This is a genomic window from Dyadobacter sp. CY347 (genome assembly GCF_021502655.1).
Taxonomy (GTDB): domain Bacteria; phylum Bacteroidota; class Bacteroidia; order Cytophagales; family Spirosomataceae; genus Dyadobacter.
Map to the genome: position 1 here is coordinate 1 of NZ_JAKFFT010000005.1, position 57,671 is coordinate 57,671.

Below are 57,671 nucleotides of genomic sequence, written 5' to 3' on the forward strand. Positions count from 1 at the left end.
ATTTTCTGTTGCCCTTGTTGGCGTTTATCTCTCTCACCATTATAGCCCCCCGCCCCTCGACCCATTCAATTGCAGCGGGTTTTAACCCGCTGATAATAAGATCAATTCCAGCCGCCGCCTAGTGCGCGGTAGATGTTCACTGTTGCATTGATCTGCTGCATTTTGGTTTCGATCAGATCAAACCTTGATTCCAATGCTTCGCGTTGGGTTAACAGCACTTCGACATAATCTGCTCTTGCTGAGGTGAAAAGGCGGTTTGCAATGTTGGTTGACTCGGTTAAAGCGGCTACTTCCTGGGATTTGGTTGCGTAGCTTTGTTCCAGATTGCTGATGTTGGACAGCTGATTCACCACTTCAATGTATGCATTCAAAACCGTGCGCTCGTAATTGTAAATGGCTTGGACTTGTCGTGCGTTGGCGCTCTTGTAAGTAGCCTGGATCGCGTTTTTGTTGATCAGCGGGCCAGCCAGATCGGCTACCAATGTCGACATCAGTGATTTGGGAACATTACCCAGATATATCGGATTGAAGGCTTGCAGCCCTACGGCTGCGTTCAGTCCTAATGAAGGATAAAAATTCGCCCTGGCAACTAATACGTCCAGCTTTGAAGCTTCCAGATCCTGCTCCGCCTGTCTTACATCTGGACGGTTTTGCATCAGTTGGGAAGGGATTCCGGCATGAATAACGGCTGGCAGGCTGTTCTCGAAATTCTGTGCATTTCTTAAAACAGGCTGCGGATATCTTCCCAAAAGAAAGTTGATCCGGTTTTCCGTTTCTACAATGCGCTGACGGATGGCGTACTGGCGGTTTTGCGTGTTCAAAACCTGCGCTTCAAACCTACGCACAGCGAGCTCTGTTACGCGCGTCGCTTCTTTCTGCATTTTTACAATTCTCAATGCATTGTTCTGGATTTCAATGTTTTGATTTACAATGCTTAGCTGCGTATCCAGTGCCAGAAGTTCATAATAGGAATTGGCGATCTCCGAGACAATGTTGGTCATCATAAAGTTCTTGCCTTCTACCGAAGACAAATAACGGTTGACGGCAGCCTTTTTTGCATTGCGTAGCTTGTGCCAGATATCCACTTCCCAGCGCGCATAAGCGGCCACAACGAAGTCGGGCAACGGCTCAGGCGTTTCTCTTCCGGGTTTAATTTCCGTGGTGGCTTCACTGGAACCCACTTGCGTGTAGCGGCCTGCTTTTTCAATGCCGGCGCCGCCTCTTAACCCTACGAAAGGCAGATATTCCCCTTTTCGGGCACGGATCTCATTGCGGGAGATTTCAATTTCCTGCAAAGTAATGTTCAGCTCCTGGTTGTTATTTAAAGCCGTGTCGATCAGGGCAGCCAGCTGCGGATCTGTGAAATAATCCTTCCATCTCATCCTGCCCACATTGCTTGTGGAATCAGCTGCCTGCCCGTTATAGGCAGCTGATAATGTTTTGTTAGGAGATCGCTGCACCTGTGAAGGGGCGTTGCAGGCGGTGTAGGTGAGGGCACTTAAAGTGATCCCCACCCACGTCAATATTCTTTTATTGCTCATCATTTTGAGTTTCTTGAGTTTGAGGGAAAATGTCGACAGCGTGGACAAACTGTTCGGTCAGCGAGCCGTCTTCCTCGTCTTTGATCATTTTTCTGCCATCAGCCAGTGTGCCGAAGATGTAGTACAATCCCGGGATGATAATGACCCCGAAAATGGTTCCGAAAAGCATCCCGCCCATGGCTGATGCACCAATCGTGCGGTTACCAATAGCACCGGCACCTGTGGCGATGATCAGAGGGATCAAACCGGCAACAAATGCGAAAGATGTCATTAAAATAGGACGGAAACGAACCCGGGCGCCTTCGATAGCAGCATTCAGGATTGTTTCTCCCTGCGACCGCTTCTGGACGGCAAACTCGACGATCAGCACGGCGTTTTTACCTAACAACCCGACGAGCATGATCAAACCGATCTGCGCATAAATGTTGTTTTCCAAGCCCATCAATTTGAGCAAAAGGAAAGAACCAAACACCCCGACCGGCAGAGACAGCACAACCGCAAATGGAATAATAAAGCTTTCATACTGCGCAGCTAACACGAAGTAAACGAAGGCTAAAACGATCGCAAATACAACCAGCGACTCATTCCCACGGATCGATTCGTCATAAGAAAGACCTTCAAAAGCGATGTCATATCCTTGCGGCAATGTTTTGGCTGCAACCTCGCGGATAGCGCCAATGGCATCCGCTGTGGTATAACCCTTGGCCGGAAGACCCTGGATTGCAGCGGAATTATAGAGGTTGAAACGCGTGATCTCGTTCGGGCCCTGACCTTTTTTCAATGTCATGAATGAAGAGTAAGGCACCATTTCACCCGCGTCATTTTTCACAAACAATTTCAAAAGATCGGATGGAAGTCTTCTGAAACTTGGGTCAGACTGCACGTACACTTTAAAGAACTGATTGAACCTGGTAAAGCCCTGTTCGTATGTACTACCGATCATAATGTTCAGGTTGTCCATTGCTTTCCCGATCGACACGCCTTTTTGCATGGCAAGCTGGTTATCGATCTGCAATTCATACTGCGGATAGTTCGCGGCGAAGAAGGTGAACAAGCCCGTAAGCTCAGGACGTTTCGCCAGGTCTTCCATGAATTTTTTATTGATCTTATCAAACTCTGCGTAATCCGTGTCAGAAGTTTTATCCAAAAGACGCATCGAGAAACCGCCTGATGTACCAAAACCCGGGATCGCTGGTGGTTCGAAGAATTCAACGACCGCACCGAGGCCTCTTGTTTCAGCTTCCAATTCTTCCATGATCTCTTTCACATTCTGCTTGCGGTCGTGCCATGGTTTTAAGTTGATCAAACAAGTTCCTGCATTGGAACCGCGACCTTCCGTCATGATCTCATAACCTGCCAATGATGAAACGGACTCAATTCCTTCCACTTCTTCGCATATCTTTTGAAGACGGCGTGACACTTCATTAGTCTTTTCAAGCGTAGATCCCGGAGGGGTTTGAATGATCGCGTAGATCGTGCTCTGGTCTTCATTTGGAATAAAACCTGCGGGCAAAATTTTGTTTACAAAAACAATCCCTGCACAAAATCCGAGTAATACGACCCAAGTCACAACCCTGCGGCTAACGATGCGTTTCAGCAGGCTCACATATCTTCCTGTGAGTTTGTCAAAAGATCTGTTAAAAGCATCAAGTCCTTTGGTAAGGAAATTTTTCTTCTTCTCGTGACCGTGGTGGTTTTGAAGCAACATGGCGCACAAAACCGGCGTCAACGTCAAGGCGATAAGGGCCGAAATAACGATTGAGCTCGCCATTGTGATGGAAAACTGTCGATAGAATGTTCCGACCGGACCGGACATAAATGAAATCGGAAGGAATACCGAAACCATAACCGCCGTGATCGCGATAATCGCACCGCTGATCTCACCAAGCACTTTTTTCACTGCATTAAATGGGGAAATCCCCGGCTCTTCCTCAAACTTCGCATGGACGGCCTCGACGACGACAATCGCATCATCGACCACAATACCAATCGCAAGAACAAGCGCAAAAAGCGTGATCAGGTTGATCGATAGCCCGAAAGCCTGTATGACAAAGAATGCCCCGATCAGCGAAACTGGCACGGCCAGGATCGGGATCAATGTAGAGCGCCAGTCGCCCAAAAATATGAACACCACCAAAGCCACGAGAATAAATGCGTCGCGCAATGTGTCGATAACCTGCTCTATGGAAGCATCCAAAAACTGCGAAACGTCATAACTGATCTTGTAATCCACGCCGGGAGGGAAGGATTCTTTCATCACGTCCAGCTTCTTTTTTACCTCTTCAATTACATCACTCGCATTACTTCCATAATTCTGGCGCAATACGATCGCTGCTGACGGATGGCCGTCGAGATTAGAGTAAATGTCAAAGAATTCAGAACCGAGCTCCACTTTGGCAATGTCACGCAAGTGAACACTTTCACCCTGCGCATTGGCACGGACGATGATGTTTTCGTATTCTTCGGGCTTGTCGTAACGGCCTTTGTATGTAAGCACGTATTCCAGCGACTGAGCCGCGATACCGGAGCTTTGTCCGATACGACCCGGACGACCCACGATACTTTGTTCGCCCACCGCCTTCATTACTTCCTCGGTAGAAATGTTGTAAGCACGCATACGCTCGGGGTTCAGCCAGAGACGCATGGCATATCTTCTTGATCCCAATATTTGTGCTCTCGCAATCCCTTTTGTTCGCTGGATTTCGGGGATCATTTTTACTGTTGCGTAGTTGAACAGGAATTTCTCATCAATGCTTTTATCCTTTGAATAAAGGTTGACATACATCAACATACTAGGCTGAACCGGCGAGATAATAACCCCTTCGCGCTGAACAAGTTCCGGCAGAAGCGGCATCACCTGGTCAACCCTTGTCTTTACCCGGATCACAGCTACGTTCGGGTCGGTGCCAGGCTCGAAGATGATCCTGAGCGTCGCCTCCCCCGCACTCGTTGCATCGGTAGCAATGTACCGCATGTCCTGAACCCCGTTAATGGCTTGTTCAAGGGTGATCAATGTTGATTTTACCAATACATCGGCACTCGCGCCAGGGTAGGCGATGAAGATGTTGACGGTGGTAGGGGCAATGTCCGGGAATTGGGAAATGGGTAATTTCTCAATCGCCAGGATGCCTATAAATACGATCATGATCGAGATCACGATTGCAAATACAGGTCTTCTTATGAATTGATTAAACATGTCTTTTTGTGCTTTTTAAGATACCTGACTATTCGGCGTACAGACTTAAATTGGAGATAACAGAATCAGGCTTCACAAATGTGGAGTGGATCTTTTCGTTCTCTTTTACCTGACGCAGGCCTTCCAGAAGAATTTTGTCATCCGCTTTCAAACCGGATTTAACCACGAAAATGTGCGGAAGCTCAGCCTCGATCTCGATCTCCCTCGAACGGATCTTATTTTCTTTATCCAATACATACACATATTTCTTTTCCAAAACTTCGAAAGTGGCTTTCTGAGGGATCAGCAGGGCATTTTTCATTGGCACGGTTACCAGGACATTACCCGTTTCGCCGTGTCTCAGAAGTCTTTTTGGATTGGGGAATGTGGCACGGAACGCGATGTTACCCGTCTCGTTATTGAAATCTGCCTCAATCGTTTTCACCGAGCCCGTGTAAGGGAACATTTGGTTGTTGGCCATGCGCAGGTTCACATTCAGCATACCGGCTGTGGCTTCGTTGGCTTTATAATCCAGATATTCTGCTTCGGGAACATTGAAATAAACCCACATTTCGCTGTTGTCGGATAACGTTGTGAGCAAATCGCCTTCGTCCAGAAGACTTCCGAGCCTTACCTGGAAATGATCCATAATGCCATTGAACGGTGCGCGGATTTCAGTAAAGCCCAAGTGCGTTGTGGCTAATCCCAGTTCTGCTTTGGCTTTGTCCAATTTGGCTTTGGCAAGTGCCAGCTCGTTTTTGGAAACCACATTGCTGTCGGCCAGCGACTTGGTGTTCTTGAATTCGATCTCTGCGAAATTGGCTTCCGCCTGAGCTTTTTGCTGTTCAGCCTGATAGAGCATCGGCATGATTTTGAACATTAACTGCCCTTTTTTGACAGTTTGTCCTTCGTCCACATAGATATTTTGTAAATAACCTCTTTCCAAAGCGCGCAGCTCAATGTGACTCACTGCGTGTATCTGGCTTACATATTCCTTTGTGACCAGGGTGTCTTTTTGGAGGGGGCTTGTAACCAGGAACTTTACTTCTTCCTCTTTTTCTTCTTTTTTGGATTCACAACTTGTATGGAACATTGTCGCACACAAGCTGAGGACCATGAGAATTCTCTTCATGATGTTTTTTTGCTATTTGATAAAATATGGTTTACTGGTTAATGCGGATATTGAGTAATTCCCCCCGACCGGAAGTATAATATTTGCTGCATAACCCGGGCGGTTACGCATTTGATCATATATTGTTGAGAGCATGATGGCGCGCTTTCTAACACATTTTACAGTCACTCTGATCATTTTATGCCGGGGGCTCCGTTTCTGGTAGAATTGGATTTAACTAATACCGGTACAAAAACCGCACATAATCGTTAATAGCAAGTTAAAAGCGTGTTAAAAACGCATTAAAAAGCAAATCAGGGCTCCCGATGTGGAAGCCCTGATTTAGAAAAGCAGTATATAATGATGGTAAAAGATGCCTTATACAAAGGCTGTTACTCCGGGTTGGTAGGTGCCTGATTGATTTTCCAGCGCTTCATCAGGATCTTGCCGGAGTAACGTTTCAAATGGTATTTTTCCGGTTCGCCGATCAGGAAGCCGTATGCTTTCATGGATGGGATCGCATCAAAAACAACTTTCAGTACCGCTGTGATCGGAATGGCAAGGATTAATCCGGCCAAGCCAAAGAGCATCCCGCCAAGAAGCAAACTGACCAGCGCCATAAGTGGATTGATACTTACTTTTCCGCCTACAATGTTCGGCGTCAGGAAGTTGCCTTCTAAAAACTGGACAATCTGAAACCATACGACAACACCAACGGCATACCACGCGCTGTCCTTGGTTGCCAACGCAAACAATGCAGGCAGAATGGAACCAATTGCAATGCCAATGTATGGCAGTAGCATCAGCAGAGAGGCAAATATCCCGAAAAACCACGCATAAGGAATGCCCATTACAAGCAATCCCACCGTATTCAGGACTGCTACAATGCCCATCACCGTCACAAGCCCAACGAGGTAACTTTGAACAACATAATAGATTTTGTCAAGCACTTCACTGACCATTTCCTTGGAAGCGGAAGCAAATGCGTGAAAGAAAAATTCACGGAAGAAATCGCGGTAATATAACAGAAAGAATGTGAACAAAGGCACAATAACAACGCCCGCCAGAATGCCGCCGACCGATCCGAATGTGGTGCTGAGAATGACCCCTGCATTGCTGACAACACGATTGGAAAATCCGGTGATCTGTTTGGTTATTTCCCCTTCCTCGATCCCGAACCGCATGGTAACCCACTTCTGGATCGTTTCAAGAATGTGCATAAAACGCACTTGCATGTCAGAACCGTTTGCACCGATAACAATAACCTGATGCACAATGAACCAGATCAGCGTGCCGATCAGCACGATCGCGAAGATCACCGAAAGCAGTGATGCCGTGGCGCGGTTCAGTTTGTATTTTTCGAGAAACCGGGTGACCGGGAATAGTGAAATGGCAAGCAGAATAGAGAAAAGAAGCGGCACAAGAACACTTTGCAGCGAGTAGAGGATAGCAATAATCAAAACAAGGCTCAACAGAGATGCCGCGCGATTAATACTTTGTGAGTTGTCGGAAATTCGGATCATAAATTAGTGGTTAATGAAGAGCACAATGCACTGACATTAATAATATAAATACCATGCCCATTTGGGTTCCCTACCAAAGACGGCCAACCGGATATGAAAAAGCGGGTGCATGTTTGCCGATCAGCAACCTGCACCCGCCTTTATTTACTATTTTTTATTTCTTATAAATACGATATAATCTGCCCTGGTCAGTAACAGCGTAAAGTGCACCGTCTTTGCCTTCGGTAATGTCCCGGAAACGCTGTCCTTCGGAAGCCAGAATCCTTTCTTCACCTACGACTTTGTTGTTTTCAATCACCAGTCGGGCAATGTGCATGCTGCTTAACCCGCCTATGAAAAGGTTGTTTTTCCATTCAGGAATGCTGTCGCTGCTGTAAAATGTTATGCCGCTGGGCGAAAGGACCGGATCCCAATAGTAAACAGGTTGTTCCATGCCTTCTTTCACCTGGATGGAATCACCGACTTTCTTTCCGCTGTATTCGATTCCATAAGTGATGGTAGGCCAGCCGTAGTTTTTGCCCGCCTCGATGCGGTTCAGCTCGTCGCCGCCTCTCGGCCCGAATTCAACTTCCCAAAGATCGCCCGAGACCGGGTGGAACGCCAGTCCCTGCACATTGCGGTGCCCATATGAATATAGTTCCGGTTTCGCACCTGCTTTGCTTTCGAATGGGTTCCCTTTAACCGGTTTCCCATCCTTGGAAATGCGGATCACTTTGCCAAGACTTGAATTTAATTGCTGTGCCTGGGGTCTGGAAATGGTGTCCGAACGCTCTCCGGTGCTGATGATAAGATCGCCTTGTTTGTCAAATAAGATCCTTCCACCGTAATGCAGGTTGCTTGGGAATGCTGGTGTGGCGCGGTAAATGACGGTTGCACCTTCAATTTTCTTTTCGTCTGCTGAGAGTTTTCCTTTGGCTACGGAAGTAAGGTTACCGCCAGGCTGTTTTTCTGCAAATACCCAGTACACCATTCTGTTTTTTTCAAATTCAGGGTCAACGCGGATGCCAAGCAAGCCGCCTTGCCCTTCTGCATTCACTTCCGGAATCCCGGTGATGGGTGCACTTACTTTGCCATCAGTAGTTGCGATGCGCATTGTGCCCGCTTTTTCTGTGATGATCAAACGTCCGTCCGGCAATGTGGTCACGCCCCAGGGATTTTTCAGGTCGCTTGTTAAAACTTTGCCTTCGTAAGCCGTGTTAGACTTTACACCGCCAATCCTTGTCTGACCCTCGAAAGAAGGCTTGTAATCCGAATTGGCTTTTTGGGTTTCCACAGGAGCCGCTGCTGTGCTGTCTTTTTTTGCTGCATCCGACGATTCGGATGTTTTGTTTTGACACGAAGCGATTGCAAAAGCTGCTCCCGCCAGGGTTAACAGAATACTTTTAGACATTTGTTTTAAGTTAGAGGTTTTTGAAATGAGATTTCAGATCGAACCGACCAGACGCGCCGATCTATTGGATAACGGCAAAGATCGATTTTAGGATCAAAATAAAAGAATATCTTTCAAAAAAACAGGAAGCCGATGGCAAATGAGTGACTCAGGAAAAGGGGTTCTATTTTTACCAATTTATTATTTTCAATGTGAAAAGGGCATTATATATTTTTCTGGTCGGCGTAGCGCTAACAGCTTGTAAGGTCAGCGTTTCAGAAAATCATGACGGGAAGTCTGCTTACATGGCGACTGTGCAGGGCAGTGATTCGGCAATTTTGTCGAGAAGATACATTCCGTTTAATAAAACACTGAATTTCAGGGATATCGGTGGTATAAAAACCGAAGATGGGAGAACCGTTCGGTTAGGGAAGATTTACCGTTCGGGAAATTTGGCTGAACTGGAAAATAGCGAGTTCGGCAAGTTGCACGCCCTGCACATTGCGAGCGTATACGACTTGCGTACGGACCATGAAATCAAGGGAAAGGAAGATCGCCTGCCAGCGGGCGTCCGATATTTTCACACGCCGACGGTCGAAGACAAGGACGGAGAAATTGCACAGTTGAAAACGAAAGTGATCAATGGTGAAATTTCGGAAAAGCAGGCATTTGACAAAACAGTCCAGTTTTATGAAGATGCTGTCTCGGTGAATGTCGATGCATTGCGCAACATTATGCATGATATCCTGGAATCTGATTCGACAATCGTATACCATTGTTCGGCTGGAAAAGACCGGACGGGCATCATTTCGGCATTGATATTATCAATTTTGAAAGTAGACCGAAAAACGATTGTAAACGAATATCTGCTATCCAATTACTATCGCCAGGATCGAACCGAAAGTACATTGCGTAAAGCCAGATTAGGCAAAATCATCAAACGAAAAATGGACCTGAAAGCGGTAGAAGTGTTTGTCACAGTCGATGAGCGCTTTATCAATGCCAGCTTCGAAACCATTGATAAAAAATATGGCGGGATAGAAAAATTTATTCAAAATCAGCTATGCATAGATCCCAAAACGAGAACACAACTCATTGAGAAACTGACTTATCGGGAAGGGATTTAGGGACGTCCGGCAGAGTTACCACAAAGCCCACTACATGATGGACCTGGAATTCAACATGATCCAAACCGGCCTCCGCGAAGCAGTCCTGGGCGTAAGCTCGCTGGCTGTGAAGTGATGAGGTATTTTGAGGGTTGATCTCGTTGGTTTGTAGGTTAGATAAATGAATGTAGCCGAATAATAATCGAACTTTTTTTGCAAGGGTCTCAGATTTACCTTTTGGGGTTAATTAGCACTAACTTCTATGCAAGAATTTTACAAGTTTTGCGATTCCCACATTCTGTGCCTTCCTTTTGCTGCGGACATTGTCTCCGGGTTTCTGACGTCCTTCATCTTTCTGTTTGCGCTGCTTTTCCTGTTCAGGCCGAGGATTAAAATTGGTCCGCAGATTGCGACACACCTTAAATCTTATGGCGAAGCCACGCCTAACACCTGGTACTGCTTCAAAATTGTAAACGGATCGCTTTTTCGGGCGTTCGACTTGAAGGTGGAGGTGGTGCAGAAAATTCCGATGACCGGACCGGAGGGAAAGCAAAACCATCGAACCATTCTGCTTCGATTGCATAAAGACCAATACAACTACGTCGCCCCATTTCGCTTTGGAGAAAAATCAGAGTATGCATTGTGGTTTATGACGACCGATGACATTGCCAAGATTTTGAATGAAAACGAACATTACAGCGTTGAAATACGAGTGATTGCGAAGCACGAATTAACTGGCTTGGGTAGCGTTTTCGTAAGGAACTACTCCAAGCACGATATTAAGAATGGGACGTTTAAATCGGGAAATACTTTTGAGATTGTTTCTTAATCCAAAAACAATTACTAGCTTTACGAAGTACACAAAACACGAAAGATATGAATAAGGATATCATTGTATTGTAGGCCTTTAAGGCAGCTCAAAAAATCGATAAAAGTAAGCCTCCCGAATCAGGAGGCTTTTTTGTTGACTAAATGCTCAATTAGCATGATTCTTTTAAGTGTTCGGTTCTTCTTGCTTCATATGGGAGCGGATTGCAAACGGGAACCTTACAAATGAGTTTAACAAATATTACGATTATTGGTGGCGGGGCGTGTGGTATATCAGCATTTATCGAGCTATTTCTTCAATTACGCATCGCCAAAAGCCACCGGGAAGTTAGCATTACCATCATTGAAGAGAATCAAGAAGTCGGCAAAGGACTTGCTTTCGGGACCAAACAACCGGGTCATATTCTCAACACCCAGGCCGATTTAATGGGAATCCATTTTTCAGAACCACAGCATTTCAGCGACTGGCTGATCGAGCATGATGCGCGTATTGGCGATGAAGTTGTTGATAATCAGGGCGAGAATAAGGCTTTCACAACCCGCAGGTTGTACGGGGATTATTTGAAAGAACAATTTGAACATTACTTTGCACTGGCTCAAAAAGAGGGGATGGATGTGCAGGTGATACACGCCTGTGCGACAAAGGTGCACCAGCAAGAATCCGGCTTTACCGTTGATTTGGCGGGAAATACACAACATTCATGCGATTTCCTGGTGCTTTCACCGGGCACGCCGGTTGCTGATAATTATCCGCAATTGAATGATAAGGAACATTATTTTGGCTCGCCATGGCCTTCGGATCCTATTCTAGAAAAGATTCCGAAAGAAGCAGATGTAGCGATTCTGGGTTCGAGCCTGAGCGCCATAGACGCCTTAATGACCTTGACAGACAACGATTATCAGGGTAAGATCACCTGCTATTCCCCGGACGGGCTGATGCCCAGGGTGCAGCCGGAGGAGCAGGATATGATCGATTGCAAATTTTTAACCCTTAAAAAACTGCACGAGATCCAGCGAAACGAATTGCGAAATCCCACAGTTAAAGAAATATTCCGGCTTTTTAAAGAAGAGGCGGAGGCATATGCAGGCGGAAAGATCGATTGGAAAGCAACTGCCAGAACTGGTAAACCAGCAGAAAAGCTGCTGGAAGAGGACATTGAAATTGCCCGAAATGGCGGCGATGCGCTGAGCAACATTCCCTATTCGCTTCGGTATGAAAGCTCGGAAATGTGGAAGTGGCTGGACGAATCGGAAAAGCTGAAATTCAAGAAATGGTTTGGCACTTACTGGGCGGTTAACCGTCATTGTATGCCGCTCATCAATGCGGAGCGGGTTAATAAGCTATTTACATCCAAGCAATTACAAGTTGTCCCGGGTTTGAAAGAAGTGGCATTTGACGATGGCAGGCAGAGCTTTGTGCTTACTCATGGCGATGGCCGGGAAGTGTTAGAAAAGTTTGTGATTAATGCTACCGGGCCTGCTTCTGCGGTTAAACTAATGAAATCGGAGCTGATGCAGAATCTTGCAAAGGACGGCCTTATTGAGCCGGAGGATGTTGGGGGGATTAAGATCAATACGGAAACGATGCAGGTGATCACAGGCAAGAGCGTCTATCCCAATTTTTATGCGATCGGTCACATTACGAATGGCCTGCTGCTGGATGTGAATGCAGTGTGGTTCAATGTGAAAATGATCGGCAATTTATCCCGTCACCTTATCAGTCAGATCATTGGAAACCCTTCTTAAACTTTACGCGGAACTGATGCCTGTTATGGCTTTCATCCCCGCCGGATATTTGATCAGCAAAAAATTTGATTTCAATTCGGACTATATCAGCAAGCCACTGATCAATGTGCTTTTGCCGCTGCTTGTGTTTACAAACATGCTCGACGCGGAGGCTTCCAAACTGATCGTTCTTCCCATTCTGACGTTTTTGCTGGCATTGGGGATGAACTTCGCGGCTAAATTAGGACAAAAAAAATTAGCGTCGGAGACGGACCCGTTGCTGTTACGGAGCTCATTCTCCTTTTTCAACATTGCTTTTTTCGGTATTCCAACAGTTACTGCGCTTTTTGGAGAAGATAAAGTGAGCGTGCTGATCTGCATTTATCTCGGTTCGGCCCTGTATGGCGACACGATCGGTTACTATCAGGTGGCCAAGACTAAGTATCCGGCCAAAAAAGCATTTAAGGAAATGCTGAGCATTCCGTTTTTATATGTTTTCATTGCGGGCATAATCTGTAAAATTGCAGGCATGGAAACGCCGGAATTCGTAAAACCTGCCCTTGGCGTAGTAAGTTTCGCCGTGTCGGCAGCGGGAATGATGATCGTGGGTTTTCAGCTGGCCAGTGTGGATTTCAAGAACATTAAAATTCCTTATTTTTCAAAATTACTCGGTTTCCGCACGCTTGCGGCCATTGTAATTCTTGGTGTGATTGCCTTTGCAGCATCCTTCATTGCCAAAGACCTTGAAGAAGAAGATTATAAAATGCTTGCCCTTGTTCCGCTTTTTCCAGTCGCAGCCAATGTTACAGTGTTTGCGGCATTTCTCAAAGCAGATGAAGAACAGTCGTCGATTTTGGTCTTTCTGTCCATGCTGCTTTCTGTCGTGCTGGTTTCAATAGCCACAGTATTTATGCAATAAGATTACGACGACGGGCTTATGGCGTTATTAACCTCTTGTTTTGATTGAAAACGAACCCTTACCAAGGTGCCTTTTCCCGGCGCGCTTTCGATATCCATCGTTGCCTTCATCAATTCACATATTTTTTTAACAATAAATAAACCCAGGCCTTCACTTTCTTTAAAAGAAGGATTTTCGTTCGTCACCGCTGGGATCCGTTCAATGGGAGGGACGTGGTTGTGAATGCCTGTTGTGTGTGTGGCAGGTTTCAGTTGGTCTGCGAAGATAGCGGCGGGAGAATTTTCCCGAAAACCTGGGCCCGTATCCTGCACGCTAAGCACCCAACGTCGCTCATTCTCATTGGACCAGCTGACATAAACGCCGCCGATTTCCGTATATTTCAACGCATTGTAAAGCAGGTTTTGCAAAATCCGCTGGATCTGCACTTTATCGCTCGATATCATCAGGCTTTCCGGGCCCTCGGCAGTAATGGCCAGTTTCCGAAGTTCTGCAACCGGTTGCGCGTTTTCGACAACATCTTTTATTAAATTGGCAACATTGAAATCCTTAATTTCCAGCGTCTCCTGACCTGCTTCGATACGGGCATAGTCCGTAAGTTGCAGTAACATATCCCGCACAGATGTCAGGTTTTTATTTAAAATGTTTAATAACTCGGACCGCTCCTCGTCTGTCGCTTGTATCTGCGAAAGCTGGGAGGCCATTAGTATCACGCTGAAACTGGATCGCAGGTCGTGCGAACTATGCCGCAAATGCTCATTTCTCTTTTTCCCCAATTGAAGAAGCTGATCCAAGGCCGTCTGAAGACTGGCCGCCTGCTCGGCAGCCGCTGTTTGTCCTAGGTCATTATACGATACAACACTACCGCGGTTGGCTTCGGCATAGATACGGTTCAGTTCCTGGTAAATGTGCGATGTGTTTTGTGCATCGAGTTTAGAAAAATCCGAATCGTAATGGTTAATTTCATCAATCAGGATCGCCATCAGGTGTTCCAGCTCAATGACCAGTTCCTGCAACGCATAACCACTTTGCCAGCGGTGAATGCCGTGTTCATTGGCAACGAGTAAAGGGTCGTGTGTAGGTTTTATCTGTTGCAGGCGCTGGTCGAGCACGTCGAGCAAAAGCGGGACCTGGTCATTAAATTCCTCTCTGGAAAAACTGCTTTTACTGCTGAGCGCCGGATCATCACCGCATCTCTCGCGCCATTTGTTTAAAATAGTCTCTCTGCGTGCACGGAGATATGCGGCCAAATCCTTAGCCTGATTGAGTTTTCCTGATTCTTTTTTCGCCATTGTGGACTTCGTTAGTCGGTAAGATGCTTTCAAAAGCAATTGCAAATATTATACCTTACAGTCCGGCGTATTTTGCCAGGATTACAAATTGAATGTAATCAGGCAAAATGCGATGTAGAAAGTCATCAGTACAAACGCGCACAGCAGCGCGGCGCTGACCGGATGTCGGGGCGTTTTCATAAGTTTTGGCGTACGTCCAACACCTGGAACTTCTTCATGCCCGCAGGCATTTTCCATTCCACCGTCTCGCCTTTACAAAGCCCGATCAACGCCGCGCCCATAGGGGTGAGGACGGAGATCTTCTTTTGTTTGATATCGGCATAAGCAGGCATGACAATAGAGAATTCCATCTCCTTGTTTGTTGTCAGTTCCCTCACCTTCACCTCCGAATTCAATCGAATGCTATCCGGTGGCAGCTCGTCATTCTCTACCACAATGGCGCGGTTGAGCTCATAGGAAAGCGACATTTCGTTCGCATTGCTGCTGCTGAAATTTTCGGCGAATTGTTTTAGCATACGAAAATCATCTTCACCCAGTATCACATGGTTTCTTTGCGTATTCATAATAGTCAAATTAATGGTTAAGATCGCGAAGCCTTCCGGCATCACTCGTTCGCTCCTTATGCAAAAGAGCTGGCCGCGAGCTGGTGAAAAACACGCTCATCCAGCTTGTAACGGTCGTTTAAAGTAAGGCTGCTGCGGGCATTAAAAAGCGCATGGTTCACTGCATTGTACATCAGCCAGTAGGAGGGACTTGCATCGAGCATGCGCTCTTCAAGCCGAAGCCGTTCCTGTGCCTGTTTGGCCAGCTGGACCGGGATGGGCAGTTTTTTGAGCAGCCCCTCGTCGGCTTTCGACACTTTCCTTTGCTGCAAATGTTCATAAATGGTCGCCGTCAATGTCGGCCGCGACTTTTTTTGTCCCGCAAGCATGGCATACAATTGTGCCTGAAAGAGCTCCTGCGTCAGGCGGCTATGGTGGATTTTTCGCAATTCCTGCGTGCTTTTGGCCGGTTGTTTTTTGTCCTTCGCTTTGGGTTTTTCTTCCAGCCAATGTTGATAGTCAGTGAGCTTACCAAATGAATCGGCCCAGCCCATAAGACCATTCTGGCAAATTTCGCGATACATGCTGCTTCCCGGCTTGTTTCCTTCGTTTGTCATGGTCGTGAAAGTCTGTCCTTGTATCGTTAATGGCGTTTTCCCATTGTAACTGTTTGTCAGGATCATGCTGCGCTGCAAGCTCTCACTGCCAATGGAAAAGCCGTCAGACAGGATAATGCTGATGCTGAATTCACCCGTGCTGGTATATTTGATCTGGACTTCATAATTTTTTCCGAAAACCTTATCGATCACTTCCCGGATCCAGATGTTTGGAATAATGGTATAATCTGCGCTTTGTATCCCGAAGATCGTTTTTCTGCCCCGTAGCGGCTCTCCCACAACGAGTTGCTGACGATCCGTTGCGATAATGTCATAATCCGGCAAGAGATCCGTCAGCCAAACGGGGCTTACAGGATAACAGATGTCATCCCACTCATTTGTCAGAACCGGTTGCGCACTAATGTAGGTCATTACTCATTTTTATTTTTACAGTTGTAAATTTACAGCCATATTTTATTAAAACAAAATTGTGGGTTGGTTATTCTATTTTAAAAGTCCAAAACCAAACGATCCCTGTCATCAGCCACATTTTGTAATGTGCAAAATGGCTGATTACAGGGATCGTTTGGTTTTGAGGAACATACTGTGATAGCAAAAACCGCTATCCTGCTTGCGTTACTTCACCTGCAACTTCCCGACTTCGATGACGGCGGGTCTAAAGTCGTTGGTGTTGTAGCCGTGATTGGTGACAACTACGACCAGGTTGAATTCGCCGGCCTGGGGATAGGTGTAGGAGCAATACCAGCCTTCGTTGGAAAGGGTTGTTTTCAGGCCTTTCGCGCCTACCAGGCCATAGTCGGAATATTGGTCGCTTTTGACGAGGATAGGGTGGTTGAACATGTCCACGGAGTCGGGGAACGTGCCATTCACGCTTATTTTTTTCTTCATGATCTCACGCGTGCCTCCCGGCCATACCGAACACATGTCCGCATCGCTGTCCACCACAATTTTTACAGATTTTCCTTTGATAGGCTGCGTAACCAGTGAATCTTTCCCGTTTGCATCGGCCACATAGAATTTGACGCCGTTCATTCCCGGCGTGGCCACAATGTCCTCTTTCAGGCATGAAGTGAGCAGCATTCCTGCGAAAAGCCCGAGCGCGATTTTGCAAAACATATCTTTCATTTTTATTAGCTCAGTTGAATGTTAGTAACCTGGATTTTGTGGTAATGTCTGATCTTTCTCAATTTCGCCCACCGGGATCGGCAGTATCAGCTGTTCTTCGGGGATCGGGCCTGAGATGGCAATGTTCGTGTCGTAATCAATCGGTGTCATAATGGCCTTTGTAAGCACAGAAACGGCTTTTCCGGTCCGTACAAGGTCAAAATAGCGATGTCCTTCGAAAGCAAGCTCCATTCTTCGTTCGTGCAAAATGGCGTCGATGTTCAGTTGCGCGGCGGTTAATGCGGGCACTTTTGCCCGTACCCGGACTTGGTTTACGTAGGTCAATGCCTCGGTAGCTTTTCCGGTTACCATGAGTGCTTCCGCATACATCAGCAATGCGTCTGCATAGCGCGTGATGACATAATTGTTGTCGGTTCCCGTGTTGTTATACGCTTTCAGCTGGGCGGGGGCAGGGGAATGTTTGATCACCCAGGCCTGAATGGGAATGGTGCTGGATGCGATGTAACCCGAGTCGATTGTTGTTTTGTAACGAACTGTTTCCCCGGTGTTTACAAATTCGCGCATCAGGTTATGTTCTACCAAAAGGTTGGAAGCGCCCGCTACGCCCCAGATCAACCCGACATCATTGTTTACCCATCTAAACCAATAACTCGGCTGACCGGCAGTAACATTGAAATTCACTTCAAAAATAGACTCTGCATGGAATTTGTTGGTCGCCAGGAAAACGTCCGGATAATTGGCTAAAAGGGAGTAATTGCCCGCTTCATTGTCCACCACAAGCCTTTTCAAAACTTCGGCCGCCTTTGCATGGTTGTTCATCGTTAAATGCACTTTGCCCAACATTGTCAGCGCAGCGCCTTTCGAAGCCCTTGCTTCTTCACCTTTCAGTTCTGTTTTTTTCAAGCAGTTCGCAACGGCAAATTCCAGGTCTGGAATGATCTGTTTGGTATAAATCTCATCGGCAGGCGTGCGGCCGATGCCAAATGCTTTGGACAAATCAGGAAATGAACTGGAAACCAGCGGAACGGCCCCATAAATGCGGACCAAATTGAAATAGCCCAATGCACGCAAAAATGATGCTTCTGCCTTGAATGCCATAATGGTTTTCTCCTCGCTGGCATCTTTGGCTTGGTATTTGTCCATGATCTCAATGAGGCTGTTTGCATTGGCGATCATTTTGTAATTATTGGTCCAAATGCCCGACTGGGAATTTCCGTTCGTTTTTTTGAATGTTTGCCAAACGTCCGTCCGGAACCGGTCTTTGCCGTCATCGGACATGAGTTCCGGAATAAGCGGCAGATCGCCTTGGTTATAAATGCTTTGCAATACTTTATAAACCCCCACCAGACCTGTCTTCATTTCGGCCGGATTTTTATAAAAACTTGCAGGCGACAGCGCATCTTCCGGCTGCCTGTCCAGGAAATCCTCGGAACAGGAAATAAGTAAAGTGGCAGCGATTAGTACCAGAAATATCTTCTTCATTTTCTTATATCAGTTTAAAAGGACAGGTTAACACCGAATGAGATCGAACGGGACATAGGATAGGATTCGCGGTTGATTCCCTGGGACAAGGAGTTGTCGCCCTGGAAGTTAGCCTCTGGATTATAACCCGGGAACTTGGTAATGTAAAATGCGTTGATCGCCGTGGCATATATCCGAAGCCGCGCCAGTTTCAATCGGTCTACAATGGCTTGCGGCACCGTGTAACCCAGTGAAATGTTCTGGATATTGACAAATGTGCCCTTGTACAGAAGCGAACCGCTCAGGTTGGTGCCGTCGTAAGATTTCCGGCTTGGCGCCGTGTACTTGCCACCTGGGTTTGTAGGCGTCCAGTAGTTCTCGAAATAGTCCACAGTTGTGTTGTTCTGTCCGGTGCCTCTTCCATAAATGTTTTCCATCTGACGCATGGAAATGTCACCGCCCTGCGTCCCGTTCACCTGCACGGTAAGGTCTATTCCCTTGTATTCGAATGAGTTGGTCATACCCCATACAAAATCTGGAATGGCTGAGCCGATGATCGTATTATCACTTGCGTCAATGATCCCGTCGCCGTTCACGTCGGCCAGTTTGGGTGTTCCCGGGCTTGAACGGAAGCGCCAGCTTGGGTTGTTTGCGTTCACAATGGGCGATGTTTTAACATCTTCCCAATCACGGTAAGGGCCTAGGTAACTTGCTCCGTAAATGCCTGCAATCGGGCGGCCTTCCGTGGTGTAACCATCATTGTTAAGCAACGGGCGTTTGTCTTTGCCAATATCCAGCACGCGGTTTCTGTAATACGAGAGGTTGGCATTGGTCGTCCATTTCAGCTGTCCAACGAGGTTTCGGGTGGTGATGGAATATTCAAAACCACGGTTGCGCATGGCTCCAATGTTGGCCATATACGAACCAAATCCCGTAACCACAGGCAACGGCATACTGAAGAGCATGTTTTTGGTATGACGATAAAAGTAGTCTACGGTAAGCGCAATGCGGTTATTAAGCAATTCAGCATCCACGCCAGCGCCCCAGTCGGTTGTAGATTCCCAGCCTAATGAAGAGTTTGCAATTTTGCCTTCGGTATAGGATGGGGAAACGGCCGATCCAGCTCCCAAGACATAAGAAGAAGCATTCAATGTGCTTAATGCCAGATAGTTATCAATTCCTGCATTTCCAATAATGCCCCATCCACCACGAATTTTCAGGTCATTAATGTATTTTTGTAAAGGAACAAAAAATGCTTCATCCGATATACGCCAGGCTGTTGACACAGATGGAAATACGCCCCATTTTTTGTCCTGGCCAAATTTCGATGAACCATCACGGCGGATACTTCCTGTCAGATAATATTTTCCTGCATAATTATACATGACCCGGCCGAAACTTCCGATCATCGCCTCGCTGGAACGGTTTGTCCGCGCGTCGGTTTGGGGGTTCAGAATGGTAATCGGTTGATTTAATGTTGGGATGAGGTCCGTAGGATAGTCGTATTTCATCAGGTAAGAATTCCTGAATTGCGATTCTTCCACAGAATAACCTGCCACCGCGCTTACCGAATGCTTTCCAAATTCTCTTTGATAGGTCAGGAAATTCTGCGAGTTCCAATATAAGCGATTATTGGTTTCATTAATGCCCTGCGATCTTGAAAATGTCGCCGAAGCCGTTGGTACTGAGCTCGGATTGAAATAATCCCGTTCCCGGTAACGATATTCAGTATGGAACTCTGAGCGGAATTTCAGGCCTTTTACAATATCAATTTCACCGTATAGGGTTGAAAGGTTCTTGAAATTCCGTCGCTTATCCTGCTTTTGGAACAAATGCAATGGGTTGATAAAAAATGCAAAGTTCCAGTCCCAGGGATCCAAAAGAGTATTTCCGTAAAACACGGGATCTCCGCTGGCGTTTGTTGCATTCCAAATTGGCGGCATAGCAACGGCATTGTAGAAAGGGTTGCTGTTGCTTCCGCCTTCAATGTTCGGGATCACATTGGAATTTTCGAGCGTTGGCGCCAGCAACAATCCTGCACGAATGCGGTTTGTCAGTTTCAGGTCAATGTTGGCACGGAATGAAAAACGCTTGTAATCCGAGTTCATTACGATCCCTTTCTGATCAAAAAAGCCGCCTGAGATCATGTAGTTCACATTGTCCGTCCCTCCGGAAGCTGATAACTGAACGTCTGTTACTTTGCCTGTTTGTGTAATCAGGTCCTGCCAGTCGGTATCATAAGGCATTTTGTAAATGGTATCACTAACCGTGATCCAGCGATAAAAAAGGTTTCCCGGAGCCGCCATACCCGCGGCATTGCTTGAATATCTCTTCCAGTTTTCAATACGCTTTTCGGGAGAATCTGTCCATTGCCATTGCGGCGCGTCCAGGTTATCCGTTCCAAAATTCGGGTCTTCCACAATGTAGGCGTTCGCACGTGCGTCGTCCAGATATTTCAGGAAATCGTCGCCATGGAGCACGTCAATTTTGTTGATCATCCGGTCGAAGCCATGACTTGCGTTAATGCTTAATGTTGGCTTGCCTTTCTTTCCTTTTTTAGTCGTGATCAGTATCACCCCGTTTGCAGCCTGGGTTCCGTAAATGGCGCTGGACGAAGCATCTTTTAGGACTTCAATAGATTCAATATCAGCTACATTGATCCCATTCAAAGGATTTTCATCTTTGTTGAAACCATCTTTCAAAGGAAAACCATCGATCACGATCAACGGATTGTTGCTTGCATTAATGGAGCTCACGCCGCGTATACGAATGTTGGTTCCGCCGCCGGGCGCTGTGTTGGAATTGGCAATTTTAACACCTGCCATTTTCCCGGCCATCGCAGCAGCGAAGTTCGCCATAGGTTTGTCTTTCAAATCACGGCTCGAAACGGATGATATGGCTGTTGAAACGTCACGTTTTTTCTGCGTGCCGTAACCCACAACCACCACTTCGTCCAGTGCTTTGTTATCCACTTGCAGGGAAACATCCAGCACGGTTTGGGACGACACCACAATTTCCTGGTTGAGGTAGCCCACGAAGGAGAACACCAGGGAAACATCACCGTCGGGAAGCGCAATGGAGTATCCGCCGTCGGTGTTGCTGATGGTTCCGCGCTGGGTTCCTTTTACGATAACGCTCACACCGGGAAGCGGCTCCGATTTATCGTCGGTGATCTTTCCGGTCAGGGTCCGCTCTTTGGAAATGGGCTTGGAAGCAAGCATATCAATGTGCTGCTGACTGGCCTTGCGCAAAACAATGTGCTCACCCGACACTTCATACTGAATGCGAAGCGGGTTAAAAAACCGGTCGAGCACATCCGAAAGCTGCTCCCCGGAGGACTCGAAGCTGAACGTGTTTTCAGGCTTGGGCAGGGTAGACCTGTATGCGAATTTTACGTTGGCTTTCTTTTCAATCGCCAGCAGCGTCTTATCGAACGACTGGTTTTTGACGTGTATTTTAACCGGCCGTGAAAGCACATTCTGCGCTTTCGTGGAATGGGCGAGGGAAATTCCCGTACACATCACCGCTAGGGTTAGCTGCAATAATGACCTTTTCATAAGCTGGTACAGAAAGGCTTGGTTTAGTAATTTTTTGTTCATTAATTTAAATAGGTTTTGAAGTGGAAAAACAAAACATTGGTGTCTGGTTGCTGCCAGTAACCTCAAATTTCCCGGACCGGTAATGTTGCTGCATTACCGGTTCAGTTTTTTCAGATGGAGTGTTTACGGTCCTTGCTGTTTCATGATAGGTAAAGGGTTTAGGTTCAGATGTTTCATGTTATTCCGTGCAGCCTTGTCCGATGAAGATGACCTGCCCGTCGATGACGTTATACCGCGCGTCCACCACCTTTCCGATCAGTTCCAGCTTCTCAAAAAGCGATTCGTCGGAAAGTGACATATTCAGCCTGCAATTCTTGAATGTTTCTTTGTCGTAAATAACCTTAATGCCGTAAATGTCTTCCAGGCCCTCGAAGATTTTGGAGATCGGTGTATCGGTATACGTATAGGTTTTCAGCTGTTCCGCCGTGATCAGGACTTTGGGTTGTGCCACGACCATGCGGGTGAGCAACTGGTCTTTTTTGGTATAAACCGCTTTTTGATTGGGGGTTAATGTCAATCCTTCCGTTTCTGCATGCTCTCTGCCGGTTTCGGAGCTGTATACACGCACACGGCCTGAGCTTACTTCCACTTTAACATCATCGTCAGGATAGGCCAGGATTTTGAACTGAGTGCCTAAAACCTTGGTTACCAAACCATTGGCATACACATAAAAAGGTTTTTCTGCATTTTTGGTTACATTAAAAACGGCTTCGCCTTGAAGGTAAACCTCACGCCGGTCGTCACTTTCCAATGTGTATTTTACACGGCTGTGGGGAGCTAATGTGATCGTGCTGCCTTCGGATAGCGCTATCACCTCTGCCTGCAATCCGTTATTGACGCGCTCCGTTTGACCCTGAGACCCGTTTATTGCCTTTTTCGCAATGGGCATCACGGTCACCTGGGGCCTGAACCAAACAGCTATGCCAAGCAGAATTAACACAGAAGCGGCAATGGAGAAATAAATAAGCCGTCTGCTGACCGGCGCAGGTTTTTCCTCTTCAATGTTATCAAAAATCGCCTGCCTGGCTTTCTCAATTTCCGCTTCGGGGACATCCGTATGGAAGGCAGCAAGCGCATGGATCAGGTTCGCGGCATGGTCCATAACAGACGATTGGTGCGGATACGCTTTCCTGACCGCATCCCAATATTGCATGCCCTGCGCATCGGGATATTTAACCCATTGGATAAATCTGTCGTCCTGAATAAAATCGCGAAGCGTAAAGCCCGCGTAACGGTGCATTTGTTCCTGGTCCATATCTTGACAGATACAAGCACAAGAAAAACGTACTCATTAAATTACAAAAAATGTTGAAATAATTCGATTTAAGTCAAAAGAGCCACCACCAACATCGAAACTGGAAAAAACGGCAGTTCTGCGCGTAATTGCTGCATGGCGCGGTTTTGCAGGTTTCTGACAGATTGCGTATTAATATTCATGATCCTGGCGATTTCATCTGCGGAAAAATCGTGGTAATAGCGGAGCTGAATGGCTTCCTGCTGGCGGATAGGCAGTTTTTGCAGTGCTTCATGGAGCATTTCGAGCTGGATCCGGTTATTTTCGTCCATGATCCAGCTGGTCTCAATGTCTTTTTCGTTGGGGAACCAGTTGTCTGCCAGGTCGCCGTCGGCGCTGAAAACGAAGCGGTCGGATTCGGAAGAACGGATCAGCTTGTTTCTTAATGATCTGTACAAATAAAATCGGGGCGACGCTACTTCACGCAGTTGGGAGCGTTTGTTCCAAAGGTGCAGAAAAAGGTCTTGAATACTGTCCTGGACGAGTTCGTAATTGGTGCAGACCCTGTAACCATACCGAAATAAATCATTTGCAAAGTAACTGTACAGCTTTTCAAAGGCCGCAGCATTCCCCCCGCACATTTCCTTCCAGTATTCCTGTTCGTCTAGCCTCATCACTTTTATTGCGCTCAATTGCGAAGTAATGATAAATTTATCAAATAATATATATAATAATTTTAATTTACTTTCAATTTTAGTATAACCACGCAACCAGGGATCCCAGCCTTGCTTTCTGCGCCGGTATAATTATTTAAAGACCCAAACCAGCTGCATTAAACCCCGCAGCACTTCATTGACAGTATATGGAAAATTTTACAATGCTTCAATTCTTCGAATGGTACTATCCCGCGGATGGATCGCTATGGAAACATTTTAAGAATGAGGCTGCACGGCTCAAAAATCTGGGCATTGATTCGGTGTGGTTGCCGCCCGCACACAAGGGAATGGAAGGAGCGGATTCCTCCGGTTACGATTCTTACGACTTGTATGACCTGGGAGAATTTGATCAAAAAGGTTCAGTAAGAACAAAATACGGCACAAAACAAGAGTTGATCGAGGCCATTGCAGCCGGTCAGGAGGCAGGTTTGCAGGTTTATTGTGACATTGTTTTGAACCATATGGGCGGGGCCGACGAAAAGGAACCGGTGCCTGTAAAAGAAGTGACGCCGGAAAACCGCAACGAATTTGTGAGCGATACTTTTGAAATCGAAGCTTACACCAAATTTACATTTCCCGGCAGGGCAGGGCAGTACTCACAATTTGTGTGGGATTACCAATGTTTTTCGGGTGTGGATTATAATGCCTCAACTGAGCAAAATGCAATTTACAGCATTCAGAATCAATATGGCGACGGCTGGCAGGATGTGCTTGATCTGGAAAACGGAAACTACGATTACCTGATGCTTTCCGACATTGAATTCCGTAATCCGCATGTACGGCAAGAGCTCAAAAACTGGGGAGAATGGTTTGTCGAAACTGTCAACTGCGATGGATTTAGGCTGGATGCGATCAAACACATGGATCCCGCGTTCTTTAATGAGTGGCTGGACCATTTGCGTGGAAAATATCAAAAGGAGTTTTATACAGTGGGTGAATACTGGGCACCATATGACCTGGGTTCCATGCTGGCTTACATTGAAGCGACCGACAAGCGGGTTTCCCTTTTTGACGCGCCGTTACAAGCCAATTTTTTCAGGGCTTCCAAAGAAAATGAACATTACGATCTCCGGACAATCCTGAACGATACGCTGGTCCTGACCATGCCGGAGCTGGCTGTAACATTGGTAGAAAACCATGATACACAGCCGCTGCAATCATTGGAACAAACCGTTGAAGGCTGGTTCAGGCCGATGGCTTATGCTATTATCCTCCTCCGTGAAGCGGGTTATCCCTGCATTTTTTACACCGATCTGTATGGTTCAAAATACAAGGATAAGGGAAATGATGAGGAGGAGCATGAGATTACATTGCTCAAACTGGATGTCCTCGAAGCGCTGCTATATGTTAGGAAAAAGCTGGCTTACGGCACCCAGCATGATTATCTGGATGAACTTAACTGCATTGGATGGACTCGTGAAGGAGATGATGCACATGAAAATTCAGCATGCGCGGTTTTGATCTCAAATCATGAAAATGCTTCAAAAACAATGTTCGTAGGCGAGCAGCACGCAGGGAAAACTTTTGTGGATTATTTGAATTTTGTTCAGGAACCGGTGGTGATAGGTGAGGATGGCCATGCAGAATTCCACGTGAACGGGCGGTCCGTGAGTGTTTGGGGAGTTCAGAATGGCTAAAACAAAAGTCAAAGGATAAGGTGCAACATTAAAAAGTCTATTCAATCTGAATAATTTGCCAGCACAATTCCTGGCAAATTATTTTTCCTTTTCTTCGTCGTCTTCAACTCCTTCAAAGTAATTTACCACAGTCATTAGGGGTAAAGTGGTCCTGTCGGCAGCATTCGACATTTGTATAACGGCGCGGTCAATGTTTGTTTTGTCAAAACCAATAAAATGCCCCTCGATCATTTCGCCTGGCCGAACCTGGTACGCAATCGCTTTATCAATGTATTTCGAAGCCCGCTTCTGCAAGCCCGTAAGTTGTAGTTCCGACATTCGTTTTCTTGTTGATATTCCTGATTTTAGTTCATGCAAATATCTTTCCAAAGCGCTTTCCTAACAGGGCTGGATCAAAATTAGCAGGGTAAGAGATCATGGCTGGTGACAAAGCTAAGCTAACTTCTGCTTGAAAAAGTCGATCGTACGCTTCCAGGCTAGTTCGGCGGCTGCCTTGTCGTATCGGGGAGTGCTGTCGTTATGAAAGCCGTGGTTTGCATCGGGATACATGTAGGCCGTGTATTCCTTGTTATTTTCTTTCAAAGCTTTTTCATACGCAGGCCATCCTTCATTCACACGCGTATCCAGGCTCGCGTAGTGCAGCAGTAGCGGCGCTTTTATTTTTGGCACATCCTCAGCAGCGGGCTGACCGCCGTAAAAAGGCACGGATGCAGCAAGTTCCGGCACCCTGACGGCCATGGAATTGGCAATAGCGCCGCCAAAGCAGAAGCCTACAACGCCGATTTTGCCGTTGCAGTCCTTGTGGTTTTTCAGGTAATCAAATGCTGCGATAAAATCTTCCAGCATTTCATTCCTATCCCGTTTGCTCTGCATTTCACGCCCCTTATCATCATTTCCGGGATAGCCGCCCAGCGGTGTCAATGCATCCGGTGCGATGGAAATAAATCCGGCCAATGCAGCCCTTCTGCCTACATCTTCAATGTACGGGTTCAGGCCACGGTTTTCATGCACCACGATCACGCCGCCAAGTTTTCCGGTAGCGCCGTCGGGTTTTGAAAGGAGTGCTTTAATATTTTTTCCGCCCTTTGGAGAATCATAATTGATATAATCCGATTTCAACCTTGGATCATTCGGCTGAACCTGGATAGTGCCCTGGTAATCCGGCATCAGGAAGCTCATGAGCGATGCCACAGTAACACCGCCGACTGCATACGCCGACAGATTCTGCATGAAATTTCGCCTGTCAATCCGGTCGTGGGCGTAGTCGTCGTAAAGGTCAAAAACTTCCTGCTTAATGTCTTCTTTTCTGATCTGGCTCATGTTCGGTCGTCGTAAAGGTTTTTGTTTCTGCTAATATAGAAAAGCATTTTACCCCTAAAATTTACCGACATTACCCGAAAAGACATGAAACCTCGGACATTTAAATGGTGACTTCACTAACCTGTGATTCAAGATTCCAAAACCGCAATCGCTTCATGGTTACCTTGTTGTAAAGCCAGGTCGTAGACCGACAAGCCCCGCGCGTCGAGAAGTGTTTTGTCGGCACCTCTTGCCAGGAGCAGCTTAACCAACTCATTTCGCCCAAACATCGCTGCGAACATCAATGCCGTTCCGCCGTTTCCATGTTGCATATTCAAGTCGGCACCATTATCAATAAGCAGTTCAGCGATCTCAGGGTAGCCTTTGAATGAGACGCCCATCAATGCTGTATTTTTACCAAAATCAAAGCCATTTACATCTGCGCCAGCTTCCAGCAGCAGTTTTGCAGTCTCGTATTTATTGTTGTAACAGGCAATGATCAGCGGCGTATAGCCCTTGTCATCCTGGACGTTGACATTGATTCCCCGTGAAAGGATCTCTTCAATCACAGCATTGTCGCCCACGCGTGCTGCATGTATCAGGACGTGATCCAGATTTACATTTTCGATAGTTCCCATTTATAATGCGTTTGCTTCCAGTTTGCTTTCAATTTCCTCTTTTGTGCCTGTTACAAAATGCTTTTCACCGTTTTTCAGGACCAGAAGACTAAACCTGAAATCTGCATCAGGGACTATTTCTTCAACATCAGTGCCGTTAATAACGATTTCACTGGAATCTTCTTTCAATGTAAAGCTGGCCATACCCATATTCTGGTTTGTTCGAAAATATCAAATTGTGATAGGGAAGGTCAAAAAGCATGCCACCATGGGGAACCATATATCACGTGGTTTTTCCGATATATTGAGTAATGTTTGCTCCTAGTTGTTGCCTTCGCCGCCTTTCTTATCATCATTGCTGATCCGTTTTTTCTGACGCGGGCCACTTGTCATTTGTCCGAATTCATATTTAAGATTAATGCGCCAGCCGCGGCGATACATAGCGATGTCCTGGATTTGTACAAAATTAGGCCCTACGAAATCATTCCGCCATTTGATCTTCCGGTTGAAAGGATTGTCATAACCAAAACCAATGGTTGCTTTCTTTTTCAGTAATTCTTTTTGTAAAACCATGTTGTAAAATCCGAATCCGCCATACTTCCCTTGCAGGTTAACCCGCGCAGAATTATAAAATCCAAACAGCTGCGCCTTGATCCCTTTTCCAAAATCAATGCTCGAATTCAGGTTGACCCTATACATCCAATCTGCGTTACGCGCTTTCAGTTCCTCACTTTCCAGAACATTATAAAATACGTTCAGTGAGCCATTTACACTCCATTGTTTGGTGATCTTTGTGTTGGCGCTCAGGTTCAGGCCATATGCAGAATTTTGGGCAACATTCTGGAAAATCTGCGTCAGTACGCCGCTGGTGTCGACTGTGCTGATGTTTTCAATAGCACTGTTTGTCTGGCGTAAAAAGAAAGATGCGTTAAAGCTGGTTTGTTTAATAGAAACGCTATAATTCGCTTCAATAGAATGTGTTAGCTCCGGTTTGAGATAAGGGTTTCCTCCGTACTGGTTTTTAGAATCTGCTTGATTTACATATGGGTTCAGGTAAAAAAACTGCGGCCTCTGAATGCGCTGTGTGTAGCTCAGCCTGAGTTGTTGGTCCTTTTTGATGCTGCGCGATAGGCTGATGCTGGGAATAATGTTCCCGTAATTGTTTGAAAATGAAGCTGTCCCGTTTAAAAAACCGGCTTGGATGAATGTGTGTTCGTAACGCGCGCCCAGATTTATGCCCCAGCGTTTCTTGGGCGTCCGGGTGTATACGACATAAGCAGAAGTGACCTGCTGGGCATAATCGAAAATATTCGCCAGCTGTGGCATATCCCTGAAATCCGTGGAGCCATCAATTGCGCTGGAAATGCGGTAATCGCTCAGGATCTGCCGGAAGATCGTTTTTGACCCCAGTTCCAGCGTGCTGATGCTATCGATCGGATTGGTGAAATCCAATTGGACCGTGCCTTCCTTGTTGTTACTAATGTTGTAACTTTTTTCACGATAATAAACCGAATTCTCACGATTAAGGAGGTTGGACCAATAGTCACTGTCCTCACCTTCAAAGGAATACATCATAAGCAGCGTTAATTCCTTTTTTGGTTTTTTAAACAGGCGCGTGTAATCGAGGTTCACTGTTGCCCCGGCCCAATCGTAGGTGCGGCTCATATCCCGGTGGAAATATTGTCTGGTCGTACCCAGGCTGCTTTCGGTAAAATCTATATTGAAATCATTCGTATTTACCCCATTGTAATAATTGAAACCGGCGCCGATCCTGTTCAGCGAATCCACATCCCAATCTACATTCACAGTCGCGTAAGAATTTCTCCCAGTTCCAGTGATGCGTTGCGGCTGATCCTGATCGATAAGTGTATCCCCGTTTGTAAAAGAGCGGCGGAGTTGCATGAAACGCTTGTTTTTCCAATCGTTGAAACCTCCGTTCGCGGAAATATTAATGGCTTTCATGCGGTGGTTAATGCTCGCATTTTGCCAGTTGTTCCACTGTCCGAAATTCGGGCTGATCGATCCGCTCGTGCCGCGCAACGTATTTTTCTTGGTAATAATGTTGATGATCCCGGCTGTGCCCTCCGCATCGTATTTCGCTGACGGTGAGGTTATGACTTCCACCTGCTTAATAATGTCCGCGGGAATTTGCTTCAATGCATCCGATACGCTCCGGGCCACAATGCTGGACGGTTTGTTGTTGATCAAAACCTTAATATTCGAGCTTCCGCGTAACTGCACATTCCCTTCAATGTCCACTGCAACGGAGGGGATTTTTTTGAGCACATCTGTCGCATCGCCGCCTTTGATACTAATGTCTTTTTCAGCATTGTAAACCATCCGGTCTGCCTTCTCTTCGAACAGTGCTTTCTGCTCAGTAACAGTCACTTCACTGAGATTTTGAACTGTCGGCGCGAGCTTGATAATGCCGGTTTCAATGTCTTCGTCGCCAGCCGTAACCTTCTCAATTGTTTTGGAAACATATCCCATCATGGAAGCCTGCACTGCATATTCTCCCCTTTCGACCTTATTAAAAACAAACCGTCCTTTGGAATCAGAATTGACGCCTTGAATGATCTTGCCATCTTTTAAAAGCCCCACTGTAGCGAATTCAATAGGCTTCCCCGCGGTGGAATCCATCAACAGACCAGAAATCTTAATTTGTTGTGCAAAAGAATTGGAAATAGTCGCTGCGATTAAAGCGATTGCAAATAAAACTTGTCTCATGGCTAGGGGTTTTAACTCGTGGTATCGCAATGACGAGCCAACCCTAAAAACGTTGCAGATTGTGAGTGATTTTTTTGTGGCCGCATCCAATGCGCTTTAATTGCCAGCTCGGTTTTCCTCTGCGCTCGTCCTGCTTCTTTTCATGTTATAATCAGCCTTTCCGAAGTTATAAGTCAATGTGAATGCCAGGCGACGGGTTTTATACCGGTGTGTAAACTGGTTGTCAATAATGGATTTTTCCCGAAAAACGAGCCTGTATTGGTGCGTATAAAAAACATCGTAGAAATTCAGTTTGGTGCTTAATTTCCCGCGTGCCCAAGATTTTTGTAAGCCAAAATCCAGGTTACCTTGTGACTTTGCAATGTATAAGCTACTTCCGCTTTTCGATTTATAACGGTAAGTCGCATCAACGGTGAACCCGCCAGGCAGATTGAAAACCTGACTGCCGTTAATCGTGAAATCTGTAACACCCACTGCATAGGTCTTGCCCAGGTAAGGCATTTCTTGTTTGTTATAATAAATCAGGACATTATGCGTCGCTTTCCACCAGCTTGTAATTGCAAACGTGTAGCTCGTTTCCAGGCTTGCAAAATCACTAAAGGGAAGGTTCATACCCAGATAAAGCAAATCATTGGTAACAGGATTGTATTCCGGATAGCGGGCCATAAAGTCCTTTTCACGGCCCAGGGACAAGGTTGTGGTCCAATCTCTAACACTGTAAGATAATTGAACTGAGCTAGTAATGGACGGACGCAGGTTCGGATTGCCTACCCGGTAATTCAACGGACTCAGATAAAAACGGAACGGATTGAGCTGATCAAAATTAGGGCGGGTAATGCGTCTGGTGAAGGCCAGGCCAAGTCGCCCATCGGCATTGAATGCATAGGAAAAGTTCGCGCCTGGGAGCCAGTTGAAATAATTTCTTTCACTGAATATCCCTTCTGTTACCGAGTTGGCCTGCGTACGCGTGTGCTCCGTTCGCAGGCTCAGACTGACATCCCACTTGTCGAGTTTATAGGAATAAGAAGCATAAGCAGCCGCAATATATTCGCGGTAGAGAAAGCGGTTTGTGCGTCCTGCATCCGGCTCAAACGTGCCATTCATCGCTAATGTGTCGTATTTCAGATCATTGTTCGTTGCAATGGCCACATATTTGGCACCCGCTTCAACCGTTGCTTTTTTAAAGTTCTTGGTATAATCCAATTGTACATTACGGATTGAAATGTCATTTCTGAGGGCCGTTTTCCAATAGCTTCTCAATGCCTCCCTGAACACATCCCGGATCTGAATGTCCTCGTTCTGCCGGCTGTTGATTTTTGCCAGTGATCCAAAAAAAGTCAGTTTCCCGTTCCTTAGGTTAATGTCATAACTGGCGTTCACTGAATAATTACGCTGCTTAGGAGCAGAACGGTTTTCTGTCCGGTTCATGCCAATGGTATTTTGTTTCAGCGAATCAGTAAAGGTCAATGTGTTGAATGCATCCAGTTTGCGGTTCGCCTGATAAGTTTTCAATGTTACTTCCAGACGCTGGTTTTTTCCGATGGCATAATCTGCTCCTAATTGCACCATTGGATTGATGTTAAACGTCCTAGTCCAGGTGTTTGTGGTCAGGTAATTCTTGTTGGCCAGCCGTTGCAACGCGTCATATTGGTAATAATCCCGACCGAGCAAATAACTTCCGCGGAGCGTGTAGTTCACTTTTTCTGTTTTGTAAGAAAGGTTCAGGCTGTTATCGGAATAGGAGTAATTGTTTTGCCGGAAACTGGCATTCAAATTGCCCTTCCAGCCCACTGAAAGGTCGCTTTTGAGACGGATATCAATGATGGCTTTGTAGCGCCCGTCATAACGGGATGATGGATTGCTAATAATCTCAATAGTCTCAATCTGATCCGGATTAAGACTATTCAAATAAGCCTGCGACTCTTCGGCGCTCATTTCTACGGGCTTACCATTGATAAAAATAACTGGATTATTCCGTCCCGATAGCAGCAGCGTTCCATCTGGACTGACGGCGACACCGGGCGCTTTTCTGAGGATATCCATCACATTGGCAGAGGTTTTGAAAATGCTGTTGCCGGCAATGTTCAGCACCATTTTGTCGGAATGATATTGTACAGCAACTTTTTCGCCCTTTATCACAACCGAATTCAACAGGATCGAATCCTTTGTCAGCGTATAACCTGCCAGGTTAATGCTGTCGGAAACGGGGTCGGGAGTGCTGGTTTGGGCATGAAGGGACAATGTCCCGAGAATCAGGACGAGGGAAATGGAAATGAATTTGAGCATGACTAACATTTGAAGACTGTATGCGGAATTGAACAGCTCAAATGTAGGCTTGGGGCATCAGGCAGGGGTTTGGACTTCTGTTTTCAGGTGTACGAATTTATAAATCCGCACGAAGAGTAATGAGCAAAGATTTGTCAATCAAATGGTTAGACAACGGAAGCTTTGCTCAGCTTTTCCTTATAGGCAAGTGGCGTGGTGCCCTTTCGTTTCTTAAATGATGCGTAAAAAGTAGATTTCGAATTAAAACCAACCTCATAACCGATGGCTTCCAGTGAGAATGGGCGGTTTGCTTCAATCATTTTACAAGCTTCGTCAATGCGAAACGCATTAATATAAGAGGTGAAATTTTTGCCAACGTGGTCATTCAATATTTGAGACAGCAGGTGCGGGGTTACATTTACGGCTTTGGCCAGCTCGCCCAAAGTCAGGTTCGGATTTTTGAACAATTCCTCGCGCTCCATGATCTGATCCAGCTTTTGTAATGACGCAGCAGCTTCGTCAACGCTCACTTTTTTATTTGCGGACTTGGCGTTGATAGCAAACGGATCTTCCTTTCCTTTCAACAAATACATGAAGACCATGCTGTATAAAACGAAGGAAAAAATAAGCGCACCGCCAAAATACGTGTTGTACATCCGCCCAAAAAACAGCGCCATAGCAAATGAAATGAAGACGATTGCATTGGCAGAAAAAATGGCCAGAATCCATTTCTCGGCATTTTTAACATTGTTATTTTTAATCAGATTTGACCATAATACCCTAAGTTGCACCCCAGCAGCAATGATATAGCCAAACCACACCGCGTAGATTATTTTAGCAAAATATGTATTCCAAATCTGCGGATAGCTTGCGTAGGGAACCAGCACGCCAGCTACAACAATGATAGCCAGCAAAATACCGATCTTTATTTTCCAGCTTTTCGGCGGGCTAACCGTCTGTTGCAATGTTGATTTGACAAAATAAAACAATGCAGGCCCGATCAGAAAACATGCAGAAAGGCCAATTTGCAGGTAAATTTTAGGTAACGCAGGATTGAAGTACGCAAAAACCGACTTGCCTATACGGATGCTCAATGCAAGCAGCAGACAGCCGAGGAAAAAGCTGGAAAGATTGCGTTTACGAAAAAGAAAAATAAAATAAATGCCCAGAATAAGGCCATTGAAGGCGCCTAGTGCACCAAAGAAAAACAGGATGTATTTACCCTCAATCATTGTCCCGCAAAAGTTTGGCTGATGACGCTGAACAAATATAGCCCCGGCAAGACCTAAATTCAAAACCTCAGATTCACTTCTCAGACAGTTTAACCTCAATGTCCTTGTGCGTTGCCATAGAAGTTAATCCAAATCAAACTTGTCGGTAACATCCTTGTCGCCTGAATAATAGATTTCAATTGCTCGTTTGTATCTGGTGTTGTCCCTATGTATCAGAAGCGACGAATAAAATAGCTCATCCTGATAAATTACCTCCCTGTTGTATTTGTGAATTTCCTCTTGGGATACAAGTTGATGCCATGCGTCGAACTTTCGGTTTCTGGATCTTGCCTTACCGTCCGCGTCGTCACAATGATATGTAATGATCATTTCAGGATTGACAATGATCCTCTTTGAGACAATGTCTGTAATAGTTGCCTGTATTTTTGGGTCACGAAAGCGGGACTTCGGCACCGCGGAGACTTCAAAGGTAAAAACGTCTGTAAATTCTGGATTATAAGGAAACCAGCTTCTATCGTTGACGATAATGATTTTGAATTCTATTCCATGTATAGTGTGGAAGTGGTAAATCCTTGTTTTAGGATCTATCCAGTATAAGTAAATTTCAGCCAACTTCTATGCCCATTGATTCAAGTTCGGATTTTGTAATTTCTCCCTTCAAATATGCTTTGAGGTTTTTTTTAGTACTAATCATCTTGCCGAAAATAGAATCTTCTGAAACTGAACCTATCTTATTTCGCTCCTTTACGGCATTACTAACTTCTGACGCTTTCACTTTCGCTATTTTGTTCATGGTCGAGAATTTTTTGATCAATGGTAAAGTTAATCAAAAACGATGCTGATCGAGATATTTCCAACTTCCATTTTTCTAACGGTTGCCATTCGCATTTTTCCGGTAATTTTTCTTTTCTCGCAGCCAAACAATAAAATCCCGGAGGGATGAAACGTCATGCACGTCGTGTCATCCCTCCGGGATTTCATTTGCTTATACGTCATTTTTCTCAATGATGTTGTATCCCGCTGGGGTTTTTTAATCATTCATTGCTCTGAGATAGCGTTTGTGTGTTTTGTTGGTTAGTCCGCTCATTATAAAATCTTCTTCCAAAGCTTTCATCAACAACAGGAAAATATTTCCTTTAATGCTTCATTAATTAATTGTCAGGATGAAAATTAGAAGTTACGAGCTTTTTCAGGTGCCGCCGAGGTGGTTATTTCTTAAAATAGAGACGGATGAAGGCATTATTGGCTGGGGTGAGCCGGTGATTGAAGGGAAAGCAGCTACGGTGAAAGCGGCGGTGATTGAGTTGATGGACACGCTGATCGGCAAAGATCCGATGGAAATTGAAGGACATTGGAACACCATGTACAGAGGTGGTTTCTACCGCGGCGGGCCTATATTGATGAGCGCCATTGCCGGCATTGATCAGGCGCTTTGGGACATTAAGGGGAAATTTTACAATGCGCCTGTATACCAGCTGCTTGGTGGGAAATGCAGGGATAAGATCAAGGTTTATTCATGGATCGGGGGCGATAGGCCTTCGGATGTGGCGATTGCGGCGAAATTGTCGCTGGATAGTGGCTTTAAGGCCATTAAAATGAATGCAACGGACGAAATGCAATACATTGATTCTTACGAAAAGATCGACCTCGTTTTGCTTCGGGTTGCTTCTATTCGCGAGGCGGTGGGTTATGCTTTGGATATTGGGGTTGATTTCCACGGTCGTCTGCACAAGCCGATGGCGAAAGTTCTGGCAAAGGAATTGGAGCAATTCAGGCCAATGTTTATTGAGGAACCGGTGCTGCCCGAGAACAACGAGGCACTTCGTGAAATTGCCAACCATACTTGCATCCCGATTGCTACGGGCGAAAGAATGTTCAGCCGCTGGCAGTTTAAAGAGTTGCTCACCCAGGGTTATGCGGACATTATCCAGCCGGATCTATCGCACGCCGGAGGCATTACCGAATGCAAAAAGATCCTTTCAATGGCCGAGGCTTTCGATGTTGCCGCTGCTCCGCATTGTCCGCTCGGGCCTATCGCGCTCGCTGCGTGCCTCCAAGTGGATGCGACTTGTCATAATGCATTTATCCAGGAACAAAGTCTGGGCATCCATTACAATCAGGGAAATGATCTGATGGATTATCTCGAAGATAAAACGGTTTTTACTTACGAAAATGGCTTCGTGAACATCCCTTCCGGCCCTGGCCTGGGCATTGAGATCAATGAAGAGCAGGTGCGAAAAATGGCCGAAGTAGGACATAACTGGAAGAACCCGCTTTGGAAACATGCGGATGGAAGCGCTGCCGAATGGTAATTTCCTGAACTTTTCCTGCGTCATTAACGCGTCTTCAAAAGTGCAATCTTCCCATCCATGGTCGTAACCAGCAATTTGCGTTTCCCGACAGGCGTTATGCCGCTGACGAGTCCGTTGGAAATTTTGTGTTTCCATATCGTTTCACCGCTGCTCCGGTCAATGGCGCAAACCATTCCGGAGTTGCTGGGAACGTAAAGGATGTTATGGGTTTCGACCAAGGCGGTGGGTGAGATCTCGTAGGGTAATTTCAATTTGGCTTTCCAGCTCAGTTCCATGGAATCGGCTTGGGTGGAAACGCCGTAAATGTCGCCGTCCATTGTTTTGACAAAGACGAGGCTGCTATCCGAGGAAAGCCCGATCGATTCCCGCACGCGCACTGTTGGTATCTGCTTGCGCCAGATCACTTGGCCGGAAGCTGCATTGAGGGCGGTCATGTAACGGTCTGGCGCTACAATGAAGACGCGGTTGCCGGAAGCGACAGGATAAACGGCTGCTGGTGAGAACATTCTGTTGGCTGCTCCATTGTTCCACTTCCAAACCAATGCGCCGGTTTTCAGGTCCAGCGCATAAAAGTCATTGGCCCAGCATCCGAAAAAGATCTTGCCCTGATAAATCAATGGCTTGGTCACTACAAAGCCTTTCACGTCTTTAAAATCCCAAACGAGCTGGCCCGTTTCCAGGTTCAACGCCCGGAAATGCCCATCTGAGCCGCCCGTAAACACCTTACCGTTCGCAATGACCGGATTGGCTACAATCGGTTTTTCAGCGCTGAACTTCCATTTGAGCTTGCCGCTTTTTATATCAACGCAATAAATGTTTTTATCGCTGGAAGTAATGACAACGCTCGATCCGGATGTAGCCGGCGTGGAGTAAATTTTTCCATTCGTTTTGTATTCCCATAGTTTCTTTCCCTTTTTGTTCAGAGCAAACAACAAGCCTTTTGTATCAGAGCACAGAATCGTGTTGTTATGCATCGTTACACCTGACCCTATATCGCTGTCATCCTGATAGTTCCATAACATTTTGACATTCTTGAACTCATCATTGACTGCGTAAGATGGGCGTGGGAATTTTTCGGTGTTTTTTGAAAATTGGTGGTCTGTTAATGTTACTTTTTTCCATTGTTTGAGGCTGTCGGAGAATGGTCTTTTTATTTCAAAAGATGCTTTTCCTTCGCTAATGGTCACAATGTTATAGCCCCCGATTTCCTCTTTTGCTCTCAGGTTAGAGCGGCCCATTACGCCGGGGATTTTCTCAAAATTGAATTCCTTGTTGCTATGCCCGTGACCGCACAGAATCAATTGCACATTGTTCTTTTTCAGTCTGTCCAATGCGTCGTACCAGTTGTTGAGCGCTGAATCTTGTGGATAATGGTTGAGGTAAATGACAGGCATTTTTGGATCGGGCAGCTTGCTTAGCGTGCTGTCGAGCCATACCAAATGTTCCCTCGGGACCTGGCCGGGGCCCATGCGCATATTGGGCCCCGACGCTGTTCCGAGAAATGCGAAACCTTTGTGCAAAAAATAAAAAGATTCGGCGCCAAAAATGGTTTTGAAACTATTACTCCCGCTTTCCGACCAATTGGAATCGTGATTGCCGGGAATGACATGCCACGGTTTTTGCAGACTGTCCAATATCGCTTTGGCCAGAGAGAGTTCATCATCGGAACCGAATTCCGTAATGTCGCCAGTCACAAAGACGAAATCCAATGTGGGATTGGCATTAATATCCTTCACCGTGCGCATGAGATCCTCCGCGCCCGTGGAGCCGCCGACGTGCGTGTCGCTGACAAACGCAAATTTGAAATTCTGATTTTGTCCAAAACAAAACGGGGCAATGCATAGCAGCACGCAAAACGCAAAGTATCTCATAATCTGTGAATTATTCCCAACCCGGATTTTGTGTTAATGCTGATCCGGCATCCTGGTAAAGCTTGATCTGATCCAGTGGAATAGGGGTCAGGTAAACTTTCGGGCTTTCAAACAAGCGTTGTGATTCGGGTTTTGATGCAGGGATTATGTAACCTTCCGCAGCATCACCTTCAATGATCGCGTCCGTGTTCGGATAGTCGGCTTTCTTGATCCATGCGCCCCGGTTAATGTCCGGATTGGCTTTGGTGTCCGTATATTCCATCTTCTTCCAGCGGGTCAGGTCATTTAGTCTGAAACCTTCCATCATTAACTCTACACGGCGTTCGCGACGGATTTCCCATAATAATGCAGGCACCGTTTTGTCGCGTTTGGGATCATCGTACACTTTTCCGTTCACAGCGGGTAAGCCGCCCAAAACTTCCAAAGGCGGTAAAGCAACGCCCGGACGTGCGCGTAACATATTCACGGAAACATCCAGATCTGCCTGAACCATTGCACCCAATTCCGCCGAAGCTTCGGCATAATTGATCAAAACTTCTCCATAGCGGATCACGGGGCCGTCGGTCTGGTTCAGCGAACCGCTTCCTTCGGGCAATTCTTTGGTTTCTTCGTTGAGGAATTTCAATGTGGCGTAACCGCTAGAAGCTGCATTAGGCGCATATTTGCTCACACGTAAGGCATCCACGAATGTAGAGGTAATGCGCGGATCGCGGTTTGTCATCACATTTTTGATCGTTTTGTCACCCAAATACAGCGGTGAAACAGCGATAGGCAATCCGTCTTTTGACAAATAACTTTCAATAGCACTTTTAGACGCCCCGGATTGCGGTTCCTTGTTGTTATAGCTGTTCAAACTGTGCGTAAGCTGGCCCGTTTCATATTTTCTATACAAGATCATTTCTTTTGAACCAGCCAATGTAATCGACGAAAACAACGAGCGGTAATTTTCTGCAATAGAATAACGGCCAGATTTAATGACTTCATTAGCAGCCCATTTGGCAGCTTCCAGATACGTCTTCGCCCGAGCCTGATCGATGTTATGGTATTTAAGATATGTTCCTTCAAACAAAAACACGCGCGACATGAAGGCCAGAACTACCGATTTATTTACAGTCAAGCCCTTTTCACCATCATCTGCACGGACGTTTGTGGCGGCAAACTGGAAATCTTCGAGAACCTTGTCCATCACCTCTGTACGCGGCTGCCTCGGCTTGTAAAGCCCGGCTACATCGGTTTCTGCCAGAGCCTTATCATAAAAAGGCACATCGCCGTAAGTGCGCACCAGATCGTGGTATTCCATGGCCCTGAAAAACCGAGCGATCCCCGACCAATGCGCAATGGCTTCCTGCTCCATAGGCACTGTCTGAATGCGGTCCAGGAATAAATTCGCCTTCCTGACCCACGTAAACGTCCATGTTGTGGAAGTCGCCGGAACGTTTTTCGTGAACTGCGTAGGGCTTAATGGTGCAAAATCATCATTCAATGTTTGTCCGGTAAAGTATCTGCCGAACGTGAAACCTGAGCCATAAGCAGCAAAATAATTTGGATAAAATCCCCAGGCAAAGGTTCTTACATTCTTTTCATTGGTCCAGTAACTGTCATCCGTGAGCGCATCCTGCGGCTCGCGGGTGAGGAAATCTTCCTTACATCCCGTTATAGCAAGCAGCGAAATGGAAAGGATGAGAAATATCTTTTTCATAATGACTGTGTTTTTAAATTAGAATGTAAGTTGAAGACCCATCGAAACACTTCGGCGATAAGGATAAACCCGTCCGAAAGTCGCACGATCGATCGTAGAATTGCGGAAATCCACTTCGGGATCGATTGGAATGTCGAGGTTGTCGAATTCAAATAAATTCTCTCCGTTCACGTATATCCGCAGGTTCTGCATCTTGATCTTCTGCGTCAGCCTTGTTGGCAGTCGGTAACCAAAATTCATACTCTTCATTCTGAGGTAAGACATATCGAGCAGATATTTGTCCTGGATCAGGAAGTTCTGCGTGTTGTTGGATTGTCCGGTGTTGGTCGGGCGCGGGTAAAAGGCATCCTGCCGGTCGGGTGTCCAGTAGTCCATCTGGTGCGCGTACATGGCATCATTCGGATTGTTTCCGGGGATAAAAATAGAGCCGGAAGCCCACAGATCGCGTTTGCCTACGCCTTGCATGAACACATTCAAATCAAAGCCTTTCCAATCGGCGCCGAGGCGGATTCCGTATTGATAGCGGGGCGTGGAATTTCCGATCAATTTCAAATCACCGTGATCGTCCAGGCTGCTGCTGCCTGTGAAAATTGTTCCGTCGCCATTCAGGTCTTTGTATTTAATGTCACCCGGGCCGTAGAAAAATGTTCCTGCTTCGTGCTTGGTCTGGTTAGGAATGCCATCTTTCAGAATGTAATGACCGGCGGCGTCTGTGATCAGCGAGCCATCTGTGTTTTGCTGAAAATCGTCATTTCTGAAAAAACGGTCCGTTTCATAACCCCAGATCTCGCCCAGAATTTTGCCCTTGTAATTTCCGTTGACCAGATTTCCGTCAAACTTCGTAATCTTTTCTTTGAAATCAGACAATGATAAACCTACACTGAAATTGAAGCCACTCGCCAGACTTTGCCGCCAATCGAGCGCGATTTCCCACCCTGTTGTCTGCATTTGACCATAATTCCTTCTTGGAGGCGTTGCGCCGAAGCTGCTCGGAAGCACAATTCCGCCTGTGATCATATCGCTTGTGGTGCGTTGATACCAGTCGTACGTAACGGCCAGACGGTTGTTGAAAAGGCTTGCGTCCAGACCGAGATCTAGCGTGCTGATCTTCTCCCACGTAAGCGCAGGCGGCACGAGCGAGGGCGTCGCCACAGTAACCATATTGCTCGTCCCGATCCACCAGTTTGAGGCAGAGGATGCCATAGTAGGACGGAACGTGGTGCTGCCCACATCCGTATTCCCCAATGATCCCCAAGATCCGCGGATTTTCAGGTTGTCAAGCACCGGTTTGCTGAATGACATAAATGGCTCGGCTGTAAGCACATATCCTGCGGAAACGGATGGGAAAAATGCCCATTGACTATTGTTTGGGAAGAATGATGAGCCATCGTAACGACCATTGACTTCGAACAAAAACTTATCGTTAAATGTATAGTTGATCCGACCGAAATAACCCTGCGTAGCCCAATGTCCTCTGAATCCATCCACATATTGATCGCCCGTGGCAAGCGGCAACTCTCCGTGGGTTTGATCCAGTAAACCGCGTCTTTCGGAAGATTGGCCCCATCTTTTGAACAAATCCAGGTCCATCCCCGCCAGGAATTTAAGCGAATGCTTTTCCACGTCTTTGGAATAAGTGGCGAATGCTTTGAAAGTGTGCATTTCATTCCAGTTGGAATTGTACTTTACGCGGTCGTAAGTGGCAGCAGTGTAAGGTTCGTATTTCAAAGGCACACCGTTCCATTGGTTCCAGGCCGTAACGGTTCCGCCGACTTCGCGAATGTGGTCATTGGTGTTCGAATAGGTGTAATTGGCATCGATAGTAAAGTCTTTTGCCAGTTTGAACTGTCCGCCAACTGTTGCCCGGATGAAATTGGAAGTATAATTGATCATATTGGCCTGCTGAACCTCCGTTACCACATTTCGGAACGGCTTGCCTTCGTAAGTGCCATATGGGTAAACCGAATGCCAGCGATACAGATAGTAAAGCGGGTCATAAGTTGTTCCGCCGAAAGAGAATGGACTTTCCGCTACATTTTTGGAGAGTAACAGTTTGGCGTTCAGGCTAAACCATTTGTTCAGATCAGAATTAATGCTGAATGTGCCGCTATAACGTTTGAAAAGGTCTGTTTTCTCTTTCAAAACCCCTTCCTGGCCCATATAACCGAGGCTTACATTATAGCCGGTCTTATCATTTCCGCCTGTAAAGCCCAGATTATGATTGCTTTGCGGCGCCCACTTGCGCATATACATGTCGCCCGCATCCCAGGGGCGATAGAAATATAGCCGACCGTCCTTGATCTCGAAATCGCGACCGAGCACCATTTCGTTACCCAACTCCTGGCCGCCGTATTGCGCTTCCCAATCCCTGATTTTCTGAATGCTTTCGTCGGTAAAATACATCCCAACCGTTCCAAATGTGGTTGCCGAAGGGTTATTACGTTTGGCAGCGAGCAATGCATATTCAGGTCCGTCCGCTGCGGGAGCGAGTTTAGGCGTATTTGTAGGTGTGGTTTGTGAAAAATTTGCAGAGTAAGAAATTTGATTTCTTGTATTCTTTTTGCCTGATTTTGAAGTGATTAGAACAACGCCCCAGGCTGCGCGACTTCCGTAAATGGACGTCGAAGCTGCGTCTTTCAGGACCGAAATGGATTGAATGTCGTCCGGATTAACGAGTAGCAAACTCTGAATTTCCACGTTATCCAGCAAAATAAGCGGCTGCGCGCCGTTGCCGGCATTCAGCGAGCCAACCATTCCGCGGAGACGGATCTGCGGGCTGCTGCCCAGATCGCCGGTTGTTGTGGTAATCGTCAAACCCGGGACTGCTCCCTGCAATGCCCGGCCAACGTCGGTTACTGGCCTGGATTGCATCGTTTTATCGACATCAACCGTGCTGACCGCGCCAGTCAGGTTGGCTTTTTTCTGCGTTCCATAACCCACAACGACAACTTCGCTGAGGCTTTTTGTGTCTTCTTTTAATGCGATAGTGAGGTTTGTGTTATTGCCAACCGGCACTTCCCTGGATTGAAAACCAATGTAAGAGAAGATCAGGATATCTGATTCTGAGTCTACATTGATTTTGAAATTCCCGTTTTCGTCTGTTAAAGAGCCATCCGAAGTTCCTTTTACCAGCACACTCACACCGGGTAAGGGGCTGTTTTCAGAATCAGTGACCTGGCCTTTTACAGTAATGTTCCTTCGCACATTTGCAGAAGGCGTTTGCGCTGGTGTTAATGGCCGGTTTGTGAGACTTTCCAATGCGGCCGGCTGCTCTTTGGTTTTGAAAATCACAATGCTTTCCTCCGCTTCCCGGAACGAATAATGCGTGTTTTCCAGCACCGTTTCCAGCACTTCCTTCACCGTAGTTTCCTGAAAATGATTGCTGTGGACCTTTACCTTTCTGACTTCTTTGTTATTGTAGGAAAAGTCTATATCACTTGCATGGCTAATTTTCTCAATCGCCTTTTCGAGTGATACATCCTGGAAGCTGACCGTAACTTTTTTGCTCATAAGGCGCTGGCTGTAAGCATTTTCTGCCAGCAATGTTCCCGCCGTGGTAACCAGCACACCCAACGCGATCAATCCGGCCCTCATGACTGTGACTAGTTTAGTAGTTGTTCTTTTCATAAAATAGCTAGGTATAGTAAATCTTCATTCTCACTGACAGCCTTCTCCGCTTACGATCACCTCCTTTCCATTGATTTCGTAGCGGATCGGCTGAATTTCACTGACCAGATCCATCACACTTTCCAGGCTCTGGTGTGTGCTGAAACGAATGCTGTTTTCGCATTCTTTAAATTTTTGCCTATCAAAGTGAATGCTCACCCGATAGGCATTTTCCACAGCTAATATCAAATCTTCAAATCGCACCGACTTTAATATCACATTCCCCGATTTCCAATCGACCGTCTCAGTCGCTTCCACCAGCGTTTCTTGCTCATTTCCACTGATTTTATCAAAAACCACTTCCTGATCTTTTTCCAGAAGCGCAAGCGGCTCGGCACCCCGGGAAACGGCCACCTTCCCGCTCACGACTGTCACAATTTCGTGTGTCAGTTCCTGATAAGCTTTCACCCGGAACGACGTGCCGAGGACCCGCGTGTCCAAATGGGAACTGTGCACCGTGAAGGGCGCCGTTGTGTCCCGCTTAACCTGAAAAAATCCTTCTCCTTCTTCCAAATACACTTCCCGGGTTTCACCGAAAGTTGCAGGATATTTAAATATGCTCGCTGCATTAAGCCATACATGCGAGCCGTCCGGCAGGGTTACTTCCCGCGTTTCGCCGGTCGGAACAGTGATGGTGATCATTTCCTCAACACCGGCATTATTTTTAAAAAACTGGTAAATTCCTGCGGCCGAAAGCATTATAAACGCTAGGGAAGCAGCAACGGCATACCAATTTCGCCAGATGAGTTTTCGGTCTTTGTCAAATTTTAACGTCTTATCGATCCGGGATTTGATTTCGTCCGCGTTCGGTTTCAAATGATTCTGATCGTCCGAAGGCGGTTCCAGTCCAAGGCTTTTATAGAGGTCGTCAATGTCCATTGAGTGCGGTTTTTTAATGTTCCTTCGCGAAGTAAGGACCATAATGGGTGCTTATCAATGACATGACGGATCAGCCGGAAGCCGGTACTATGGACCAGCAAAAAAATTATAGATGCAGTTCTTTCAGCCGGAGACGACGGATCGCATTACTGATCTGATTTTTGACTGTTTGGGGAGATAGGGAGAGTTTTTGGGCTATTTCAGTTGTAGACAGATGTTCCTGCCGGCTTAGCAAAAATATTTTTTTCATATCCGAAGGCAGGTTTTCCACTTCGGCCATCAGCTGCTTTTCAATGTCATCGGAAGCAACCACGTCGAAAAACTGGTTTTCAGTGATCGTTGTGTTATCGATAATGTCCTGCTGCACAAGGAGTTGAAAGGCAGTTTTCCGGCTCAGGTCGATCAGCCGGTTTTTCAGCATGGTATGAAGATATCCGATAAAAGTGCTGTGAATGGTAATTTCCTGCCGCTTGTTCCAGATTTCTACGAACAAGTCGTGCACCAGATCTTCGGCGAGCGGCGCATTGTGCAGTTTTTTGAAGCCAATGTCATAAATCACTTTCCAATAACGCACATACAGCTCATTGAAGGCATTCCTGTCATCCGCATCCTTTAACAGATTCATTAACGCTATGTCTGATAAATCCTTCAAATGGTTATTGCGGATGATGAAGTAAGTGTTCAGGAAAAGAGGCCTCTAACTTATGCAAAATGATCGCATGTTACAAACTGTCTTTCGCCGAAAACCTGTATTTTTATCGCATTCACTCACCTTCAACATGGCCGTTTTTATATGTATGTAAATCGCTACCTGTCCCCGCTTATTGTTTATTACTACTCCTGGCGAATGGTGCTCTTTTCACTCTTCACAGGCTCCATGGCTATTTTCGTGTACACATATATGGACTGGAAATGGGTTGCTATCCCTTGGTTACCAGTGTCTTTGATCGGTACAGCCACCGCTTTTTTTGTAGGTTTTAAAAACAATCAATCTTACGACCGCAGCTGGGAAGCACGCAAGATCTGGGGCAGCATTACCAACCATAGCCGCTCATTCGGAGCGGCGTTACGGGCTTTCGCTGCGGAAGAGAATCCGGATGTAACGGATGAATGTGATGAAGTTAAGGTTATGATCCATCGCCACATTGCCTGGCTGTATGCCTTGAAAAACGCTATGGCGCAGCGCACAAGCTGGGAACACAAGGACCGAGCGAGCAAGCGCCAGCGTGAAGCGCTGCACGGAAAGCAAACGCCCTGTGAGGTTGAAATCGAGAAATATCTGGCTGATAATGAGTATGATGGACTTAAAGGCAAGAAGAATCTGGCAACACAAATATTGGATAAACAATCCCAGCACCTGGCCAGGATGAGGCAGTCGGGTAGGGTGGATGCTTACCAGCACGTGGCCTTGCAGAGTCTTATTTCGAGCTTGTATGACGAACAGGGAAAAAGCGAACGGATCAAAAACACGCCTTTTCCCCGTCAGTATGCGACGACGTCCAATTTGTTTATTTTCGTTTTCATGACATTGCTTCCTTTTGGGTTGCTGCCGCAATTTGTGGAGCTGGGAGAGCGGTATATGATGTTGCTGATTCCGTTTAATATGATCGTTTCCTGGGTTTTTATGTTCATGGAATACGTAGGCGACATCAGCGAAAATCCTTTTGAAGGCCTGCTGAACGACATTCCCGTCGGCACCATTGTCCGCAACATTGAAATAGATTTGATGGACATGCTCGAAGACGAGCGGACCCCTGAGAAATTGCAGCCTTATTTTGGAGCATTGTTTTAAAAAATGCCTTTCAAAAGATCCTAAACCTTCGCCCGAACATTCTCAGCCGCTTTTTCTGCCGTGAGGAGAACGCGTTGCTGGCGTGTTTCAGGTCTTTTGGCATCTGAGATCCAGGTTAGGATCAGCCGTTTGGCAGATGGCGGAAAGGCCAGGAAATTTTTAAGCGCTGTTTCATTTTGGTCGAGTAATTCCTGCAAATCCGTGGGAATTACCGAGTTTTCCGCGTCGACGAGCGCGTCCCAGGTTCCTGTTTTTTTGGCCAGGTCGATCAGCGCCTGGCCATGGGGCGTCATGAGACCGGCTGCTGTTAACCGCTCCACACGCTCCTTATTGACGGCGCTCCATTTGCCCGAGGCTTTTCTGGGCGTGTACATCTGGTAAGTACTTTCTCCGTCCCGTTTGACGGATTTGGAGTCGATCCATCCGTAACAAAGCGCTTCTTCCACGGACTCTGCGTAATATACGCTCGGGGTTTTGCTGGTTTTGTGATAAATGATCAGCCAAACGGATTTCTCCGTCCGGCCATTTTGTTCAAGCCATTCACGCCATTCCTTTCGGGTTGCCGCGTAAAAGGCCTTAATGTCATTTTTAGTTTCCATGTTAGGCAAATGGGCTTTTTTTGTTAACAATGCAGGCGGTCACTGCTGGTTCTTGGAAGCCAGAATGTCCAGGTAATGTTGGTTGTACATAATCCCAAGCACATTTCCGAAGGGGTCGACGACCGAAGCTGTAACAAAACCTTCGCCGCGAACGGTGATCGGGTCATAGGGTGTGGCTCCTCGGGCCAGTAAATTATCCCAGGCCTCATGAATGTCGTCCACGTGCCAGTGCATAATCGCCCCGCCTGGTTTTCCGTCGCCGGGGCCATTGGGTGCCCATTTGCTATCGATAATGCCGAGTTCATGCTGGTAATCGCCCAAACGGAACTCAACATAAGTAGGATTTTCGGTATCAGGACGTTGGAAATAGGCATCAATGCCCAGAAATTCAGTATACCACTTTCTCGCCGCTTTCACGTCTGCCGCGTAGATATTAAGCGTTGCCATTCCCCGAAGTGTTTGTTGGTTAGCCATTTTGTTGTCGTTTTTAGGTTTAAATTTTATTTCCCTACAAAAATAAAAGGCACCTGCGACAGCCCTATGTCAGGGGTGTCAGGGCTTATTTTGAGAAAGTTGAAAATATTCCTGCAACAACATTTTGTGCGGCTCAAACTTCTCATTCAATACAGTAAGGTTCCTGATCCGATCCAGCCGAAATGTCCGGAACGCTTTGCGCAGGCGGCACCAGGCTACCAACAGCCAATTTTCCTGCGTGCTCAGCAAGGCAAATGGTTCAATGTTACGGGAAGTGGTTTCGTCGGTGTCCGGCGCATAGTAATCGATTGTTAACACACTGAATCGTGTCAGCGCCAATTGCAAATCGGCGAGGTTTGCGCTAGTCCTGTCATTGTCGGCATTATGCCCGAATATCCCGGTAAATGGTCCGGACGCTCACAGAAAATTTACTCGCCAGGTCAGGCGCTGTGATCAGCCGTTTGGTTTGTAATTGAGTCAGAATGGCGGTTAGCCGGGAAAGTCGTTTGGTATCGTTGTCTATCATTTCATCGATGGCTAAGACGGCTAAGTTAATGACTGTCAGCCAAACTTCGCCGCCTTAATGACCATGAATGATGAAATTGCCATCCCGATTGCGGGGCTATTCAAATGCACATTCAGGCACTATTCCTTTAAAATTTCATTAAATTGATCAAATTCCATTTCGAAAAACAACTATGAACGCTGATATGCCAGGGAAAAAGGCCATTTTGTTCGGAGCAAGCGGCTTCGTGGGTAACTATTTATTGGAAGGGCTTTTAAGCGATCCTGATTATGATCAGGTGACCATTGTGGTGCGCAAGAATTTAAATGTAGCCCACCCAAAACTGAAAATGCTGATCGGAGATTATCATTCCTTGCCCAATCTCAAAGATCAGATCGTTGCGGACGAAGTGTATATCGCACTCGGCACTACAAAAAAGAATACGCCGGATCAGAAAACGTATTATGAGGTGGACCATGATTACCCGGTCCTGGCTGCGCAGATTGCCAAGGAAAAGGGAGCGAAATCCGTTTTTCTGGTTTCGGCCGTAGGCCCGGACGCAAGTTCCAGTATTTTTTATATCAGGACAAAAGGCGAAACGGAACGGGACGTCGCCGCATTGGATTTGCTTCACACGCACATTTTCCGGCCATCCATGATCATGGGAAACCGCAAGGAAACCAGGCCTATGGAAAAACTATTCATCAAAATATTCTCCCTACTCAATCCACTGCTCATCGGCCCCGCACAAAAATACCGCGGTATTGAAGGCAAAGATATCGCAAAAGCAATGCTAGCCGCCGCCAAGAAACCCGCAGGGAAAGTGAAAGTTTACGAGTGGAAGGAAATGAATGCATTGCTTTAAGCAATGTTGATCACCGCGAAATCGATTTTGTTGATTAAATCATTCCTTCCATCGCTTCGCCACTATTTCAGTTCCATCAACGTCTCGTGGCCGTTGATGGCTACCCAGAGGCCTTTTCTTTTGATGTAGACGTCTGAATAGACGTTTTTTCCTTTCAGGATTTTTTCCTTGTCCCTTAATACGAAGCTTGTGTAGGCGGTTAGGAGGCCTACGTTGTTGACGATTTGGAGGTCCATGCTGTCGATGGTGACGTTGATGATCTGGCGGTCAGGTGTCAGCAGGTCTTTCAGGACTTCGTTTTTGGAGAGCTTTTTACCGGTTTGCGAGATCATGACGAAATCATCGGCCAGGATTCGGCTTACTGCGGCGGTGTCGCGTTTGGGATATGATTGCAGCCATTGCGTATTCAGGTGCTTAATAAGCGCGCTATCGTCTCCCTGCGCTAAAACAGGCGTGGCAAAGAGCAGCGAAAGGCATATGATGATATTGAGTGATTTTTTCATCGTGCGTTTTTAAATTTGTTTAACCGAATGTAGCACACAGGAGGTGTATATCAAAAACAGGCACGCACAAATCGGCCGTTGCAACTTAAATAGGGTTACCTTAGCATATGAAAATCAAAATATTAGCAGCAAAAGATCTTCCGCCACCGAATTCAGTACTGAAATTCAGGATCAAAAATACGACCAACTGGCGGGTTGGTTATACAGATAATGATAAAGGAGATTTTGTCCAGGAAGTTGGCGGGATCACTTACAGTTATTCCTGGAACCAGATCGATGAATACTATCTCACAGAGCCTGTGTTGCCATAATGGCTGATTGAGTCTGGTGGTTCAGTAATGTTGCGGCCCTATCTGTATCTGCGCTGCCAGATTTTATACCAGTTTTTATTCTTGGGATAATGCCTGTGCGCTGCACGGTTATTCACAAAAAGGGCGACCAGAAGCAAAACAAGCACGCCGGTCAGCACCGGGCTGAACACATATTTATATCCCAGACTGGTAATCTTTTCCGAACCAATGTTTGCAATTAAGGCCGTAGCGCCTCCCGGCGGGTGCAATGTCTTGGTGATCTGCATAAAAACGATCGATAGCGAAACGGCGAATGCAGAGGCGAGCCAAATATTGCCAGGAATGATCTTGTGCACGGTAACGCCCACAATGGCGCAGATTAAATGTCCGCCGATCAGGTTCCGCGGCTGAGCCAGCGGACTATTGATAATGCCATAAATCAAGACGGAAGATGCCCCGAAGGAGCCGATCAGGAACACATTGTCGGCTTGGGTGAACTGGCTGCTGTTGATAAAACCAATAAGCGCAATGCCTAAAAACGAGCCGACAAATGTCCAGAAATGATCATTGAAATCAATGAGGGTTTCTTTATAAATCACATATCGCGCCATGCGGACGTGCTTCCTGAATCGCTTTCTCAATTTCTACTGATTAATTGCTTCCTTGAAATCCTGCAAATATAACGCTTGGTCCGCGCATTCGTTTAGGGTTAACATGGTTATACGCATTGAATTTTTGGTTAAAAAAGCAAAAGGGTCCCGAAACCGGAACCCTTTGCAAGCACTATTTATGTTTAACTATTGTGATTTTATTTGTTACTCGGGAATAGTAGTCAATGCAGGAACATTGCTCTGGAATCCGTTATAACCTTTGTTCTGATTGATCCTTCCTTGGACATTGCCGTCGATGGCAGACTGTGGCACAGGCCATAGCACGTGATACGGGCTCATGGTGTACTCATCTGCGTGGCGGGTTTTTACACCTTTGTTATAGAAATCGCTTTTCTCCATGACGCGGTCATAGTAATAGTTGTTGTCCGAAAAGCTTTCCATGTTATAAGTCTTGCCGTTCGGTGCTGGTTTGCCGGTCATGGCGAAAATGTAGGCTACGCGGGTAAGCTCTGTTTTGCGCGGTTCTTCAAAATACAATTCCCTCGCGCGTTCATCCAGGATCGTGCCGATATTGATTTTTGCTGGTGCAAGCGGGCTGCAATTGGCGCGCGTACGGACCGCATTAACGTCTGCTGCTGCCTTTACCAAATCGCCTTTCCAGGCGTAAGCTTCGGCCCTCAGCAGGTAAGTCTCAGCCAGGCGGAAAACGTACCAGTCAGTGTTACCGCCTTGTGGCTGAATGCGTTGCGGATCTTCGATGAACAATTTATAATTCGGCCAGTCGAACCAGCACCTGATCGTATCAATGGTTAGCAAGCCACCCGCAGCGTTTCGCATTTGAAGATTTTTCCCGTAATACGGGTCATTGATCTTCGCACCTTTAAGTGCCGGGTCATTGTACACGATATCTTCCATACGCGTCCAGTTGCCCGGCGCATGACGCAAATCTTTTTTATCATCCCAAACACCTTCCTGTGAATAATAGGTTGGGCGCACACGTCCGATCCCACGGCCGTACTTGCTTATCAGATCAATTTCGATGCCGTAAGTATCGATTGTGCCCCTGTTCCCAACCGGAGTGGTGATATTATTATGCCAGAACGGGACTGTGTTACGCATGATCTGAATGCCTTCCGGAACATTTCCATCAATGTTAATGCGGTCGATAACAAGCATTAATCCTTCCGTATTTGCGCCTAATGCCTTGTTTGCAGGCCTGTGCAGATCCCAGACAACATTGCGGTTTGCATTGCTTGCGTCCACGCCAAAACGACTCGTCATCAGTTTGTGCGTTCCGCCGTCAATCACGTTGCTTGCCGATTTAATGGCATCATCAAACAAGCCCAGCGCCAGATTAACCTTGGTCAGCAAATGGCTCACCGATCCTTTATTAACCGAACCCTTGTCCGTAATGGCAGGAACCCACTGTTCAGCAAATTCAAGATCTTCCTTCATTTTCTTCAAAATCACTTCCCGCTTCGTTGACTGGAAATCGAGCTTCGGGCCAATGACTTCTTCCAGGATTAGAGGAACGTCGCCGAATTGCTGGGTAAGCCGGTAATAGCGTGCTGCGCGGTGAAAGTAAGCGGCTCCCAGGATTTCATTTTTCTCCTGCTCACTTTTGTAAGTAGGTTGGTCAATGCGCGAAATCGCAACATTAGCGTATTTGATTCCCTTAAAGCCTTCGATCCAATACCAGCCTATGCGGTTGTAGTCAATGTGGTTCAGCTGCGCATCCGGGGTAATCAGCAGGTTCAAATTCTGGGCAGGACCCGATTTGTCTGTTGTTCCTTCCACGGCAATGTCAGAAAACACGGCTTCCGTTACCATCGGTGGTGCATCACCGTACCATTCCAGGCGCATGTTCCGCTCACAGGCAACCAATGTCGCGCGCAAGCCAGCCGGATCGTTAAATGTAATATCCGGATTGTAAAAAGATAATGGCTCCGGCGCGAGCCAGTCTTTCTGGCAAGCGAACATGGTCATGCAGCCGGCGATCAGCGCGGGAGCAAATATTTGTTTTGATCTGTTATATATCGTTTTCATTTCGTCAATTTTTGGAAGAGAATATTACAGGGTTATATCCAGACCCAATGTGAAAATGCGCGGACTTGGTACGGAGACATCCAGGTTCGTATTCTTGTCATTGTCCGTTCCGTTTTCAGGATCCCAGAAACTCCAGCTCGACAAGTAACCCAGGTTGCGCACGTTTCCGTAGATCCGCAGGTTTTGAATGTTGATCTTCTGAACAATCTTTTGCGGAATGGTATAGGCCAATGCCAGGCTTTCAAAACGGAGGAATGATTTGCTGCGATAAACGGCATAACCAGTGGCCGATCCTTCGCTCGAATACAGACGTGCCCATTCGTTATCGCGGTTTTCAGCAGTCCAGTAAGGGAATACATACGAGCTTGAACGGTCAGGAAATCCGGGGCGGTTTTTCATTTGGTTGAACTCGCCTTTTTGTCCCACATACGAATACATCATAAACGACGCATCGAAGTTTTTAAAGAGTTTAAACTCGTTACGGAATGTAATCCGTGCCCTTGGCGATTTGTAGCCCTGGAAAACCTTATCATCATTGGTATATTTCCCATCATTGTTGACATCCAGGATCTTGTGATCGCCTGGTTTAACACCATACTTCGCCGCGGCATCCGCCTCTTCGGTTTGCCATACACCGAGCACTTTGTAGTTCCAGAGCTCATCCACAGCGTGGCCGATAAACCATTTGTTGGTAATGTCGTCCGCTTCTTTTTGTCCGGTTACATTTCCTGAGGCATCTTTCACATCAACCATATTTCCATACAGTTTCGCGATCTTGTTCCGGTTCATCTGAATGTTCAATGTAGAACGCCATGAGAAGTTTTCGCGCTTCATGTTATTGGAGTTCAGGCTCAGTTCCAGACCTTTATTGTCTACCTGTCCCAAGTTATCCAACACAAAATCAAAACCCAGGACATTCGGAAGCGCCCTTTTTACAAGCAGATCTTTGGTTGAAGATTTGTAAAGTTCCAGGCTACCGTCGATGACCGTGTTGAAGAGCGAGAAGTCCAGACCTAAGTTGAGTGAGTTGGTGCGTTCCCATTTCAGGTTCGGGTTTTGCATTCTGTCTACATACAACTGGCTTACCTGAACCACCGTTCCACCTGAATTTACGTGCAGATATTTTCCTGTTGCAAGGTTGGATAATGCATCATAACGGCCAATGTCCCTGTTTCCGTTGCTACCGTAGGATACGCGAAGCTTACCATAGTTCAGCCAGCTTACTTTAAAGAACGGCTCATCCGTAAACACCCAACCCAATGCTGCTGAGGAGAAAAGTGCTCTCGGATTTTTTTGTCCGAATGCCGAGTAACCGTCCCTTCTTGTCGACAGCGTCACCATGTAACGGTCTTTAAAAGAATAGAACAAACGGGCCATTAATGCATCCGCTGTGCTGGTTTCGTCATTGCTCCACATAATCGGGGCGTTACCACCGCCAATGTTGTGGTAACCCAAGATGTCCGTTGGCGCGAAGCCCTTATTTGACGTACTATCATCCCATCTTCTGAAACGTTCTGCATTCGCAAGCAGGGTTACATCGATGTTATGCTTTTCCGCAATCGTCTTGTTCCATTTCAGGATGTTATCGATCTGCCAGTTAATGGTTTTCGTGTTGCGGCGTGAAGCGCGGCCGCCTTCTGCTGCCCATTCCGCATGTTTCGATGATTCCGCGTTATAACGGTGGTAAAATTCAAATCTCGGCGTAAAGTTCGCCTGATATGTAATGCCGAAGGGCAAGCCTACTTTGGCAAAAATAACATTGTTAATGGTTGTAGAACCTTTGTCACGATCGGTGAAGCTGGGTGCATAATAGGGGTGGTTTCCACCGCTGGCCTCCTCATTGGGTCTCCATTTATAAGTTCCGTCCGCATTGAATTCCGATCCCCAGGGTGAGAGGTTAGGGGCAAGGTTGTAATCAACAGGAACCTGGCTTTCGTCGCGGTCTGCAAATTGGGTGTTGATCCCAACGGTAAGAAATTTGTTCACTTTCCCTTCCAGGTTCAGACGCGCACGCACGGTGCTGTATTTATCCCCTACAACAATCCCTTCATTATTCAAGTAACCCAATGACATATAGTAAGATACCCTGTCATTTTTACCTGAAAGACTGATGGTATGGTCCTGGCGCAATGCCTTTTGGTAAATTTTGCTATACCAGTCCACGCTCCGGCCTGCTTTATAATTTTCTATCTCAACCGATTGAAGCCCCAGTCGTGTCAGCCAGACTCTTTCAGGATCATCCGCCGGCCCCTCGGTACCAAGCCATTGCTCCAGTGTTACGCCTGCGGGAAGGTTATTTGGATTGGTAAAACGGCTGGGTTGAGCCGTTGCGTTGATATTGCGCATTACTTCTCCGCGCCAGGTCAGAAAGCCTTCGGGGCTTAGTACTTCCTGATTTTGAGCTACTTCGGCAAAACCAATGTTGGTGTTTACATTGATGATCGTTTTGCCCTCCTTTCCTTTTTTTGTAGTAACCAAAATGACCCCGCTTGCGGCTTTTGCACCAAAAACAGCAGCCGAGCTGGCGTCCTTTAAAACGTCAACTGTCTCAATATCATTAGGGTTAATGTCTTCCAGACCACCATAATAAATGGCTCCGTCCAGAACGACCAGCGGTGACGATCCCGCAGTAAGGGAATTGGAGCCTCGCACACCCACATTACCACCACCTTTGGCGGACGCAGAAAAGCCAACGTTCATACCGGGAATATTTCCTCTTAAGACGTCTTGAACAGACTGCGGGTTTTCGTTTTCCAGCTTTGTGGCGCTGATCTGCGAAACGGCACCGGTGAGGTCGCGTTTCTTTTGTGTTCCGTACCCAACCACGACCACCTCTTCCAATGTTTTCTGGTCGGTTGATAAGGTAATGTCTACCACGCTGGCTGTTCCCACTTCTTTTTCCTGTGTGAGATAACCAACGGCGGAAAACACGAGTACGGAGCTGTTCTCGGGCACATTGATCTGGTACTTGCCGTCAACGTCGGTTGTGGTGCCATTTGTTGTGCCTTTAACCACAACGGTCACACCCGGGATGGGTGTGTTGTCTTCTTTTGACAAAATCCTTCCGGAAATTGCTTTGTCGATGGTGTGATGGGAACCGGCTTTCCGGTTTTTTGGCACATTGTTGGCCATTGCGGGGGGCAGCAGCATCGCTAGCAGCATGCTTCCGGTCATCACAGGTCGAAGGAATAATGTATATCCTTTTCTCATTTGTTTGGGTTAGGAAATGTTTCACATGAGCTCGGCATTTCGCTTCGCTATATCAATATTTCCAGACGAAATGCTACATTTCTACCCTTACAACCAAAATCAATTAAGTATAAAGTAGTTTATTTCAAACAAAAACACCGGCCAGAGACATGCCCTGACCGGTGTTTAAAGTTGGAATAATATTTAAATATTAATTTTTAGCTTCCTTAACAGCTGCAATCGGAAACTCACCATCTTGTGAAACGATCGTTCCTTTAAGCGATTCACCTTCCTGCATTAAGGTAACATTCAATACACCGCCCTGGAAATCAAGTTTAAAAGTTATTTTGCCCTGATCAACCACCAGTTCTTTCATTTCCATTCTTTCGGTTGAGCCCAGCGAGCCGCTTAGCTTACCGTCCTTCTCTTCAAAAGTCATGACGCCGGTTTCGTACTCAGGGGGAACATTGGAGACGGTATATTTCCAGTTTCCGACCAGGTCGTTGGCCTTTAAGAAGCCATGGGCCTGCACTGCAAACATACTGATTGCGAAAATCGCAAGGAAGAAGTACTTTACTTTCAACATAGCATTAGGATTAAGTTGTTTAACATGACTAATATGCAGCCAAATCTGCACCCGTCAAATTTAGGAAATCAATCCAGATTACTTCTAACCATTATTCTATTTTTCCGCAAAATTTTCCTGAATCGAAGCCCCGTTATTCGATTCATTACAATGTTATTCTGTAAATGCTTCATCGATCAGCGATTGCATAAACTCGGCCGTCGTTCCGGGTTTTAAATTCACCGCATTTTGTCCGGACCAGAAAATACTCAGCTCAGTCCGTCCCTGCGCCAGCGCCGCTTCCCGCAACGGTCCCATGAAGCGCGAGTGCAAGGGAAACGGGAGCACTTCGGTTCCATAAGACACTTCTTCCGTGACACGGTTACGGATCATCCGGCCCATCCGGCCCGTGAGTGATTTGGAGAGGACAGTATACCGCGACTCGTCCGACAGGAGCGTGGACCGGTGCGCGGGTGTGGCGCTGGATTCATCGGTCACCAAAAATGCCGTTCCGATCTGGGCGGCGTCGGCACCCAGGGTTAACGCGGCCCGGATGCCTGCACCGTCGGCGATGCCACCTGCGGCTATAATGGGTGTTTTGATCCTGGCTTTTAAATGCTGAACAAGTGCAAATGTGCCTGTCAGTGAATCAGGGGCTGGTTTCAGGAATGAAGGTCTGTGTCCGCCCGCTTCAAATCCCGATGCTACAATGGCATCGACGCCGGCTTGTTCCAGTGCAATGGCTTCGTCCAGCGTGGTTGCGGAGCCTACGGTTTTGATGCCAAGTCTGCGTGCCTCATCCAGTATGTCTTTGGATGGAATTCCAAAAATGAAACTGAAAACCGCAGGCCGCGCTTCGAAAACGGCTTCCACCTGTTTCAGGAATTTGGAAGGAATGTTCGTGTCTAAATCAGGAAGCGGAATGCTCAGCGAATCAAAGTAAGGTTTGAAAAGCTGCTTCACTTTTTCCAGCTTTTCAGGCGGGAAGCTTTCCAGGCTTTTATCAACATCTGAAACCCAGAGGTTGATGTTGTAAGGCTTACTTGTTTTTGTTTTGACTTCCCGGTCCGCCGCCAGAATTTGCTCCGGAGTCAGCGTATAAGCCCCATAACTGCCCAGACCGCCTGCATTGGAAACTGCTGCCAGAAGCGCAGCATTTGAAAATCCCCCGCCCATCGGGCCTTGCAAAATCGGATACTGAATCCCTAAAAGCGCTGTAATCCTTGTTTGATTTTCCATTTTTTCACACACTTATTTTTGAACATTTCCTTAACCCAAATGATGTCCTGCAACATGGCCGCCATCCAGATTGATGGTTTCGCCTGTTACAAAATTGCTTCCTGCCAGGTAAAGCGCCAGCTCTGCAACATCGCTCGTTTCACCAATCCGATCCACCAAATGCAGTGCAGCCATGCTGTCGGCGTTACTAATCTGCTCGTCCGAAAGGCTTGCCGCCTGGGCAATGTCTTCGCAGATTCGCCTTAAAGTAGACTATGAGGTAGAACCTCGCCGCGGCGCGCTTTATCATTTTGTCAAACCAAAACCCAGATCCCATGCATTACATTGACAGAAAGACATTTCTGAAAGAGTTATCCCTGCTGGCAGGCGCATCTGTCGTATACGGGCAAGCGGGCGCGGCAGAGTCCCGGAATAAGGCAAACTTCACACTCGGATTTGTTACTTATCTGTGGGGAAAAGACTGGGACCTTAACACATTGATCAAAAACTGCTCGGATACGAAAATAAGCGGCGTGGAATTACGCGTCGAACACGCTCACAAAGTTATGCCCGATCTGACTAAGGCTGAGCGCATTGAAGTAAAAAAGAAGTTCGCCGACAGCCCTGTGGAGCTGATCGGGCTCGGTACAAACCAGCAATATGATTACCCGGACCCGGCCAAACTAAAATCTTCCATAGAGCGCACGAAGGAATTCATCAGGTTAAGCGCTGATGTCGGTGGCTTGGGCGTGAAGGTGAAGCCCAATGCGCTTCATGGCGATGTTCCAGTTGAAAAAACACTGGCACAAATCGGTGCGGCATTAAGCGAACTGGCTGCTTACGCAAAGGATTTTGGTCAGCAGATCAGGCTGGAAGTACACGGCGAAAAAACCCAGGAACTGCCTAATATCAAGCAGATTATGGATGCAG

The 57,671-nt window shown here is 46.6% G+C and carries 48 protein-coding genes (1 of these 48 running past the window's edge); 10 read left to right on the top strand and 38 right to left on the bottom strand.

From position 1 onward, the window contains the following. Positions 1 to 101: 101 nt before the first annotated feature. The 5 genes from L0659_RS14370 to L0659_RS14390 form a co-directional block, all read right to left on the bottom strand. Complete coding sequence (locus tag L0659_RS14370) at positions 102 to 1,541, bottom strand: TolC family protein (RefSeq protein ID WP_235127110.1); 1,440 nt, start codon at positions 1,539 to 1,541, stop codon at positions 102 to 104. Beyond that, positions 1,531 to 4,737: an efflux RND transporter permease subunit gene (locus L0659_RS14375; protein ID WP_235126883.1), complete on the bottom strand. Its 3,207-nt coding sequence runs from the start codon at positions 4,735 to 4,737 to the stop codon at positions 1,531 to 1,533. Before L0659_RS14375 ends, L0659_RS14370 begins: the two co-directional genes overlap by 11 nt. A gap of 28 nt (positions 4,738 to 4,765) precedes the next feature. After that, positions 4,766 to 5,848 carry an efflux RND transporter periplasmic adaptor subunit gene (locus L0659_RS14380; protein WP_235126886.1) on the bottom strand — a complete coding sequence of 361 codons (1,083 nt, stop codon included), beginning with the start codon at positions 5,846 to 5,848 and terminating at the stop codon, positions 4,766 to 4,768. 371 nt (positions 5,849 to 6,219) lie between these two features. Then, positions 6,220 to 7,350 (bottom strand): AI-2E family transporter, encoded by a 1,131-nt coding sequence (locus tag L0659_RS14385; RefSeq protein WP_235126887.1) that lies wholly within the window; start codon positions 7,348 to 7,350, stop codon positions 6,220 to 6,222. Positions 7,351 to 7,504: 154 nt separating this feature from the next. Next, positions 7,505 to 8,740: a PQQ-dependent sugar dehydrogenase gene (locus L0659_RS14390; protein ID WP_235126888.1), complete on the bottom strand. Its 1,236-nt coding sequence runs from the start codon at positions 8,738 to 8,740 to the stop codon at positions 7,505 to 7,507. A gap of 191 nt (positions 8,741 to 8,931) precedes the next feature. Here L0659_RS14390 and L0659_RS14395 point away from each other — a divergent pair, with 191 nt between their 5' ends. The 4 genes from L0659_RS14395 (at position 8,932) to L0659_RS14410 (ending at position 13,297) form a co-directional block, all read left to right on the top strand. Continuing rightward, positions 8,932 to 9,846 (top strand): tyrosine-protein phosphatase, encoded by a 915-nt coding sequence (locus tag L0659_RS14395; protein ID WP_235126890.1) that lies wholly within the window; start codon positions 8,932 to 8,934, stop codon positions 9,844 to 9,846. Positions 9,847 to 10,087: 241 nt separating this feature from the next. Beyond that, positions 10,088 to 10,654: a hypothetical protein gene (locus tag L0659_RS14400; RefSeq protein ID WP_235126891.1), complete on the top strand. Its 567-nt coding sequence runs from the start codon at positions 10,088 to 10,090 to the stop codon at positions 10,652 to 10,654. Positions 10,655 to 10,878: 224 nt separating this feature from the next. Then, a complete protein-coding gene (locus tag L0659_RS14405; protein WP_235126893.1) occupies positions 10,879 to 12,399 on the top strand; it encodes an FAD/NAD(P)-binding protein in 1,521 nt (506 codons plus the stop codon). Further along, positions 12,383 to 13,297: an AEC family transporter gene (locus L0659_RS14410; RefSeq protein ID WP_235126895.1), complete on the top strand. Its 915-nt coding sequence runs from the start codon at positions 12,383 to 12,385 to the stop codon at positions 13,295 to 13,297. Before L0659_RS14405 ends, L0659_RS14410 begins: the two co-directional genes overlap by 17 nt. 2 nt (positions 13,298 to 13,299) lie before the next feature. On the opposite strand, the gene L0659_RS14415 is transcribed toward L0659_RS14410, so the two are convergent. The 8 genes from L0659_RS14415 to L0659_RS14450 all read right to left on the bottom strand — a co-directional run bounded on the left by L0659_RS14415 (position 13,300) and on the right by L0659_RS14450 (position 23,838). Further along, on the bottom strand, positions 13,300 to 14,586 hold the full coding sequence (locus L0659_RS14415; RefSeq protein ID WP_235126897.1) for a sensor histidine kinase KdpD: 1,287 nt from the start codon (positions 14,584 to 14,586) through the stop codon (positions 13,300 to 13,302). Between the two features lie 176 nt (positions 14,587 to 14,762). Next, on the bottom strand, positions 14,763 to 15,149 hold the full coding sequence (locus L0659_RS14420; RefSeq protein ID WP_235126899.1) for a GreA/GreB family elongation factor: 387 nt from the start codon (positions 15,147 to 15,149) through the stop codon (positions 14,763 to 14,765). Positions 15,150 to 15,205: 56 nt separating this feature from the next. Next, positions 15,206 to 16,156, bottom strand: coding sequence for a hypothetical protein (locus L0659_RS14425; RefSeq protein WP_235126903.1), 951 nt, complete (start codon positions 16,154 to 16,156; stop codon positions 15,206 to 15,208). 204 nt (positions 16,157 to 16,360) lie between these two features. Continuing rightward, positions 16,361 to 16,861 (bottom strand): hypothetical protein, encoded by a 501-nt coding sequence (locus L0659_RS14430; RefSeq protein ID WP_235126904.1) that lies wholly within the window; start codon positions 16,859 to 16,861, stop codon positions 16,361 to 16,363. Positions 16,862 to 16,891: 30 nt separating this feature from the next. Further along, positions 16,892 to 18,352 carry a RagB/SusD family nutrient uptake outer membrane protein gene (locus L0659_RS14435; RefSeq protein WP_235126906.1) on the bottom strand — a complete coding sequence of 487 codons (1,461 nt, stop codon included), beginning with the start codon at positions 18,350 to 18,352 and terminating at the stop codon, positions 16,892 to 16,894. Positions 18,353 to 18,366: 14 nt separating this feature from the next. Beyond that, positions 18,367 to 21,888, bottom strand: coding sequence for a TonB-dependent receptor (locus L0659_RS14440; protein WP_235126907.1), 3,522 nt, complete (start codon positions 21,886 to 21,888; stop codon positions 18,367 to 18,369). A 220-nt stretch (positions 21,889 to 22,108) separates the two neighbouring features. Further along, positions 22,109 to 23,185, bottom strand: coding sequence for a FecR family protein (locus tag L0659_RS14445; protein ID WP_235126911.1), 1,077 nt, complete (start codon positions 23,183 to 23,185; stop codon positions 22,109 to 22,111). Between the two features lie 68 nt (positions 23,186 to 23,253). Then, positions 23,254 to 23,838, bottom strand: coding sequence for an RNA polymerase sigma factor (locus L0659_RS14450; RefSeq protein WP_235126912.1), 585 nt, complete (start codon positions 23,836 to 23,838; stop codon positions 23,254 to 23,256). 188 nt (positions 23,839 to 24,026) lie between these two features. Here L0659_RS14450 and L0659_RS14455 point away from each other — a divergent pair, with 188 nt between their 5' ends. Further along, on the top strand, positions 24,027 to 25,517 hold the full coding sequence (locus L0659_RS14455; protein ID WP_235126914.1) for an alpha-amylase: 1,491 nt from the start codon (positions 24,027 to 24,029) through the stop codon (positions 25,515 to 25,517). A 78-nt stretch (positions 25,518 to 25,595) separates the two neighbouring features. On the opposite strand, the gene L0659_RS14460 is transcribed toward L0659_RS14455, so the two are convergent. The 9 genes from L0659_RS14460 to L0659_RS14500 all read right to left on the bottom strand — a co-directional run bounded on the left by L0659_RS14460 (position 25,596) and on the right by L0659_RS14500 (position 34,450). After that, positions 25,596 to 25,835 carry a hypothetical protein gene (locus L0659_RS14460; RefSeq protein ID WP_235126915.1) on the bottom strand — a complete coding sequence of 80 codons (240 nt, stop codon included), beginning with the start codon at positions 25,833 to 25,835 and terminating at the stop codon, positions 25,596 to 25,598. 114 nt (positions 25,836 to 25,949) lie between these two features. Then, entirely contained in the window at positions 25,950 to 26,837 is an 888-nt protein-coding gene (locus tag L0659_RS14465; protein ID WP_235126916.1) for a dienelactone hydrolase family protein, read from the bottom strand. A gap of 128 nt (positions 26,838 to 26,965) precedes the next feature. Continuing rightward, positions 26,966 to 27,454, bottom strand: a complete 489-nt coding sequence (locus tag L0659_RS14470) for an ankyrin repeat domain-containing protein (protein WP_235126917.1) — start codon at positions 27,452 to 27,454, stop codon at positions 26,966 to 26,968. Then, on the bottom strand, positions 27,455 to 27,637 hold the full coding sequence (locus L0659_RS14475) for a hypothetical protein (RefSeq protein WP_235126919.1): 183 nt from the start codon (positions 27,635 to 27,637) through the stop codon (positions 27,455 to 27,457). 117 nt (positions 27,638 to 27,754) lie between these two features. Next, entirely contained in the window at positions 27,755 to 30,160 is a 2,406-nt protein-coding gene (locus L0659_RS14480) for a TonB-dependent receptor domain-containing protein (RefSeq protein ID WP_235126921.1), read from the bottom strand. Positions 30,161 to 30,256: 96 nt separating this feature from the next. After that, positions 30,257 to 32,446 carry an outer membrane beta-barrel family protein gene (locus tag L0659_RS14485; protein ID WP_235126924.1) on the bottom strand — a complete coding sequence of 730 codons (2,190 nt, stop codon included), beginning with the start codon at positions 32,444 to 32,446 and terminating at the stop codon, positions 30,257 to 30,259. A gap of 146 nt (positions 32,447 to 32,592) precedes the next feature. After that, a complete protein-coding gene (locus L0659_RS14490) occupies positions 32,593 to 33,657 on the bottom strand; it encodes an AraC family transcriptional regulator (RefSeq protein WP_235126926.1) in 1,065 nt (354 codons plus the stop codon). A gap of 123 nt (positions 33,658 to 33,780) precedes the next feature. Continuing rightward, entirely contained in the window at positions 33,781 to 34,269 is a 489-nt protein-coding gene (locus tag L0659_RS14495) for a DUF6169 family protein (protein ID WP_235126929.1), read from the bottom strand. Then, on the bottom strand, positions 34,262 to 34,450 hold the full coding sequence (locus L0659_RS14500) for a hypothetical protein (protein ID WP_235126931.1): 189 nt from the start codon (positions 34,448 to 34,450) through the stop codon (positions 34,262 to 34,264). Before L0659_RS14500 ends, L0659_RS14495 begins: the two co-directional genes overlap by 8 nt. Before the next feature lie 370 nt (positions 34,451 to 34,820). On the opposite strand from L0659_RS14500, the gene dgoD reads away from it, so the two are divergent. After that, positions 34,821 to 35,969, top strand: a complete 1,149-nt coding sequence (dgoD, locus tag L0659_RS14505) for a galactonate dehydratase (RefSeq protein ID WP_235126933.1) — start codon at positions 34,821 to 34,823, stop codon at positions 35,967 to 35,969. A gap of 23 nt (positions 35,970 to 35,992) precedes the next feature. Here the strand turns inward: dgoD and L0659_RS14510 are convergent, their stop codons facing one another. The 5 genes from L0659_RS14510 to L0659_RS14530 form a co-directional block, all read right to left on the bottom strand. Next, positions 35,993 to 37,840: a PQQ-binding-like beta-propeller repeat protein gene (locus L0659_RS14510; RefSeq protein ID WP_235126934.1), complete on the bottom strand. Its 1,848-nt coding sequence runs from the start codon at positions 37,838 to 37,840 to the stop codon at positions 35,993 to 35,995. A 10-nt stretch (positions 37,841 to 37,850) separates the two neighbouring features. After that, positions 37,851 to 39,539, bottom strand: coding sequence for a RagB/SusD family nutrient uptake outer membrane protein (locus L0659_RS14515; protein WP_235126935.1), 1,689 nt, complete (start codon positions 39,537 to 39,539; stop codon positions 37,851 to 37,853). 18 nt (positions 39,540 to 39,557) lie between these two features. Further along, positions 39,558 to 43,166, bottom strand: a complete 3,609-nt coding sequence (locus L0659_RS14520) for a SusC/RagA family TonB-linked outer membrane protein (RefSeq protein ID WP_235126936.1) — start codon at positions 43,164 to 43,166, stop codon at positions 39,558 to 39,560. A gap of 30 nt (positions 43,167 to 43,196) precedes the next feature. Further along, the gene (locus L0659_RS14525; RefSeq protein WP_235126937.1) at positions 43,197 to 44,084 is read right to left on the bottom strand and encodes a FecR family protein; all 888 of its coding nucleotides are present in this window, start codon (positions 44,082 to 44,084) and stop codon (positions 43,197 to 43,199) included. Positions 44,085 to 44,190: 106 nt separating this feature from the next. Continuing rightward, on the bottom strand, positions 44,191 to 44,709 hold the full coding sequence (locus tag L0659_RS14530; protein WP_235126938.1) for an RNA polymerase sigma factor: 519 nt from the start codon (positions 44,707 to 44,709) through the stop codon (positions 44,191 to 44,193). A 168-nt stretch (positions 44,710 to 44,877) separates the two neighbouring features. Between L0659_RS14530 and L0659_RS14535 the strand changes: the two genes are divergently transcribed. Further along, complete coding sequence (locus tag L0659_RS14535; protein WP_235126939.1) at positions 44,878 to 45,876, top strand: bestrophin family protein; 999 nt, start codon at positions 44,878 to 44,880, stop codon at positions 45,874 to 45,876. A 20-nt stretch (positions 45,877 to 45,896) separates the two neighbouring features. On the opposite strand, the gene L0659_RS14540 is transcribed toward L0659_RS14535, so the two are convergent. From L0659_RS14540 to L0659_RS14555, 4 genes are all read right to left on the bottom strand, one after another. Then, complete coding sequence (locus L0659_RS14540) at positions 45,897 to 46,475, bottom strand: YdeI family protein (RefSeq protein ID WP_235126942.1); 579 nt, start codon at positions 46,473 to 46,475, stop codon at positions 45,897 to 45,899. Between the two features lie 39 nt (positions 46,476 to 46,514). Next, positions 46,515 to 46,949 carry a VOC family protein gene (locus L0659_RS14545; RefSeq protein WP_235126945.1) on the bottom strand — a complete coding sequence of 145 codons (435 nt, stop codon included), beginning with the start codon at positions 46,947 to 46,949 and terminating at the stop codon, positions 46,515 to 46,517. A 78-nt stretch (positions 46,950 to 47,027) separates the two neighbouring features. Further along, a complete protein-coding gene (locus L0659_RS14550; protein ID WP_235126947.1) occupies positions 47,028 to 47,288 on the bottom strand; it encodes a YafY family protein in 261 nt (86 codons plus the stop codon). A gap of 43 nt (positions 47,289 to 47,331) precedes the next feature. Then, positions 47,332 to 47,475 carry an HTH domain-containing protein gene (locus L0659_RS14555; protein ID WP_235126948.1) on the bottom strand — a complete coding sequence of 48 codons (144 nt, stop codon included), beginning with the start codon at positions 47,473 to 47,475 and terminating at the stop codon, positions 47,332 to 47,334. Positions 47,476 to 47,647: 172 nt separating this feature from the next. On the opposite strand from L0659_RS14555, the gene L0659_RS14560 reads away from it, so the two are divergent. After that, on the top strand, positions 47,648 to 48,319 hold the full coding sequence (locus L0659_RS14560) for an NAD-dependent epimerase/dehydratase family protein (protein WP_235126949.1): 672 nt from the start codon (positions 47,648 to 47,650) through the stop codon (positions 48,317 to 48,319). Positions 48,320 to 48,381: 62 nt separating this feature from the next. On the opposite strand, the gene L0659_RS14565 is transcribed toward L0659_RS14560, so the two are convergent. Beyond that, complete coding sequence (locus L0659_RS14565) at positions 48,382 to 48,822, bottom strand: nuclear transport factor 2 family protein (protein WP_235126951.1); 441 nt, start codon at positions 48,820 to 48,822, stop codon at positions 48,382 to 48,384. A 107-nt stretch (positions 48,823 to 48,929) separates the two neighbouring features. Here L0659_RS14565 and L0659_RS14570 point away from each other — a divergent pair, with 107 nt between their 5' ends. Beyond that, on the top strand, positions 48,930 to 49,133 hold the full coding sequence (locus L0659_RS14570) for a hypothetical protein (RefSeq protein ID WP_235126953.1): 204 nt from the start codon (positions 48,930 to 48,932) through the stop codon (positions 49,131 to 49,133). 38 nt (positions 49,134 to 49,171) lie between these two features. Here L0659_RS14570 and L0659_RS14575 read toward each other — a convergent pair whose 3' ends face one another. The 6 genes from L0659_RS14575 to L0659_RS14600 form a co-directional block, all read right to left on the bottom strand. Continuing rightward, complete coding sequence (locus L0659_RS14575) at positions 49,172 to 49,723, bottom strand: HPP family protein (protein ID WP_235127113.1); 552 nt, start codon at positions 49,721 to 49,723, stop codon at positions 49,172 to 49,174. Positions 49,724 to 49,927: 204 nt separating this feature from the next. After that, positions 49,928 to 51,769 (bottom strand): RagB/SusD family nutrient uptake outer membrane protein, encoded by a 1,842-nt coding sequence (locus tag L0659_RS14580; RefSeq protein ID WP_235126955.1) that lies wholly within the window; start codon positions 51,767 to 51,769, stop codon positions 49,928 to 49,930. A 24-nt stretch (positions 51,770 to 51,793) separates the two neighbouring features. Continuing rightward, positions 51,794 to 54,979: a SusC/RagA family TonB-linked outer membrane protein gene (locus tag L0659_RS14585; RefSeq protein ID WP_235126959.1), complete on the bottom strand. Its 3,186-nt coding sequence runs from the start codon at positions 54,977 to 54,979 to the stop codon at positions 51,794 to 51,796. A gap of 190 nt (positions 54,980 to 55,169) precedes the next feature. After that, positions 55,170 to 55,544 (bottom strand): hypothetical protein, encoded by a 375-nt coding sequence (locus tag L0659_RS14590; RefSeq protein WP_235126960.1) that lies wholly within the window; start codon positions 55,542 to 55,544, stop codon positions 55,170 to 55,172. Positions 55,545 to 55,697: 153 nt separating this feature from the next. After that, positions 55,698 to 56,762 carry a nitronate monooxygenase family protein gene (locus L0659_RS14595; protein ID WP_235126961.1) on the bottom strand — a complete coding sequence of 355 codons (1,065 nt, stop codon included), beginning with the start codon at positions 56,760 to 56,762 and terminating at the stop codon, positions 55,698 to 55,700. Positions 56,763 to 56,792: 30 nt separating this feature from the next. Continuing rightward, the gene (locus L0659_RS14600; protein ID WP_235126962.1) at positions 56,793 to 56,936 is read right to left on the bottom strand and encodes a hypothetical protein; all 144 of its coding nucleotides are present in this window, start codon (positions 56,934 to 56,936) and stop codon (positions 56,793 to 56,795) included. Positions 56,937 to 57,076: 140 nt separating this feature from the next. On the opposite strand from L0659_RS14600, the gene L0659_RS14605 reads away from it, so the two are divergent. Next, positions 57,077 to 57,671, top strand: partial view of a sugar phosphate isomerase/epimerase gene (locus tag L0659_RS14605; RefSeq protein WP_235126963.1) — the 5' portion only. It continues 284 nt past the right edge of the window; 595 of the gene's 879 nt are visible here — the first part of the coding sequence; its start codon is at positions 57,077 to 57,079; its stop codon lies off the right edge, out of view.

Coding starts and splice junctions, on each gene's coding strand:
- L0659_RS14585 (WP_235126959.1), bottom strand. CDS start 54,979: ATGAGAAAAGGATATACATTATTCCTTCGACCTGTGATGACCGGAAGC.
- L0659_RS14525 (WP_235126937.1), bottom strand. CDS start 44,084: ATGGACATTGACGACCTCTATAAAAGCCTTGGACTGGAACCGCCTTCG.
- dgoD (WP_235126933.1), top strand. CDS start 34,821: ATGAAAATTAGAAGTTACGAGCTTTTTCAGGTGCCGCCGAGGTGGTTA.
- L0659_RS14430 (WP_235126904.1), bottom strand. CDS start 16,861: ATGTTTTGCAAAATCGCGCTCGGGCTTTTCGCAGGAATGCTGCTCACT.
- L0659_RS14480 (WP_235126921.1), bottom strand. CDS start 30,160: ATGAGACAAGTTTTATTTGCAATCGCTTTAATCGCAGCGACTATTTCC.
- L0659_RS14440 (WP_235126907.1), bottom strand. CDS start 21,888: ATGAAAAGGTCATTATTGCAGCTAACCCTAGCGGTGATGTGTACGGGA.
- L0659_RS14420 (WP_235126899.1), bottom strand. CDS start 15,149: ATGAATACGCAAAGAAACCATGTGATACTGGGTGAAGATGATTTTCGT.
- L0659_RS14575 (WP_235127113.1), bottom strand. CDS start 49,723: ATGGCGCGATATGTGATTTATAAAGAAACCCTCATTGATTTCAATGAT.
- L0659_RS14465 (WP_235126916.1), bottom strand. CDS start 26,837: ATGAGCCAGATCAGAAAAGAAGACATTAAGCAGGAAGTTTTTGACCTT.
- L0659_RS14455 (WP_235126914.1), top strand. CDS start 24,027: ATGGAAAATTTTACAATGCTTCAATTCTTCGAATGGTACTATCCCGCG.
- L0659_RS14530 (WP_235126938.1), bottom strand. CDS start 44,709: ATGAATCTGTTAAAGGATGCGGATGACAGGAATGCCTTCAATGAGCTG.
- L0659_RS14415 (WP_235126897.1), bottom strand. CDS start 14,586: ATGGCGAAAAAAGAATCAGGAAAACTCAATCAGGCTAAGGATTTGGCC.
- L0659_RS14515 (WP_235126935.1), bottom strand. CDS start 39,539: ATGAAAAAGATATTTCTCATCCTTTCCATTTCGCTGCTTGCTATAACG.
- L0659_RS14485 (WP_235126924.1), bottom strand. CDS start 32,446: ATGCTCAAATTCATTTCCATTTCCCTCGTCCTGATTCTCGGGACATTG.
- L0659_RS14540 (WP_235126942.1), bottom strand. CDS start 46,475: ATGGAAACTAAAAATGACATTAAGGCCTTTTACGCGGCAACCCGAAAG.
- L0659_RS14450 (WP_235126912.1), bottom strand. CDS start 23,838: ATGAGGCTAGACGAACAGGAATACTGGAAGGAAATGTGCGGGGGGAAT.
- L0659_RS14580 (WP_235126955.1), bottom strand. CDS start 51,769: ATGAAAACGATATATAACAGATCAAAACAAATATTTGCTCCCGCGCTG.
- L0659_RS14400 (WP_235126891.1), top strand. CDS start 10,088: ATGCAAGAATTTTACAAGTTTTGCGATTCCCACATTCTGTGCCTTCCT.
- L0659_RS14560 (WP_235126949.1), top strand. CDS start 47,648: ATGAACGCTGATATGCCAGGGAAAAAGGCCATTTTGTTCGGAGCAAGC.
- L0659_RS14555 (WP_235126948.1), bottom strand. CDS start 47,475: ATGATAGACAACGATACCAAACGACTTTCCCGGCTAACCGCCATTCTG.
- L0659_RS14600 (WP_235126962.1), bottom strand. CDS start 56,936: ATGGCTGCACTGCATTTGGTGGATCGGATTGGTGAAACGAGCGATGTT.
- L0659_RS14570 (WP_235126953.1), top strand. CDS start 48,930: ATGAAAATCAAAATATTAGCAGCAAAAGATCTTCCGCCACCGAATTCA.
- L0659_RS14375 (WP_235126883.1), bottom strand. CDS start 4,737: ATGTTTAATCAATTCATAAGAAGACCTGTATTTGCAATCGTGATCTCG.
- L0659_RS14510 (WP_235126934.1), bottom strand. CDS start 37,840: ATGAGATACTTTGCGTTTTGCGTGCTGCTATGCATTGCCCCGTTTTGT.
- L0659_RS14500 (WP_235126931.1), bottom strand. CDS start 34,450: ATGAACAAAATAGCGAAAGTGAAAGCGTCAGAAGTTAGTAATGCCGTA.
- L0659_RS14435 (WP_235126906.1), bottom strand. CDS start 18,352: ATGAAGAAGATATTTCTGGTACTAATCGCTGCCACTTTACTTATTTCC.
- L0659_RS14425 (WP_235126903.1), bottom strand. CDS start 16,156: ATGACCTACATTAGTGCGCAACCGGTTCTGACAAATGAGTGGGATGAC.
- L0659_RS14370 (WP_235127110.1), bottom strand. CDS start 1,541: ATGAGCAATAAAAGAATATTGACGTGGGTGGGGATCACTTTAAGTGCC.
- L0659_RS14490 (WP_235126926.1), bottom strand. CDS start 33,657: ATGATTGAGGGTAAATACATCCTGTTTTTCTTTGGTGCACTAGGCGCC.
- L0659_RS14460 (WP_235126915.1), bottom strand. CDS start 25,835: ATGTCGGAACTACAACTTACGGGCTTGCAGAAGCGGGCTTCGAAATAC.
- L0659_RS14590 (WP_235126960.1), bottom strand. CDS start 55,544: ATGTTGAAAGTAAAGTACTTCTTCCTTGCGATTTTCGCAATCAGTATG.
- L0659_RS14380 (WP_235126886.1), bottom strand. CDS start 5,848: ATGAAGAGAATTCTCATGGTCCTCAGCTTGTGTGCGACAATGTTCCAT.
- L0659_RS14475 (WP_235126919.1), bottom strand. CDS start 27,637: ATGGCCAGCTTTACATTGAAAGAAGATTCCAGTGAAATCGTTATTAAC.
- L0659_RS14565 (WP_235126951.1), bottom strand. CDS start 48,822: ATGAAAAAATCACTCAATATCATCATATGCCTTTCGCTGCTCTTTGCC.
- L0659_RS14445 (WP_235126911.1), bottom strand. CDS start 23,185: ATGGACCAGGAACAAATGCACCGTTACGCGGGCTTTACGCTTCGCGAT.
- L0659_RS14535 (WP_235126939.1), top strand. CDS start 44,878: ATGTATGTAAATCGCTACCTGTCCCCGCTTATTGTTTATTACTACTCC.
- L0659_RS14405 (WP_235126893.1), top strand. CDS start 10,879: ATGAGTTTAACAAATATTACGATTATTGGTGGCGGGGCGTGTGGTATA.
- L0659_RS14390 (WP_235126888.1), bottom strand. CDS start 8,740: ATGTCTAAAAGTATTCTGTTAACCCTGGCGGGAGCAGCTTTTGCAATC.
- L0659_RS14470 (WP_235126917.1), bottom strand. CDS start 27,454: ATGGGAACTATCGAAAATGTAAATCTGGATCACGTCCTGATACATGCA.
- L0659_RS14385 (WP_235126887.1), bottom strand. CDS start 7,350: ATGATCCGAATTTCCGACAACTCACAAAGTATTAATCGCGCGGCATCT.
- L0659_RS14520 (WP_235126936.1), bottom strand. CDS start 43,166: ATGAAAAGAACAACTACTAAACTAGTCACAGTCATGAGGGCCGGATTG.
- L0659_RS14545 (WP_235126945.1), bottom strand. CDS start 46,949: ATGGCTAACCAACAAACACTTCGGGGAATGGCAACGCTTAATATCTAC.
- L0659_RS14595 (WP_235126961.1), bottom strand. CDS start 56,762: ATGGAAAATCAAACAAGGATTACAGCGCTTTTAGGGATTCAGTATCCG.